General features: G+C 74.1%; 51 protein-coding genes, 1 tRNA gene and 1 pseudogene (2 of these 53 only partly in view). 25 read left to right on the top strand and 28 right to left on the bottom strand.

The features are described 5' to 3' along the window. Nucleotides 1-645 (top strand): annotated as a pseudogene (locus AC5L34_RS21430) (phosphatase PAP2 family protein) (its annotated part extends 84 nt beyond the left edge of the window); the annotation flags it as partial. A gap of 100 nt (nt 646-745) precedes the next feature. Here AC5L34_RS21430 and AC5L34_RS21435 read toward each other — a convergent pair. The 6 genes from AC5L34_RS21435 to AC5L34_RS21460 all read right to left on the bottom strand — a co-directional run bounded on the left by AC5L34_RS21435 (nt 746) and on the right by AC5L34_RS21460 (nt 6127). Continuing rightward, nucleotides 746-1924: a MarP family serine protease gene (locus tag AC5L34_RS21435; protein ID WP_101413080.1), complete on the bottom strand. Its 1179-nt coding sequence runs from the start codon at nt 1922-1924 to the stop codon at nt 746-748. Nucleotides 1925-1987: 63 nt separating this feature from the next. Continuing rightward, the gene (locus AC5L34_RS21440; protein ID WP_494826652.1) at nt 1988-2680 is read right to left on the bottom strand and encodes an NUDIX hydrolase; all 693 of its coding nucleotides are present in this window, start codon (nt 2678-2680) and stop codon (nt 1988-1990) included. Beyond that, on the bottom strand, nt 2677-3339 hold the full coding sequence (locus AC5L34_RS21445; protein ID WP_494826654.1) for a TlpA family protein disulfide reductase: 663 nt from the start codon (nt 3337-3339) through the stop codon (nt 2677-2679). Before AC5L34_RS21445 ends, AC5L34_RS21440 begins: the two co-directional genes overlap by 4 nt. Before the next feature lie 55 nt (nt 3340-3394). After that, nucleotides 3395-4183 carry an endonuclease III gene (gene nth / locus AC5L34_RS21450; protein WP_172896620.1) on the bottom strand — a complete coding sequence of 263 codons (789 nt, stop codon included), beginning with the start codon at nt 4181-4183 and terminating at the stop codon, nt 3395-3397. A 61-nt stretch (nt 4184-4244) separates the two neighbouring features. After that, on the bottom strand, nt 4245-5408 hold the full coding sequence (locus tag AC5L34_RS21455) for a CapA family protein (protein WP_441176901.1): 1164 nt from the start codon (nt 5406-5408) through the stop codon (nt 4245-4247). Nucleotides 5409-5464: 56 nt separating this feature from the next. After that, nucleotides 5465-6127, bottom strand: coding sequence for an adenosylcobinamide amidohydrolase (locus AC5L34_RS21460; protein ID WP_441176900.1), 663 nt, complete (start codon nt 6125-6127; stop codon nt 5465-5467). A gap of 217 nt (nt 6128-6344) precedes the next feature. Here AC5L34_RS21460 and AC5L34_RS21465 point away from each other — a divergent pair, with 217 nt between their 5' ends. The 9 genes from AC5L34_RS21465 to AC5L34_RS21505 all read left to right on the top strand — a co-directional run bounded on the left by AC5L34_RS21465 (nt 6345) and on the right by AC5L34_RS21505 (nt 17293). Next, a complete protein-coding gene (locus AC5L34_RS21465) occupies nt 6345-7022 on the top strand; it encodes a Crp/Fnr family transcriptional regulator (RefSeq protein WP_089003062.1) in 678 nt (225 codons plus the stop codon). An 85-nt stretch (nt 7023-7107) separates the two neighbouring features. Further along, nucleotides 7108-7851 (top strand): metallophosphoesterase family protein, encoded by a 744-nt coding sequence (locus AC5L34_RS21470; protein WP_441176899.1) that lies wholly within the window; start codon nt 7108-7110, stop codon nt 7849-7851. A gap of 212 nt (nt 7852-8063) precedes the next feature. Beyond that, the gene (locus tag AC5L34_RS21475) at nt 8064-8666 is read left to right on the top strand and encodes a TetR/AcrR family transcriptional regulator (protein WP_441176898.1); all 603 of its coding nucleotides are present in this window, start codon (nt 8064-8066) and stop codon (nt 8664-8666) included. Nucleotides 8667-8706: 40 nt separating this feature from the next. Continuing rightward, nucleotides 8707-9519: a TIGR03084 family metal-binding protein gene (locus tag AC5L34_RS21480; protein ID WP_494826658.1), complete on the top strand. Its 813-nt coding sequence runs from the start codon at nt 8707-8709 to the stop codon at nt 9517-9519. After that, a complete protein-coding gene (locus AC5L34_RS21485; RefSeq protein ID WP_441176896.1) occupies nt 9516-11249 on the top strand; it encodes an acyclic terpene utilization AtuA family protein in 1734 nt (577 codons plus the stop codon). The genes AC5L34_RS21480 and AC5L34_RS21485 overlap by 4 nt, the downstream gene beginning before the upstream one ends. Continuing rightward, entirely contained in the window at nt 11246-12385 is a 1140-nt protein-coding gene (locus tag AC5L34_RS21490) for an acyl-CoA dehydrogenase family protein (RefSeq protein ID WP_494826660.1), read from the top strand. Before AC5L34_RS21485 ends, AC5L34_RS21490 begins: the two co-directional genes overlap by 4 nt. Further along, nucleotides 12382-13983 (top strand): acyl-CoA carboxylase subunit beta, encoded by a 1602-nt coding sequence (locus AC5L34_RS21495; RefSeq protein ID WP_441176894.1) that lies wholly within the window; start codon nt 12382-12384, stop codon nt 13981-13983. The genes AC5L34_RS21490 and AC5L34_RS21495 overlap by 4 nt, the downstream gene beginning before the upstream one ends. 42 nt (nt 13984-14025) lie before the next feature. Next, complete coding sequence (locus tag AC5L34_RS21500; protein WP_441176893.1) at nt 14026-16113, top strand: acetyl/propionyl/methylcrotonyl-CoA carboxylase subunit alpha; 2088 nt, start codon at nt 14026-14028, stop codon at nt 16111-16113. Between the two features lie 16 nt (nt 16114-16129). Continuing rightward, nucleotides 16130-17293 carry an acyl-CoA dehydrogenase family protein gene (locus AC5L34_RS21505; RefSeq protein ID WP_441176892.1) on the top strand — a complete coding sequence of 388 codons (1164 nt, stop codon included), beginning with the start codon at nt 16130-16132 and terminating at the stop codon, nt 17291-17293. Between the two features lie 111 nt (nt 17294-17404). Here AC5L34_RS21505 and AC5L34_RS21510 read toward each other — a convergent pair whose 3' ends face one another. After that, the gene (locus tag AC5L34_RS21510; protein WP_441176891.1) at nt 17405-19210 is read right to left on the bottom strand and encodes an alpha/beta hydrolase; all 1806 of its coding nucleotides are present in this window, start codon (nt 19208-19210) and stop codon (nt 17405-17407) included. Between the two features lie 174 nt (nt 19211-19384). Continuing rightward, nucleotides 19385-19915: a hypothetical protein gene (locus tag AC5L34_RS21515; RefSeq protein ID WP_494826664.1), complete on the bottom strand. Its 531-nt coding sequence runs from the start codon at nt 19913-19915 to the stop codon at nt 19385-19387. A gap of 101 nt (nt 19916-20016) precedes the next feature. Here AC5L34_RS21515 and AC5L34_RS21520 point away from each other — a divergent pair, with 101 nt between their 5' ends. After that, complete coding sequence (locus AC5L34_RS21520) at nt 20017-20364, top strand: hypothetical protein (protein WP_441176889.1); 348 nt, start codon at nt 20017-20019, stop codon at nt 20362-20364. Here AC5L34_RS21520 and AC5L34_RS21525 read toward each other — a convergent pair. Further along, nucleotides 20341-21861: a serine/threonine-protein kinase gene (locus tag AC5L34_RS21525; RefSeq protein WP_441176888.1), complete on the bottom strand. Its 1521-nt coding sequence runs from the start codon at nt 21859-21861 to the stop codon at nt 20341-20343. The two genes, AC5L34_RS21520 and AC5L34_RS21525, sit on opposite strands and share 24 nt — an antisense overlap. Before the next feature lie 31 nt (nt 21862-21892). Further along, complete coding sequence (locus AC5L34_RS21530) at nt 21893-22363, bottom strand: hypothetical protein (protein ID WP_494826667.1); 471 nt, start codon at nt 22361-22363, stop codon at nt 21893-21895. A 322-nt stretch (nt 22364-22685) separates the two neighbouring features. Between AC5L34_RS21530 and AC5L34_RS21535 the strand changes: the two genes are divergently transcribed. Further along, nucleotides 22686-23636, top strand: a complete 951-nt coding sequence (locus AC5L34_RS21535; protein ID WP_089003048.1) for a TerC family protein — start codon at nt 22686-22688, stop codon at nt 23634-23636. A gap of 48 nt (nt 23637-23684) precedes the next feature. Here the strand turns inward: AC5L34_RS21535 and AC5L34_RS21540 are convergent, their stop codons facing one another. The 5 genes from AC5L34_RS21540 to AC5L34_RS21560 form a co-directional block, all read right to left on the bottom strand. Further along, complete coding sequence (locus AC5L34_RS21540; protein ID WP_441176886.1) at nt 23685-27266, bottom strand: adenylate/guanylate cyclase domain-containing protein; 3582 nt, start codon at nt 27264-27266, stop codon at nt 23685-23687. Next, nucleotides 27263-28090: an MBL fold metallo-hydrolase gene (locus tag AC5L34_RS21545; RefSeq protein WP_441176885.1), complete on the bottom strand. Its 828-nt coding sequence runs from the start codon at nt 28088-28090 to the stop codon at nt 27263-27265. Before AC5L34_RS21545 ends, AC5L34_RS21540 begins: the two co-directional genes overlap by 4 nt. Before the next feature lie 122 nt (nt 28091-28212). Continuing rightward, the gene (locus AC5L34_RS21550) at nt 28213-28674 is read right to left on the bottom strand and encodes a RidA family protein (RefSeq protein WP_357722523.1); all 462 of its coding nucleotides are present in this window, start codon (nt 28672-28674) and stop codon (nt 28213-28215) included. A 67-nt stretch (nt 28675-28741) separates the two neighbouring features. Beyond that, nucleotides 28742-28897 carry a Sp36 family protein gene (gene sp36 / locus AC5L34_RS21555; RefSeq protein ID WP_012184767.1) on the bottom strand — a complete coding sequence of 52 codons (156 nt, stop codon included), beginning with the start codon at nt 28895-28897 and terminating at the stop codon, nt 28742-28744. A 46-nt stretch (nt 28898-28943) separates the two neighbouring features. Continuing rightward, the gene (locus AC5L34_RS21560; RefSeq protein WP_494826671.1) at nt 28944-29423 is read right to left on the bottom strand and encodes a hypothetical protein; all 480 of its coding nucleotides are present in this window, start codon (nt 29421-29423) and stop codon (nt 28944-28946) included. Between the two features lie 308 nt (nt 29424-29731). Between AC5L34_RS21560 and AC5L34_RS21565 the strand changes: the two genes are divergently transcribed. Genes AC5L34_RS21565 through bagB form a run of 3 tightly spaced genes read left to right on the top strand, consistent with a single transcriptional unit; the run spans nt 29732 to nt 32642 of the window. Continuing rightward, entirely contained in the window at nt 29732-30433 is a 702-nt protein-coding gene (locus AC5L34_RS21565; protein ID WP_494826673.1) for an Rv0361 family membrane protein, read from the top strand. A 26-nt stretch (nt 30434-30459) separates the two neighbouring features. Beyond that, on the top strand, nt 30460-31437 hold the full coding sequence (gene bagA / locus AC5L34_RS21570) for an ATPase BagA (protein ID WP_494826675.1): 978 nt from the start codon (nt 30460-30462) through the stop codon (nt 31435-31437). Nucleotides 31438-31490: 53 nt separating this feature from the next. Then, entirely contained in the window at nt 31491-32642 is a 1152-nt protein-coding gene (gene bagB, locus AC5L34_RS21575; RefSeq protein WP_441176881.1) for an ArsA family ATPase, read from the top strand. A 6-nt stretch (nt 32643-32648) separates the two neighbouring features. On the opposite strand, the gene AC5L34_RS21580 is transcribed toward bagB, so the two are convergent. Continuing rightward, nucleotides 32649-32969 carry a WhiB family transcriptional regulator gene (locus AC5L34_RS21580; RefSeq protein ID WP_089003040.1) on the bottom strand — a complete coding sequence of 107 codons (321 nt, stop codon included), beginning with the start codon at nt 32967-32969 and terminating at the stop codon, nt 32649-32651. Nucleotides 32970-33374: 405 nt separating this feature from the next. Here AC5L34_RS21580 and AC5L34_RS21585 point away from each other — a divergent pair, with 405 nt between their 5' ends. Beyond that, nucleotides 33375-35810, top strand: a complete 2436-nt coding sequence (locus AC5L34_RS21585) for a penicillin-binding protein (RefSeq protein WP_441176880.1) — start codon at nt 33375-33377, stop codon at nt 35808-35810. 81 nt (nt 35811-35891) lie between these two features. On the opposite strand, the gene AC5L34_RS21590 is transcribed toward AC5L34_RS21585, so the two are convergent. Further along, nucleotides 35892-36347 carry a GatB/YqeY domain-containing protein gene (locus tag AC5L34_RS21590; protein WP_494826678.1) on the bottom strand — a complete coding sequence of 152 codons (456 nt, stop codon included), beginning with the start codon at nt 36345-36347 and terminating at the stop codon, nt 35892-35894. Nucleotides 36348-36372: 25 nt separating this feature from the next. On the opposite strand from AC5L34_RS21590, the gene AC5L34_RS21595 reads away from it, so the two are divergent. Both AC5L34_RS21595 and AC5L34_RS21600 read left to right on the top strand, forming a co-directional pair. Then, nucleotides 36373-37266, top strand: coding sequence for a metallophosphoesterase (locus AC5L34_RS21595; protein WP_494826680.1), 894 nt, complete (start codon nt 36373-36375; stop codon nt 37264-37266). A 312-nt stretch (nt 37267-37578) separates the two neighbouring features. Continuing rightward, nucleotides 37579-37655 (top strand) — tRNA-Pro (locus AC5L34_RS21600). A 110-nt stretch (nt 37656-37765) separates the two neighbouring features. On the opposite strand, the gene AC5L34_RS21605 is transcribed toward AC5L34_RS21600, so the two are convergent. Then, the gene (locus AC5L34_RS21605) at nt 37766-38152 is read right to left on the bottom strand and encodes a VOC family protein (RefSeq protein ID WP_441176872.1); all 387 of its coding nucleotides are present in this window, start codon (nt 38150-38152) and stop codon (nt 37766-37768) included. Nucleotides 38153-38193: 41 nt separating this feature from the next. Next, complete coding sequence (locus tag AC5L34_RS21610) at nt 38194-38667, bottom strand: hypothetical protein (RefSeq protein WP_363625514.1); 474 nt, start codon at nt 38665-38667, stop codon at nt 38194-38196. Nucleotides 38668-38799: 132 nt separating this feature from the next. Here AC5L34_RS21610 and AC5L34_RS21615 point away from each other — a divergent pair, with 132 nt between their 5' ends. Continuing rightward, a complete protein-coding gene (locus tag AC5L34_RS21615) occupies nt 38800-40083 on the top strand; it encodes an MFS transporter (protein WP_441176871.1) in 1284 nt (427 codons plus the stop codon). A 167-nt stretch (nt 40084-40250) separates the two neighbouring features. On the opposite strand, the gene AC5L34_RS21620 is transcribed toward AC5L34_RS21615, so the two are convergent. The 4 genes from AC5L34_RS21620 to AC5L34_RS21635 all read right to left on the bottom strand — a co-directional run bounded on the left by AC5L34_RS21620 (nt 40251) and on the right by AC5L34_RS21635 (nt 44399). Continuing rightward, the gene (locus AC5L34_RS21620) at nt 40251-41960 is read right to left on the bottom strand and encodes a bifunctional metallophosphatase/5'-nucleotidase (RefSeq protein ID WP_494826683.1); all 1710 of its coding nucleotides are present in this window, start codon (nt 41958-41960) and stop codon (nt 40251-40253) included. Between the two features lie 277 nt (nt 41961-42237). Continuing rightward, nucleotides 42238-42693: a lamin tail domain-containing protein gene (locus AC5L34_RS21625; RefSeq protein WP_494826685.1), complete on the bottom strand. Its 456-nt coding sequence runs from the start codon at nt 42691-42693 to the stop codon at nt 42238-42240. A gap of 270 nt (nt 42694-42963) precedes the next feature. Further along, nucleotides 42964-43605, bottom strand: coding sequence for a histone deacetylase (locus AC5L34_RS21630; protein ID WP_494826687.1), 642 nt, complete (start codon nt 43603-43605; stop codon nt 42964-42966). Between the two features lie 11 nt (nt 43606-43616). Continuing rightward, the gene (locus tag AC5L34_RS21635; RefSeq protein WP_494826689.1) at nt 43617-44399 is read right to left on the bottom strand and encodes a phosphodiesterase; all 783 of its coding nucleotides are present in this window, start codon (nt 44397-44399) and stop codon (nt 43617-43619) included. A 216-nt stretch (nt 44400-44615) separates the two neighbouring features. Here AC5L34_RS21635 and AC5L34_RS21640 point away from each other — a divergent pair, with 216 nt between their 5' ends. After that, complete coding sequence (locus tag AC5L34_RS21640) at nt 44616-46037, top strand: GGDEF domain-containing protein (protein WP_494826691.1); 1422 nt, start codon at nt 44616-44618, stop codon at nt 46035-46037. Between the two features lie 140 nt (nt 46038-46177). Here the strand turns inward: AC5L34_RS21640 and AC5L34_RS21645 are convergent, their stop codons facing one another. Together AC5L34_RS21645 and AC5L34_RS21650 are read right to left on the bottom strand one after the other, a co-directional pair. Next, nucleotides 46178-47239, bottom strand: a complete 1062-nt coding sequence (locus AC5L34_RS21645; RefSeq protein WP_357722441.1) for an aspartate-semialdehyde dehydrogenase — start codon at nt 47237-47239, stop codon at nt 46178-46180. Nucleotides 47240-47244: 5 nt separating this feature from the next. Next, nucleotides 47245-48510 (bottom strand): aspartate kinase, encoded by a 1266-nt coding sequence (locus tag AC5L34_RS21650; protein WP_089003025.1) that lies wholly within the window; start codon nt 48508-48510, stop codon nt 47245-47247. Between the two features lie 223 nt (nt 48511-48733). Between AC5L34_RS21650 and AC5L34_RS21655 the strand changes: the two genes are divergently transcribed. From AC5L34_RS21655 to leuA, 3 genes are all read left to right on the top strand, one after another. Beyond that, entirely contained in the window at nt 48734-49570 is an 837-nt protein-coding gene (locus AC5L34_RS21655) for a hypothetical protein (protein WP_441176866.1), read from the top strand. Nucleotides 49571-49655: 85 nt separating this feature from the next. Further along, nucleotides 49656-50207: a nitroreductase family protein gene (locus AC5L34_RS21660; protein ID WP_441176865.1), complete on the top strand. Its 552-nt coding sequence runs from the start codon at nt 49656-49658 to the stop codon at nt 50205-50207. 237 nt (nt 50208-50444) lie between these two features. Further along, complete coding sequence (gene leuA, locus AC5L34_RS21665; RefSeq protein WP_494826695.1) at nt 50445-52196, top strand: 2-isopropylmalate synthase; 1752 nt, start codon at nt 50445-50447, stop codon at nt 52194-52196. A 42-nt stretch (nt 52197-52238) separates the two neighbouring features. On the opposite strand, the gene AC5L34_RS21670 is transcribed toward leuA, so the two are convergent. Beyond that, nucleotides 52239-53675, bottom strand: a complete 1437-nt coding sequence (locus AC5L34_RS21670) for an MFS transporter (protein ID WP_494826697.1) — start codon at nt 53673-53675, stop codon at nt 52239-52241. Between the two features lie 108 nt (nt 53676-53783). Between AC5L34_RS21670 and AC5L34_RS21675 the strand changes: the two genes are divergently transcribed. Beyond that, on the top strand, nt 53784-54449 hold the full coding sequence (locus AC5L34_RS21675; RefSeq protein WP_089003021.1) for an HNH endonuclease family protein: 666 nt from the start codon (nt 53784-53786) through the stop codon (nt 54447-54449). Next, on the top strand, nt 54431-54886 hold the full coding sequence (locus AC5L34_RS21680; RefSeq protein ID WP_441176862.1) for a hypothetical protein: 456 nt from the start codon (nt 54431-54433) through the stop codon (nt 54884-54886). The genes AC5L34_RS21675 and AC5L34_RS21680 overlap by 19 nt, the downstream gene beginning before the upstream one ends. Nucleotides 54887-54947: 61 nt before the next feature. Here the strand turns inward: AC5L34_RS21680 and AC5L34_RS21685 are convergent, their stop codons facing one another. Both AC5L34_RS21685 and AC5L34_RS21690 read right to left on the bottom strand, forming a co-directional pair. Beyond that, the gene (locus AC5L34_RS21685) at nt 54948-56051 is read right to left on the bottom strand and encodes an ABC transporter ATP-binding protein (RefSeq protein ID WP_441176861.1); all 1104 of its coding nucleotides are present in this window, start codon (nt 56049-56051) and stop codon (nt 54948-54950) included. Next, on the bottom strand, nt 56048-56888 hold the 3' portion of the coding sequence (locus tag AC5L34_RS21690) for an ABC transporter ATP-binding protein (RefSeq protein WP_494826700.1). It continues 332 nt past the right edge of the window; 841 of the gene's 1173 nt are visible here — the last part of the coding sequence; its start codon lies off the right edge, out of view — the gene reads right to left on this strand; it ends in the stop codon at nt 56048-56050. Before AC5L34_RS21690 ends, AC5L34_RS21685 begins: the two co-directional genes overlap by 4 nt.

The following is a 56888-nucleotide window of genomic DNA, read 5'->3' on the forward strand; positions in this document are numbered from 1 at the left end:
CGGGGCCTGCGGCTGACCCTCGCCGCGACCGCCGCGTTCCTGGTGGCGGTGCCGTTCACGCTGCTGGCGTTCCTGGTGCTGGGAGACTGGCCCCCGCTGCGCCGGCTCGACACGGCGGTCACCGACGCGTTGGCCGGCCTCGCCGCCGACCATCCGGCGTGGGTACGCCTGATGGCCCACTGGACCGACGTGTTCGCCCCGATGCCGCTGCGCGTGGCGGCCCTGGTCCTGGTGCTCTGGCTGCTCCACCGCCAGGCCCGGCAGTTGGCCGTCTGGGTGGCGGTCACCATGGCGGTCGGCGGCCTGCTCGGCCCGCTGCTGAAACTGCTCGTCGGTCGGCCCCGGCCGGATCTGCCCGATCCGGTGGCCGAGGCGCCCGGCCTGGCCTTCCCGTCCGGGCACGCGCTCAACGCCGCCCTCGCCGCCGGGGTGCTGCTGGTGGTGTTCCTCCCGCGCGTACGGCCGGCGGCGCGCCCGGTGGTGTGGACGGCCGCCCTGCTGCTGGCCCTGGTGACCGGGTTCAGCCGGGTGGCCCTCGGCGTGCACTGGACCAGCGACGTGCTGGCCGGCTGGCTGCTCGGCGCGGCCGTGGTGGCCGCGACGGCCGCCGCCCTCACCGTCTGGCGGGCCGCCCCACCCGGCCGCCCCGCGCCGTCGTCGGGCCAGAAGCCGCCGTCGGGCCAGAAGCCGCTGGCGGGTCACGGGCCGCTGGCGGGTCACGGGCCGACGACGGGAGCCTGACCGGTCAGGTGCATTCGCCGGTGCCGACGGCCCGGGTGCGCTCGGCGCCGGCGAGGGCGACGGGACGGGCCTCGGCCGCGGTCACCGCGAAGCCGGTGTTCGGGTCGTCGGCCGCCGCCGCGAAGATCACCCCGAGCACCAGCCCGTTCGACGAGACCAGCGGGCCGCCGGAGTTGCCGCTCTGCACGAGCGCCCGGATCGTGTAGACCTCCCGGGTCACGTTGCCGGCGGAGTAGATGTCCGGTCCGGTGATCCGGTCGACGTCCCGGATCCGCGCCGACTGCGCGTTGTACGGGCCGTCGAGCGGGAAGCCCAGCACGATCGCGTCCGCGCCGCTGCCCGCGTTACCGGCGGCGAAGCGCATCGACGGGCCGGGCAGCCCGGGCACGTGCAGCACGGCCAGGTCCCGGTCGGGGTCGTAGACGACCACCTTGCTGTCGTACCGGTCGCCGTTCAGCTCCACGACCGTGGACCGGGTGCCGGCGACGACGTGCGCGTTGGTCATCACCCGGTCGTCGGCGTAGACGAAGCCGGAGCCCTCGATCCGGCGCGAACAGCTCGGGGCGGAGCCGAGCACCTTGACCACCGAACGCTGGCTGTTGACGACCACCTGGGAGCCGGCGAGCGCCGGGTCGGGCGGCGACACCTGCCGGGCCCGGGTGGGTGCCAGGTCGCCGAAGACGTCGGGGAAGCCGTTGGTGTCGACGGTGTCGCGCAGCGCCGTGGAGAGCTGCTGCGCCTCATCGGGCAGGACCCGGTCGACCACCGTGAGCAGCGCGCTGTTGCGCACCGAGGAGGCCAGCCAGGGCAGCGACGACGAGCCGAGCGGCACCGCGACGAGCCAGGCGACCAGCAGGACGGCGAAGAGCGAGACGAACGCCCCGCCGACGTCGTCGACCCGCTTGCCGACGTCGCTGGTGATCGTCTTGCGCAGGTGCGAACCGAGCCAGCCGGCGAGCGCCTGCCCGACCACCGCCAGCCCGAAGATCGCCACCAGCGACACCAGCACCCGGGTGCCGCTGTCGACGAACTGCCGGGCCAGCAACGGCCCCAGCTGGAGGCCCACGAGCGCGCCCAGGAAGAAGCCGGAGAACGACAGCACCCCGATGACGAAGCCCTGGCGGTATCCGCTGATCGCGAACACGAGCATGAGCAGCAGCAGTACGAGATCCACGGCGGACACGCGTCAAGCGTACGGGCACCGGGCCCGCGAGATGACCATCGCTTGCCGAAGGTGACCGTCCGGTCAGCGCACCGGCGTCTCGTCCACCGCGTCGGTGCCTGCGGAGGGCGCGGGGGCCTCCCCGGTCGGCGGCAGGTCCACGACCCGGTCGCGCGGCCACGGCCGGGCCCAGCCGCCCATCTCCAGCAAAGTGGCCAGCACCCCGCCGGTGAAGCCCCAGACCAGCATCCCGCGCGCCGAGAAGGCGGGGCCGATCCAGCCGCTCGGGTGGCGGACCCGCATCCGGTTCGCGGGGTCGACCAGCTCGGTGACCGGCAGCCGGGCCACGTGCGCCACCTCGGCCGGCTCCCGGGGGTGCACCGGGTGCGGGGCGTGCCACCAGGCGAGCACCGGGGTGACCACGAAGTCGCTGACCGGGATCCAGAGCTTCGGCAGCTCGGTCAGGACGGTGACGCTGGCCGGGTCGAGGCCGACCTCCTCGTTCGCCTCGCGCAGCGCGGTGGCCCGGGCGTCGGCGTCCTCCGGGTCGGCCGCGCCGCCGGGGAAGGCCGGCTGACCGGCGTGGTTGCGCAGGGTGGCCGCCCGCTGGAGGACCAGCACGTCGGGGCCGGCGCCGGGCTCCTCGCCGAGCAGCACCAGCACGGCGCTCTCCCGCCCCCCGCTCTCCGGGGTGACCAGTCGGGTGAAGTCCTCGCTGCGCGCGCTGCCGAGCCGGGTCAGCAGCGGGTCGAACCAGCCCGGGGGCCGCCGGCTCACGCCGGCACCGTCACGCCGAGGTGCTGGCGGACCAGCTCCGCCAGCCGGGCGTCGTCGAGGGCGCCGGTGGAGTCGACGTGCCGTACGCGGCCCTGCCCGTCGACGAAGACGGTCAGGGGAATGGCCTTGCGGTTCAGCTCCCGCTTCAGGCCCTCACCCTGGTCGACCAGCACCGGGAAGCGGATGCCGAAGTCCTCGCCGATGGCCTGGGCCGCCTCGCGGCCGTCCTGGTTGTTGACCCCGACCACCCGGAGCTGGCCGGCGGCCCGCTCGCTGAGCCGCTGGAAGGCGGGCAGTTCCTTGCGGCAGGGCGGGCACCAGGACGCCCAGACGTTGATCACCGCCGGGCCGCGCAGGTCGCGCAGGGCGACCGGGGCGCCGCCGGTGAAGCAGTTCAGGGTCAGCTCGGGCAGCGTCTGCCCCCCGCCGCCGGACGGTGCCGCCGGCGGGGCGGAGGCGGGCGGCGTGCCGAGGGCGGAGCAGTCCTGGAAGGGCGACGGGCGACTCGCGGCAGCCTTCTGCCGTTCGGAGGGGCCCGGGTCCTTCTCCTCGGTGCCGGCGGTGCACCCGGCGGCGGCCAACAGCACGGGTACGAGCAGGGCGACGAGGCGGCGTCGGGACTGCGGGGCCCGCGACACCGGCTCGCTCCCCGCGCTCATCGGTTCACCGTGGTTCGCGACTGCGGGGCTCGCAAGACCGGCTCACTCCTCACGCTCACGGTGCCTCCGCCACGACGGCCTGGACCGGCACCAGCTCCGGGTCGACCCCGGCCGCCACCGCCAGGTCCCGGGCCCGGGGGCCCTTGAGCAGCTTCGCGGCCGCCGCCGGCTCGGTCGGGCCGGTGCCGTACGACGGGCACAGCTTCACCAGCGTGCACGCGCCGCAGGCCGGCTTGCGGGCGTGGCAGACCCGCCGGCCGTGGAAGATGATCCGGTGCGACAGCATGGTCCAGTCGCGCCGGGGGAAGAGCGCCCCGATCGCGTGCTCGATCTTGACGGGGTCGGTCTCGGCGGTCAGCCGCCAGCGCTGCACCAGCCGCTGGAAGTGCGTGTCGACGGTGATCCCGGGGACGTCGAAGGCGTTGCCGAGGATGACGTTGGCGGTCTTGCGGCCGATGCCGGGCAGCTCGACCAGGTCGGCGAGCCTGCCGGGGACCTGGCCGCCGTGCCGCTCCACGAGGGCCTGGCCGAGCTTCATCAACGAGTCGGTCTTGTTGCGGTAGAAGCCGGTGGGCCGGATCAGCTCCTCCAGCTCCGCCCTGTCCGCGCCCGCGTAGTCGGCGGCGGTCGGGTAGCGGGCGAAGAGCTTCGGGGTGACCTCGTTGACCTTCTTGTCCGTGCACTGGGCGGAGAGGATCGTCGCGACGGCCAGCTCCAGCGGGTTGGAGTGGTCCAGTTCACAGTGCGCGTCGGGGTGGGTGTCGGTCAGCATCCGGCCGATCCGCCGGGCGCGGCGGGTGCGCCCGAGGTCGGTCTCGGTGAAGCCGGAGGAACTCGTGGTCACGCCGGCCAGCCTACGTCGCCCGGCCGACGCTCGGCCGGGGCCACGCGCCGTACCGGCCCGGTCAGCCGCCCTGCGGCGCGCTGATCGCGCCCGAGTCGTCGAAGCGGGCGCCGGTCTCCGGGAAGTCGCTCTTGGTGAGCTGCTTCAGCAGGCCCAGCCCGCGGTCGTCGCGGTCCATGGTCGGCTTGCCGATGGAGTTCATGTACGTCGAGACGAACGAGCCGCCGGCCCAGCTCCCGTCCGGGTTCAGCGACACCTTCAGCACCCCGCCCCAGCCGAGCCGGCCGGCGTTGCTCAGCGAGTTGCCCCCGCCGGCGAAGTTGCCCAGGCTGTACGCGATCAGCCGGCCCTTGTAGAACTCCATGCCGCGCAGCACGTGCGGGCCGTGCCCGACGATGAGGTCCGCCCCGGCGTCGATCATCGCCTTGGAGAACTTGACCGGGTCGCCCCGGTTCTCGCCGAGGAACATCTCGGTGCCCGGCTTGACCCGCGTCTTGTCGGCCCCCTCGCCGCCCATGTGCACCTGCACGACGACCACGTCGGCCATGCCGGCCGCCTTGGTGATCACCTTCTTCGCCGCGGCGATGTCGGTGAGGCTGTTGGACCAGACGTACGACGAGAAGCCGGCGACCGCGACCTTGACCCCCTTGACGTCGACGACGGTGATCTGGTCGGGCGCCCCGGTGTGCGCGAGCTCGTACTTCTCCAGCGCCTTCTGGGTGTTCTCGTAGCCCTTCGGACCGAAGTCGTAGCCGTGGTTGTTGGCCTGGTTGAGCAGGTCGAAGCCGGCGTCGCGCAGGTGTGCGGCGTACTCGGGCGGGGCCCGGAACTGGAAGCAGCGGGTCGAGTTCGGCCCGCACTTGCCGGTGCCGGTGTCGACGGTGAGCGGCTCCTCCAGGTTGCCCATCACCAGGTCGGCCGCGAGCGCCTTCTCGACCGAGTCGAAGAAGCCCTTGCCTCCGGAGGGGGGCAGCCGGTTCGGCGCGTTGCCCATGATGATGTCGCCGGTCGCGGAGAGCGAGATGGCCTGCTCGGCGGGCTGGGCGGAGCGGGTGGGCTCGCCCGAGCGGACCGGGGCGCCGGTGTTGCCACCCCCCGCGCCGGGCTGCCAGACGGCGTCGGACCCGGAATCGGGCCCTCCGCAGCCGGCGGCGAGCAGGACGGCGAGCAGCGCGCCGAGGCCGAGTGCGGCGCGGCGGCGCGGTGGGGAGGCGGCAGCGTACATCGAGCGCGACCTTATCGGGCTTGCGACGCCGGGACGAGAGCCGATCGGACGGAGTCTCAGCCCGCCGGTCGGTCCGACCACGGGACGACGGTGCCGGCCCCGCCGGCCGTGACGGCGGCGTGCACGGCCCGGGCCAGCGGGGCGCCCCAGGTCGAGCGCGGTCCGCCGTACGCCGACTCGGGGCCGTCGACGGGGCACAGCACGGTGACGGCGTCCGTCGGGGTGCCGGTGCCCGGCACGCCCAGCTCCGCGATCGCCTGCGCCTTCGCCTCGGTGGCCGTGGCGATGGCGTTGACCAGGGCGGCGTCGCCGAGCCGGGCCGGGACGTACGCCACGACGTTGACGGTGCCGACCCGCTGTACCGGCGCCGCCGGGGCGGGTGCCGCCGCCCAGACCGGGGTGCCCAGGCCGACCGTGGCCCAGATCCGCACGCCGGTGTCCGTCCGGGCGACGACCTCGGCGACGTCCACCCCCGTCAGCAGGCCCACCCCGGGCCCGTCCAGGCCGAGCCGGTCGGCCAGTTCGGCCAGGTGGTCGGCGGGGTCGTCCCGGTCGTACGACATGGGCACGGTCGCGTTGACGACCCAGTGCCGGACGCCGATCCCGCCGCCCAGCGGCGCGGAGCTGACCGCGCGCAGCGGGCCGTCGGCGCGCCACACGAGCAGCGGGACGTCCCGGCCGTCCTCCGGGCGGGCGGTCAGCACGGGTTCACTCAGCACGTGGTGACCCTACGACCCGGGTGTCGGGGGCCGCCCCGGCGCCCGGGCGGGCGCGCGATCCTACTGCTTGATCAGGGCCGGCAGGTTACGCCCAACGATCAAGATTCCAGGGGTGCACCTCTGATTGCTGCTCACGTGCGCCTAGACTGGCGACGCGCGAGGGATCAGCGGACGGCGGACCCGGCCGACGGACGGCACGCGCAGGCGGAGGTGCGCGATGGACGAGGTACTGGCTCGCAGCGGGATCTTCCAGGGCGTCGACCCGGAGGCTGCCGAGGCACTCGCCAAGGAGATGGAGACGCTCGAGGTCCGCAAGGGCGAGATCGTCTTCAACGAGGGCGAACCCGGCGACAGTCTCTACATCCTGCTGTCCGGCAAGATCAAGGTGGGTCGGCGCGCTGCCGACGGCCGGCAGAACCTGATCGCGGTGATGGGCCCGTCGGACATGGTGGGCGAGCTGTCGCTCTTCGACCCCGGCCCGCGTACGGCGACGGCCACGGCGGTCACCGACACCCGCCTGGTGCGGCTGCGCAAGCAGGCCCTGCGCCCGTGGCTGAACAACCGCCCGGAGATCGCCGAGCAGCTCCTGCGGGTGCTCGCCCGCCGGCTCCGGCGCACGAACGACTCCCTGGCCGACCTGATCTTCACCGACGTGCCCGGCCGCGTCGCCAAGAATCTGCTGCAGATGGCCGGCCGCTTCGGCACCCGCGACGGCGGGGTGCTGCGGGTGACCCACGACCTCACCCAGGAGGAGATCGCCCAGCTCGTCGGCGCCTCCCGGGAGACCGTCAACAAGGCGCTGGCCGACTTCGCCTCGCGCGGGTGGCTGCGGCTGGACGGCAAGAGCATCATCATCCTCGACCCGGAGCGCCTGGCCCGCCGCGCCCGCGTCTGACGCACCCGGCTGGGCTGCCCCGGGCTCTGTCTGCCCGGGGCAGAATCGCTGGACACCGTGCCCGCCCGGCGGGCACGGTGGAGCGATGCTGGACCGGGTGGCCGTTCTCTCCGACATCCACGGTGCGCTGCCGGCGTTGGAGGCCGTACTGGCCGAGCCGGACGTCGCCGCCGCCGACCTGATCGTGCTCACCGGCGACATCGCGGCCGGCCCGCAGCCGGTCGAGGTGCTGGACGTGCTCGCCGGCCTGGGCGACCGGGCCCGCTGGGTACGGGGCAACGCGGACCGCGAGCTGGTGCAGGCGCGGGCCGGCCGCCCCTCCCCGATCGACGTCTCCAACTGGGCGGCGGAGCAGCTCCGCGACGACCAGGTGGCCCGGTTGGCGGCGCTGCCGCTGACGGTCACCCTGGAGGTCACCGGCCTCGGCCCGGTGCTGTTCTGCCACGCCACCCCGCGCGACGACGAGGAGGTCGTGCTCGTCGACTCCCGGATGGAACGCTGGGCGGAGGTGCTCGCCGACGTCCCGGCCGAGGTGGGCACGGTCGTCTGCGGGCACACCCACATGCCGTTCACCCGGCTGGCCGACCGGCGGCTGATCGTCAACCCGGGCAGCGTCGGGATGCCCTACGGCGGTCCCGGCGCCTACTGGGCGCTCCTCGGGCCCGGGGTGGACCTGCGGCGTACCCCCTTCGACGTGGACGCCGCCTGCGCCCGGGTGACGGCCGAGTCGGGCTTCCCCGACGCCGCCGGGTGGGCGGACGAGTACCTGCGCTCCCGACACAGCGACGCCACGGCCCTCGCGGTGTTCGCCCCGCGCGACGGCCGCTGAGCGTTGCCGACGGGGCGGGCCCGCATCCGGGGCTGAGGGTTCCCCCACCGCCGTACACCGCCCCGCCGTCCTGACCCGCGCGCGGAGACGGTCGCCCTTCCGGGTGGACGCCGCCGAGACCTCTCCACGGTGGGGCGTCACCCGGCGCCATCCGACCTCGCCCAGAAAAAGTCAGTCTTGACTGTTTGTTTCCGGGGCGGCACGCTGTCCCCGTGCCCGCATCGACCCGCGTCCCTCAGCAGGAGCGCAGCCGCGCCACCCAGGCCCGCCTGCTGGAGGCGACCGTCGAGTGCCTGGTCGAGCACGGCTGGTCCGGCACCACCACCACCGTCGTCGCGACCCGGGCCGGCGTCTCGCGCGGCGCCCAGCTGCACCACTACCCCACCAAGGCCGCGCTGGTCACCGCCGCCGTCGCCCACCTCGCCGAGCGGCGGGCGGAGGAGCTGCGCACCGAGGCCGAGGCGCTACCGCCCGGCCCGCAGCGGCTCGACCGGGTGATCGACCTGCTCGGCGCGGCGTTCACCGGCCCGCTCTTCGTCGCGGCCCTCGAACTCTGGGTCGCCGCCCGCACCGACCGGGAGCTGCGCGAGGCCCTGGTGCCGCTCGAGGCCCGCGTCGGCCGCGAGATGCACCGGCTCACCGTCGCGCTGCTCGACGTGGACGAGCGCCGTCCGGGCGTACGCGAGGCGGTGCAGGCGACCCTCGACCTGCTCCGTGGGCTCGGCGTGGCCAACCTGCTCAACGACGACTCGTCCCGCCGCGCCGCCCTGCTGCACACCTGGAAGCGCCAGCTCGCCACCCTGCTCACCCCCTGACCGCCCGCCCTGACCGGCCCGCCCAGCCCCCGGAGGCACCATGGTCGACCTCAAGGACCTGCTCGCGGACCTGACCGACGAGTCCGAGCAGCTCGACGACCTGGTGACCGGCCGGGCGTCGGCCGGCTGGGGGCGGGCCACCCCGTCGCCGGGCTGGAGCGTCGGGCACCAGATCGCCCACCTCGCCTGGACCGACCACGTGGCGCTGCTCGCCGCCACCGACGCCGAGGCGTTCCTCGCCGCCGTACTCGCCGCCCCCGACCCCGCCCGGCTCGTCGACTCCGGCGCGGAGGAGTTCCTCGCCCCGCCGGGCGAGCTGCTTCCCCGCTGGCGGGCCGGCCGGGCGGCGCTCGCCGACGCGCTGGCCCGCGTGCCGGCGGGCGGGAAGCTGCCCTGGTTCGGCACCCGGATGTCGGCCGCCTCGATGGCCACCGCCCGGATCATGGAGACCTGGGCGCACGGCACGGACGTGGCCGACGCCCTCGGGGTGGCCCGCCCCGGCACCGACCGGTTGCGGCACGTCGCACACCTCGGCTTCCGTACCCTCGGCCACAGCTTCGCCGCCCACGGCCGGCCGGTGCCGGCGGCGCCGGTGCGCGTCGAGTTGACGGCGCCGGAGGGCGACACCTGGGCGTACGGCCCGGCCGACGCCGCCGACCGGGTCACCGGCACCGCGCTCGACTTCTGCCTGCTGGTCACCCAGCGCAGGCACCGCGCCGACCTGGCGCTGACCGTGACCGGCCCGGTCGCCGACGCGTGGCTGGACGTCGCGCAGGCCTTCGCCGGCCCACCCGGCCCCGGCCGCCCACCGACGGCCCCCGGAAGCGACGCGGCGGGCGGGGTGGCGGCGTGAGCGGCGTGCTCCGGGTAGGCAACGCCTCCGGCTTCTACGGCGACCGGTCGACGGCGTGGCGGGAGATGCTCGACGGCGGCGAACTGGACGTGCTGACCGGCGACTACCTGGCCGAGCTGACCATGCTGATCCTCGGCCGGGACCGGCTGCGCGACCCCTCCCTCGGCTACGCGAAGACGTTCCTCCGCCAACTGGAGGGCTGCCTCGGCACCGCCCTGGACCGGGGCGTGCGGCTCGTGACCAACGCCGGCGGGCTGAACCCGGCCGGCCTGGCCGCCGCCATCGGGTCGCTCGCCGACCGGCTCGGCCTGACCGTCCGCGTCGGGTACGTCGAGGGCGACGCCCTCGCCCGTCCCGACGCGCTGACGGCGAACGCCTACCTGGGCGCGTACGGCATCGCCGCCTGCCTGGACGGCGGGGCGGACGTGGTGGTCACCGGCCGGGTGACCGACGCGTCCCTGGTGGTGGGTCCGGCGATCGCCCGCTTCGGCTGGCGCCGCGACGACCTGGACGCGCTGGCCGGGGCGACCGTCGCCGGTCACCTGGTCGAGTGCGGGGCGCAGGTCACGGGGGGCAACTTCAGCTTCTTCACCGAGCTGCCCGACGGCGCGCGGCGCCCCGGCTTCCCGGTCGCCGAGCTGCACCCCGACGGCTCCTGCGTGATCACCAAGCACCCCGGCACCGGCGGCGCGGTCACCGTGGAGACGGTCACCGCCCAGCTGCTCTACGAGGTCGGCGGCCCGGCCTACCTCGGGCCTGACGTGGTGACCCGGCTGGACACCGTCGCACTGGCCGCCGACGGGCCGGACCGCGTACGGGTGAGCGGCGTGCGGGGCACGCCCCCGCCGGGCACCCTCAAGGTGGGCGTCAACAACCTCGGCGGGTTCCGCAACTCGATGACCTTCGTCCTGTGCGGGCTCGACATCCCCGCCAAGGCGGCCCTGGTCCGCGATCAGGTCGAGGCGGCCGTCGGGACGGAGGGGCTGGAGTTCACGCTGGCCCGCACCGACCACGCGGACGCGGCCGACACCGAGGCGGCGAGCGCGCTGCTGCACGTACACCTGCGCGACGGCGACAAGGCGCGGGCCGGGCGGGCGTTCTCGGCCGCCGCGGTGGAGCTGGCCCTGGCCTCGTACCCCGGCTGCACCCTGACCACGTTGCCCGGCGACGCCGCGCCCTACGGGGTGTTCACCGCCGACGCCGTGCCGCAGGACGCGGTGCCGCACGTCGCGGTGCTCCCCTCTGGCGAGCGGGTGCCGATCCCGCCGCCGGCCCGCACCGCCGCCCCGGCGGACGAGCCGGCGCCCGCCGCCGACCCGCCGGAGGCGGACCCGCCGCCGGCCGACCGGCCCACCCGGCGCGCGCCGCTCGGCGAGCTGGTCGGGGCCCGCTCCGGCGACAAGGGCGGCGACGCCAACCTGGGCGTCTGGGCCCGCACGGACGCGACCTGGTCGTGGCTGCGCGGCTGGCTGACCACCGCCCGACTGCGCGAGCTGCTGCCGGAGACCGCGCCGCTGGCCGTGGAGCGGTACGAGCTGCCGAACCTGCGGGCCGTCAACTTCGTCGTCCGGGGCCTGCTCGGGCAGGGGGTGGCCGCCTCCACCCGGTTCGATCCGCAGGCCAAGGCGCTCGGCGAGCTGCTCCGCTCCCGGCTCGTCGACCTGCCGGCGGACCTCATGTCCGGCCCGGGCAGCCGGGCCGGCGACGCGACACCCGGGGAGGGCCGATGACCATCGTGGACACGCCGGAGCGCCGACAGCTGCGGGAGCTGACCCGGGCCTTCGTCGCCCGGGAGGTGCTGCCGCACCTGGACGACTGGGAGCGGGCCGGCGAGATCCCCCGCGAGCTGCACGCCACCGCCGCCAAGCTCGGCCTGCTCGGCATCGGCTTCCCGGAGGCCGTCGGCGGCAGCGGCGGGGACCTGCTCGACTCGATCATCGTGACCGAGGAGATCATCCGCTCGGGCGGCTCGTCCGGGCTGATCGCCGCGCTCTTCACGCACGGCATCGCGTTGCCGCACATCGTCGCCTCCGGCGACGCGGAGCTGATCGACCGGTACGTCCGGCCGACGCTGGCCGGCACCATGATCGGCGCGCTGGCGATCACCGAGCCCGACGGCGGCTCGGACGTGGCGAGCATCCGCACCCACGCGCGGCGGGACGGCGACCACTACGTGGTCAACGGGTCGAAGACCTACATCACCAGCGGCGTACGGGCCGACTTCGTGACCACCGCCCTCTGCACCCTGCCCCCGGGCAGCGGCGCCCTGACCCTGCTGGTGATCGACAAGGACACCCCCGGCTTCACCGTCGGGCGCCGGCTGGAGAAGCTCGGCTGGCACTGCTCCGACACCGCCGAGCTGTCGTTCGCCGACGCCCGGGTGCCGGTGGCGAACCGGGTCGGCGCGGAGGACACCGCCTTCCTGTCGATCATGCAGAACTTCGCCGCGGAGCGGCTCTCGCTCGCCACCCAGGCGTACGCGACCGCCCAGCGCTGCGTGGAGTTGGCGGTGCGCTGGTGCCGGGACCGGTCCACGTTCGGCCGTCCCCTGGCGAGCCGGCAACTGGTCCGGCACCGGCTGGCCGAGATGCACACCCGCACCGAGGCGGCCCGGGCGTACGTGCACGAGGTGGCGGCGCGGGTGGCCGCCGGCGAGCCGGTGGTGACCGAGGTGGCGATGGCGAAGAACGTCGCGGTGGCGGCCTGCGCCGAGGTCGTCGACCAGGCGCTCCAACTGCACGGCGGCTACGGCTACCTGCGCGACGCCGAGGTGGAGCGGCACTACCGCGACGCCCGGATCCTCGGCATCGGCGGCGGCACCACCGAGATCATGAACGAGATCATCGCGAAGGGCATGGGCCTGTGACGACACTGCGCAGCGCGGTCGACGCGTCCTCGCCGGGGCACCGCGCCAACCGGGAGGCGCTGCTGGAGCGCCTCGCCGAGCTGGACGCGGCCCTCGACAAGGCCCGCGCCGGGGGTGGCGAGAAGTACGTGACGCGGCACCATCAGCGGGGCAAGCTGCTCCCCCGGGAGCGGATCGAGCTGCTGCTCGACCCGGACAGCCCGTTCCTGGAGCTGTCGCCGGTGGCCGCGTACGGCACCGACTTCCCGGTCGGCGCCAGCGTGGTGACCGGCATCGGCGTCGTCGAGGGCGTCGAGTGTCTCGTCGTCGCGAACGACCCGACGGTACGCGGCGGCGCGGTGAACCCGTGGTCGCTGGCGAAGACCCGCCGGGCGGGCGAGATCGCCCTGGCCAACCGGCTGCCGATGGTGAACCTGGTCGAGTCGGCCGGCGCGGACCTGCCCACCCAGGCGGAGATCTTCATCCCGGGCGGGCGGGTGTTCCGCGACCTGACCCGGCTCTCGGCCGCGAAGATCCCCACGGTCAGCGTGGTCTTCGGCAACGCCACCGCCGGGGGCGCGTACGTGCCGGGGATGTCCGACCACGTGATCATGATCCGGGACCGCTCGCAGGTCTACCTGGCCGGGCCGCCGCTGGTGAAGATGGCCACCGGCGAGGTCACCGACGACGAGTCCCTCGGCGGGGCGGCCATGCACGCCACGACGTCCGGCCTGGCCGACTTCCTCGCCTCCGACGAGCGCGACGGCATCCGGCTGGCCCGGCAGTGCGTACGCCGGCTGAACTGGCGCAAGCAGGGCCCGGCGCCGCGCAACCCGCGCCCGGCCCCGCCCAGGTACGACCCCGAGGAGCTGCTCGGCATCGCCAGCGCCGACCTGAAGGTGCCGTTCGACCCGCGCGAGGTGCTGGCCCGGGTGCTCGACGACAGCGCCTTCGACGAGTTCAAGCCCGGCTACGGCACCGCCCTGGTGACCGGCTGGGGCGAGCTGCACGGCTACCCCGTCGGGGTGCTGGCCAACGCGCGGGGCGTGCTGTTCAGCGAGGAGGCGCAGAAGGCGGCCCAGTTCATCCAGCTCGCCAACGCCGCCGACACCCCGCTGGTCTTCCTCCAGAACACCACCGGCTACATGGTCGGCACCGAGTACGAGCAGCGCGGCATCATCAAGCACGGCGCACTCATGATCAACGCGGTGTCGAACTCGACCGTGCCGCACCTGACGGTCAACCTCGGCGCCTCCTACGGCGCCGGCAACTACGGCATGTGCGGGCGGGCGTACGAGCCGAGGTTCCTGTTCACCTGGCCCAACGCCAAGTCGGCGGTGATGGGGCCGGCGCAGCTCGCGGGCGTGCTGTCCATCGTGGCCCGGCAGGCCGCCGCCGCCCGGGGCCGCGACTACGACGAGGACTCCGACGCCGCCATGCGGATGATGGTCGAGCAGCAGATCGAGTCGCAGTCCGGCGCGCTCTTCCTCTCCGGCCGGCTCTACGACGACGGGGTGATCGACCCCCGCGACACCCGTACCGTCCTCGGGCTCTGCCTGTCGGCGATCCACAACGCACCGGTCAGGGGCGCTGACGGCTTCGGCGTCTTCCGGATGTGAGGCGGCAGTGCGCCCGATGAATGCGATCGAGAGGCAGGCTCAGTGATCAGGAGACTTCTAGTGGCGAACCGGGGCGAGATCGCCCGCCGGGTCTTCGCCACCTGCCGGGCGCTGGGCGTCGAGACGGTGGCCGTGCACTCCGACGCCGACGCCGACGCGCCGTTCGTCGCCGAGGCCGACCACGCCGTGCGGCTGCCCGGGAACACGCCCGCCGAGACGTACCTGCGCATCGACCTGATCCTCGACGCGGCCCGGAGGACCGGGGCGGACGCCGTGCATCCCGGCTACGGCTTCCTCGCCGAGAATGCCGAGTTCGCCGCGGCGGTGACCGACGCGGGGCTGGCCTGGGTGGGCCCGCCCGCGAAGGCGATCGCCGCGATGGGCGACAAGATGGCGGCGAAGGCGCTGCTCGCCGAGGCGGGCGTGCCGATGCTGCCCACCTGGACCGACGCCGACGAGATCACCGACTTCCCGGTGCTGGTGAAGGCGTCCGCCGGGGGCGGCGGGCGCGGCATGCGCGTCGTCCGGGACGCCGCCGGGCTGGCCGAGGCCGTCGCGTCCGCGCGCCGCGAGGCGGCCGGCGCGTTCGGCGACGGCACGGTCTTCATCGAGCGGTACGTCGAGCGGGGCCGGCATGTCGAGGTGCAGATCTTCGGCGACACCCACGGGACGGTGGTCGCCCTCGGCGTGCGGGACTGCTCCATCCAGCGCCGCCACCAGAAGATCGTCGAGGAGGCACCCGGGGTCCTCCCCGCCGAGGTGCGGGAGCGGCTGCACGCCGCTGCGGTGGCCGCCGGCCGGGCGGTCGACTACGTCGGCGCCGGCACGGTGGAGTTCCTGCTCGCGCCCGACGGGGAGATCTACTTCCTGGAGATGAACACCCGCCTCCAGGTCGAGCACCCGGTCACCGAGCTGACCACCGGCCTGGACCTGGTCCGGCTGCAACTGCTCGTCGCCGAGGGCGAGCCGCTGCCGGCGGCGGCGACCCCGCCGGCACAGGGCCACGCGATCGAGGTACGCCTCTGCGCCGAGGACCCCGCGCAGGGGTACCGTCCGGCGACGGGCACCCTGCACCGGTTCGCGGTGCCCGGGGTGGCGGCCGAGTTCGGCCCGCTGGCCGGGCCGGGCCTGCGCCTGGACTCGGGTGTCGTCGACGGCTCGGTGGTGGGCGTCCACTACGACTCGATGCTCGCCAAGGTGATCGCCTGGGCACCCACCCGCGCCGAGGCGGCCCGCGCCCTGGCCGGCGCGCTGGCCCGCGCCGAGCTGCACGGCGTCGCCACCAACCGGGACCTGCTGGTCCGCGTCCTGCGCAGCCCGGAATTCGCGGCCGTGGACCTCGACACCGGTTTCCTGGAGCGGCACCCGGAGGTCTTCGCCCCGCTGCTGCCCGCCGACCGGCTCCCCCTGGCGGCCCTGGCTGCCGCGCTGGCCACCGCCGCCGCCCGCCGCGCCTCGGCGCCGGTGCTGGCCGGGCTCCCCTCGGGCTGGCGCAACGTGCCGGCGTTCCCGCAGGTCACCCGGTTCACCGGCCCGGACGGCGAGATCGAGGTCCGCTACCGCCTGGACCGCTCGGGCGGCCTCGCCGAGTGGTCGGCCTCGCCGGGTGCCGGCTCCGCCGCCCGCACCGACGGGCCGCCCACGGACGCAGCGGCCCCGGGGCCGACGCCGACGCCGGACGAGACGGCCACGGCGGCCGGGCCGACGTCGCACGAGACGGCGGCAGACGCACCGACGCCGGCGGTGAGCCTGGTCCAGGCCGCCCCGGACCGGGTGGTGCTCGACGTCGACGGGGTGCGGCGCGCGTACCGCGTACACCGGGTGTCCTCGGAGGTCTTCGTGGACGGCCCGGACGGGGCGGCGAGCCTCGCCGAGCTGCCGCGCTTCCCCGATCCCACCACCGAGCTGGCGGCCGGTTCGCTGGTCGCGCCGCTGCCCGGCGCGGTGACCCGGGTGCACGTCGAGGTCGGTCAGCGGGTGGCGGCCGGCGACCTGCTGCTGACGCTGGAAGCGATGAAGCTGGAACATCCCGTGCTCGCCCCGGCCGACGGCGTGGTCGCCGAGCTTCCGGTCGCGACCGGCGGGCAGGTCGACACGGGTGCCGTGCTGGCCGTGGTCAACCCCGAGTGATCCTGGAGGCCCCCCGATGAACTTCGACCTCACCCCCGAGCAGGACCAGCTCCGCGACGCCGTCCGCGCCCTCGGCCGCCGGTACGGCCACGACTACTTCGTCGCCAAGGCCAGGGCCGGCGAGCACACCACCGAGCTGTGGGACGACGCCGGTCGGCTGGGCTACCTCGGGGTCAACATCCCCACCGAGTACGGCGGTGGCGGGGGCGGGATCACCGAGCTGGCCATCGTCTGCGAGGAGCTGGCGGCGGCCGGTTGCCCGCTGCTGCTGCTGGTGGTCTCCCCCGCCATCGCGGCCACGGTGATCGCCCGGCACGGCACCGAGGAGCAGCGCAAGCGCTTCCTGCCGGGCTTCGCCGACGGCTCGCTGAAGGTGGTCTTCGCGATCACCGAGCCGGAGGCCGGCTCCAACTTCCACCGGCTCGGCACGGTGGCCCGCCGCGACGGCGACGACTGGCTGCTCTCCGGCCGCAAGTGCTACATCTCGGGCGTCGACGAGGCCTCGTATGTGCTGGTGGTGGCGAGGACCGAGGATGCGGTCTCCGGCAAGCTGAAGCCGGCGCTGTTCGTGGTGCCGACCGACGCGCCGGGGCTGACCCGCTCCAAGCTGGACATGGAGATCGTGTCCCCGGAGAACCAGTTCCTGCTCTACCTCGACGACGTGCGCGTGCCCGCCGACGCACTGGTCGGCGAGTCGCTGGACGCCGGCCTGCCGGCGCTCTTCGCCGGGCTCAACCCGGAGCGGATCACGGTCGCCGCGATGGGCGCCGGCACCGGCCGGTACGCCATCGAGCGGGCCAGCGAGTACACGGCCACCCGCAAGGTCTGGGGCGGCCGGAGCATCGGCTCGCACCAGGGCGTGGCCCATCCGCTCGCGCACGCCGCCGTGCAGGTCGAACTGGCCCGCCTGATGATCCACAAGGCGGCCACCCTCTACGACGCGGGCCGCGACCTGGAGGCCGGGGTGTCCGGCAACATGGCCAAGTACGCCGCCGGGGAGGCCGCGGCGCTGGCCGTCGACACGGCCGTCCAGGTGCTCGGCGGGGCCGGCATGACCACCGAGTACGGCGTCGCCACGCTCCTCGGCGCGGTGCGCGCCGGCCGGATCGCCCCGGTCAGCCGCGAGATGATCCTCAACTTCGTCGCCCAGCACGTCCTCGGCCAGGACAAGTCCTACTGACCCGCCGACTGAGGGCCGGCGGCACCTCGCGGGCCTCCAGCGGGCCCCTTGTGGGATGCAGGGCGGGCCGGGGTGCGGCGGGCGCCCGATCGCCCGCCGCACCCCGGGTCCTCAGCGGACGGTCAGCGTGCCGACCGCCGGCAGCGGCGCCACCACCGGCGGAAGCCGCTTCGGCTCGCCCCGCCCGGGGGCACCCTCGGCGGCCAGCGCGCCCTTCGACGCCTCCGCGCGGCGGGTCGCCTCCGGCGCCGCCGGCAGCTCCGCGAACGGCTGGACGTCGCCCACACAGACCTTGCCGTTGGCCGGCAGCGCCCCGCGCAGCAGGTACGCGTCGACGGCGCCGGTCACGCAGGCCGACGTCCCGTACGCGGTGTGCCCCCAGCTGTCGCTGCTGAGCAGGCGGCTGTTCGGCAGCAGTCGGGCCGAGCTGACCGCGCCCCGGTAGTTGGTCGCCGGGTCCCAGTAGTTGCCCACCACCAGCACGGGCGCGGCGGTCCGCCGGTTGAACGGCCCGGTGTAGGCGTCCTCGTCCCGCACGGTCCAGGTCTTGCGGGCGCACGGCGAGGTGGCCCACGTCCAGAGCCGGCCGAAGTACGGGTCGCGCCTGTCGGCCTTCGCGGCGAGCGCCGGGAACGAGCCGGCGTCCTTCGGGTGGTACGCGTCGGTGCAGTCCACGCCGAGGAAGGTCTCCAACCCGTTGTTGTACGGGAAGTCGTACCGGCGGGCCTGCTCGCGGGCCTTGGCGGCCTGCCGGGTCACGTCGGCCGTGGCCGGGCGGCGGGCGGCCGGGGACGACGCCGGGTCGGTGAGCACCAGCAGGGCGGCGGTGAGGTCGACGACCTCGGCGTAGCCCGCCGGGCCGTAGAGCGCGCCCAGGCTGGCGGCGACGAAGTCGGCGTACGTGATGGTGAGCGGGCCGAGGTCGGGGTCCTCGATCACCACCGGCTTGGCCCGCAGCCGCTTCGCGACCAGGTCGAACGACGCGACGGGGTCGCCCTCGGCCAGCGCACACGCCTGCGCGCCGGCCTTGTCGCAGCGCACCAGGATCTCCCGCAGCGCCTTGTACGCGCCCTGCGCGCTGCGCATCCGCTCCTCCTGGGACAGGCTGCGCGCCCTGCCCTGACCGACCCACTCGTTCGGGTTCAGCACGCCGTCGATCGCCAGGGCGCGGACCCGGTCCGGGAACATGTTGGCGTAGTACTGGCCGAGGATGCTGCCGTAGCTGAAGCCGAGGAAGGTGAGCTTCCGGTCGCCCACGGCGCGGCGCAGCACGTCCATGTCCCGGGCGACCTCGGCGGTCGACATCGCGCCGGTGAGCGGCCGGCCCGTGGTGGAACAGCCCTTGCCGACGGCCTTCGAGGAGGCGACGTACGCCTTCTCCTCAGCCTTCGTCCACGGGAACGCGACGTTCAGCCCGGCGTACGCCCGGGTCTGCTCCTTTACGGAGGGGAAGCACCTGACCTGCTGGCTGGCGGCGACGCCGCGCGGGTCGACGCCGACGACGTCGAAGCGGTCGAGCACCTCGTCACCGAGGAAGTACGGCGCGGCGAGCGCGATTTCGCCGCCGGAGCCGCCGGGGCCGCCCGGGTTGACGAAGAGGCTGCCGATCTTCCGCTGCTGGTCGCGTGCCTTGACCCGCAGCACGGCGACCTCCGTCGTGGGACCGTTCGGCTGGTCGTAGTCGCGGGGCAGCCGGACGGTGGCGCACTCGGCGTACTCGTAGCAGGCGTACCAGTCCAGTGTGGGCGTGGGCACCCGGTCGACCCGGCGGGCCTCCTGCGGGCTGGTCCGGTCGGAGGTGACGGGACGGTCCCCGCCGGCGGGGGACGGTGCGGCGGCGGCGGGTGCGACCGCGGCGCCGGCGAGGAGGATGCCGGCGATCCCCGCGGCGGCGATGGACCGGTTTCGTCGTGGCATGTGGACGCCTTCCGGTGGGCGAACAGGACGGTCGAGCCGTGGCTCGACCTCCGTCACTCTAGGGAGCGGGCGACAGGGCCGCAGGCCGGCGAGTGGCTATATATCCGACAATCCGGCAAGACGATGTAACGAATAATTCACCGTTGACGCTTTATGCCCTCCGCGCGCCCCGGGTCACCCCACCCCGGCCATCCACGGCGGCGCCGGCGTCCCGCCGCCCGGCGCGTACTCGGCTGCCACCCGCCAGCCGTCGGGCCCGTCGCGCACCAGCAGGAAGCCGACGACGTCGCTGTGCGGGGCGCCCAGCCCGTAGACCTCGTCGCGCTCGACGAAGCCCATCCGGAGGGCGCAGACCGCCGCCGGGTCGCGCCTGGCGTTCTTGCACAGGCCGAGGTAGCGGACCCCCGGGACGGCCGACAGGTGCGCGGCGATCGCCTCGTCCGGGTTGGCGTACCCGCCGCGACCGGCGGCCGGCGAGGCGGGGCCCGCGGACGGTGGCGTGGCGGACGGCGAGAGGGCGGACGGCGAGGGGGCGGACAGCGAGGGGGCGGACGGCGAGGGGGCGGACAGCGAGGGGGCGGCGGGCGAGGGGGCGCCGCTCGCGGAGGGCGGCGCGGTCGCCGGCTCCGGCGTCCCGTCCGCTCCGCACGCGGCCAGCGCACCCGACACCAGCACGGTGGCGACGATCCGGAGGACGCGGGTCACCGGCACTCCTCTCCCACGGGCGACGATCTTCGAACGAAGATCATCGCATCCGGTGCCGGCGACCCGGTTGACAGCGGGCTCCGCTCGGACATCCTGGACGGGTGGGAATTCCGAGGCCCGACGCGCGGGCGAAGGCGGTCGTCGCGGCGCTGGTGGCGGCCTCGCTGCTGGTGACGCTGATCGTGTGGGGCCGGCAGGATCTCGTCGGGGTGGCCCTGGCGCTGCTCTGCGTCCTCTCGACGATGATCGCGGCCGTCTCCGTGGCGGCGGCCCGGCAGGAGGACGAGGCGGAACCGGGCGCCACGCCGGCTGGCCCGGGGCAGCCGGCCGGAGGGCTCTACGGCGTCGACGCCGACACGCTGGAGTCGCTCGACCACCGGGAGACCGTCCGCGCCCTGCGGGAGCGCCACCGGGGGCGCGGCGGCTCAGCGGCCCGTGAGGGTGGGTGAGGCGAGCGCGTCGAGCCCGCGCCCGGCCAGGCAGCGGTACGTCCGGTCGGTGTCCGCCCCGGCCGGGGGCAGCACCGCCAGGTTCCAGCCGTCGGCGATCCTGATCCCGCTGGTGAGCCGGAAGGTGGTCTCGTTGCAGACCCGGCGCACCCCCGCGTCGGCGCTGACCTCGTCGTGGTCGGCACCGACCAGGGTGTCGGGGAGTTCACCCTCGGCGTAGCTCTCCCAGGTGTGCTGGCCGTCGCAGGGCACCCGCGTCGCCCGGGCCCGGGCACCACGAACCACCATCGGGCCGAAGCACTCCAGCTCGTCGGCGCAGCCCGCCCCGGCGGGCAGCCCGGCCTTCAGGGCGCAGGCGGGCAGCACCGCGCTCGTGGCCGCCACGCTCGTCGCCGCCACGTCGGCGGTCGGCGCCGGGCCCGGAGCGGACACCGCGCCGCCCAGCCACGCGCCGGCGCCGGCGGAGGCGGCCAGCGCCACCATCCCGGCACCGCCGAGGAACCAGCGCCGCCGACGCCGACGACCGACCGTGGGCACCGTGGGGTGCAGGTCCTCCACCGGCGGTCGCGGGGCGGGCCGGGAGACGTGGTCGGCGACGTACGGGCCGACGGGACCGGGTCCGCCGCCGACCGGTCCGGGCACGCCCGTGCCGCCCACCGGGGAGCCGGCCGGGCCGAGTTGCAGGCCGGCCAGCAGGTCGCGCAGCTCGACGGCCGAGGGACGCTCGCCGGGGTCGTTGGACATCCCCGCCCGGAGCACGTCGATCATCTCGGGCGGCACACCGGGCAGGCCGGGGACCGGCTGGTGGAACATCTCCAACACCGTGATCAGGCTCGGGTTGCGCTCGGACTGCCAGCGCGGCGGCCGGCCGTGCATGACCGCGTAGAGGGTGGCGCAGAGGGCGTAGACGTCGACGGCGGGCGACGGCGGGCTGTGGTTGAACATCTCCGGCGGCGCGTAGGCCGGGGTGAGCACCTCCAGGGCGACCGAGGCGTCACGCATCTCGGCCACGACCGCCAGCCCGAAGTCGGCCAGCACCGCCGAGTTGAAGTGCGAGTGGAGGATGTTCGCCGGCTTGACGTCGCGGTGCAGCACCCCGGCGGCGTGCGAGTGGGCGATCGCGTCGGCGATCTTGACGCCGAGGTCGCGCGCCTCGGCCGGCCCGAGCGGCGAGGTCCGCATCCGCTCGGCGTACGAGCCGTCGCAGAGTTCCATGATCAGGTAGGGGTGCTGGTCGACCGTGACCCCCACGTCGAAGAGGTCGACCACGTGCGGGTGCGACGACATCCGCCCGGCGGCGCGCGCCTCGCGCAGGAAGCGCGCCTGGTCGTGCTCGCTGTCGAGCGTGCGGTTCTCCACTTTGACCGCGACCTCGCGCCCCACCGAGATCTGGGTCGCTTTGTAGATCGTCGCGTAGCCTCCTCGGGCAAACACGCGCAGATCGGTCAGACCGGGCACGATGGGCACCGGCAGGGCACCGGGCGAGGTCTCGGTCACAGCTCTGAAAATACCCAATCGGACCGGCGGCTCAGTGAGCCGCATCGGCGGACGGCACGGCACCGACGGCGGAATCACGCCTGGCACCCACCGCCCCGGGGCCCGCGCGACGGCCGTCCCACCAGAGCCCGACGGCGGTCGCCGCCGCGCCGAGGCCCTCCCAGAGCGCCACCCCGAAGAACCGCCCGGGGGCGACGTCGGCCAGCACCGCGATGCTGAACACCGTGAACGTGACCAGCCGGAACAGCACCGTGAAGCGGAAGAACGGGCGCCACTCGGTGGCGGTGGCGAGCAGGTAGTAGACCCCCATGTTGAACGAGGCCATCGAGGAGGCCGTCAGGAAGGTGCCGGTGTGGTCGCCCGCGGCGCGCGTCGCCGGCACCTCGAGGCCGAGCAGGCGCAGCAGCGCCTCGGGCCAGAGCAGCCCGACCGCTCCCATGAGCAGGGCCAGCACGCCGAAGACCGCCATCGTCCATCCGGCGGCCGAACGCGGCAACCTCATGACGGCCCTCCCCAGACCCGACGCGGTCGCACGACCGACCGCCCCTCGGACCTGACACGCTATCGGCCACCCCCGACACACCGCATCCCCAGAAACGCCAGACTTCGGGGGTCGGACCGCGCGGCGGGGCACTAGACAGACGAACCATATTTCGTGAATAATGAAACGTAGTTCGAGGGGGAGTACCCGCCACCGGACGCGCCGGCCGTCAGTACGGACCCACCCGGGTCCCGGTCGCGCGGACCGCCGCACCGGGCGGTCCGGGGAGACCTTCGGCCAGCACGCCGGCGCCCCGGCGCCGGCCCGGTCAAAGGGAGCCCCGATGTCCGTACCCTGGTGGGCCTGGCTGGCCCTCACCGCCGCGATCGCCGCCATGCTGGCGGTCGACCTGCTGCTGCACCGCGACGACCACGTCATCGGCCTGCGCGAGGCGGCCACGTGGTCGGCGATCTGGATCGCCGCCGGCCTCGCCTTCGGCGTCCTGCTCTGGCTGTGGCAGGGCGACGAGGCCGCCGGTGCCTACTTCGCGGGCTACCTCATCGAGAAGGCCCTGTCGGTCGACAACGTCTTCGTGTTCGCCCTGGTCTTCAGCTACTTCGCGGTACCGGCCGCCTACCAGCACAAGGTGCTGTTCTGGGGGGTCGTCGGCGCGCTGCTGTTCCGTTTCGTCTTCATCCTCCTCGGCGCGGGACTGCTCGAGACGTTCTTCTGGACCGCGTACGTCTTCGGCGCCTTCCTGGTCTGGACCGGCTGGAAGATGGCCTTCCGGCACGACGCCGAGACGCAGCCCGACCGGAACCTCGTCGTCCGCCTCGTCCGCCGGATCGTCCCCACCGACGCCCGCTACCACGGGAGCAGGTTCTTCACCCGCATCGACGGCCGGCGTACGGCGACGCTGCTGTTCATCGTCCTCGTCGCCGTCGAGGCCACCGACCTGATCTTCGCCATCGACTCCGTGGCCGCGATCCTCGCGATCACCACCAGCACGTTCATCGTCTGGACCGCCAACGCCTTCGCCGTCCTCGGCCTGCGCAGCCTCTACTTCTGCCTCGCCGGGCTGCTGCGCCGCTTCGTGCACCTGCACTACGGGCTGGCGTTCCTGCTGGCCTTCGCCGGCGTCAAGCTCGTCCTCTCCGAGACCCCGGTGGGCAAGCTGCCCATCCCGCTGACCCTCGGCGTCATCGTCGCCACCCTCGCCGTCTCCATCGGCTGGAGCCTCGTCGCGACCCGCGGCACGGCCGGCACCGGCTCCCGTACCCCTACCGGCACCTGAGCGCCGACGACCGCCGACCCCTGCCCCGCCCGACCTCGCCGCCCACGCCTAGGGGGTGGCGAGGCGGGCGCGCAGGGCGTCGGCGGCGCGGCGCTCGCTGCGCTGCTCGGTCGCGTACGCCAAGCGGACCGCCTCCTCGGCGCAGGCTAGCGCCTCCTCGTGCCGGCCGCAGGCCGCGAGCGCCTCGGCGAGCACGCTCGCGGCGACCACCTGGCTGCGCACGTCCTCCGACGGGACGGTGACGGCCCGCCGCGCCCAGTCCAACGCCTGCTCGCACTGGCCGTGGGCGAGCAGCGCGGACGCGTACCGGGCCATGGTCTGGCGGCGGGAGAAGAGCAGCGAGGGCACGGTGGCGGCGGCGGTGGCCACCGGGGCGAGCAGCCCGACGGCGGTCGCGGAGTCGCCGGCGGCCAACCGGGCGGTGGCCAGCAGCACCCGGGGCCCCACCTGCGCGGGCGCCTGCGGGTTGTGCGGCTCCACGGCGGTCAGCACCGACCGGGCGTCCCGCTCGGCCGTCTCGCAGTCGCCCAGGTCCAGCGCCACGAACCCGCGCAGCGTGCCGGCCATCCCCGTGAGCAGCGGGTGCGACGTGCGCTCCGCGTACGACAGCGCGTCGGTGAGCAGGTCGGCGGCGTGCCCCGGCTCGCCCAGCCCGCGCGCCACGACCCCCCGGACGACCAGCGCGAACCCGCGCCCCCAGTCGTCGGAGGCGGCGGCGAACTCCCGGTACGCGCGGCGGGCCCCCCGGTCCGCCTCGGCCAGCTCGCCCAGCTCGGCGGTGGCGAACGCCTCGACCGCGCGCAGCGTGCCCACCGCCCACGACTCGCCGACCCGCTCGCCGAACGGCAGGAAGACCTGCGCCATCCGGCACGCCTCGCGCAGCCGGCCGGCGAGCAGCCGCGCGAAGGCGGTGGTGCCGCGCAGCCAGGCCCGCCCGTACGGGTCCTTCAGCTCGGCGAAGAGCCGGGCGGCCCGGCCGAGCACCGCGTCGGTGCCGGCGAAGTCGCCCCGGGTGGTGGTCACCCAGGCCAGGTTCTGCAACGACCACGCCTGCCCCCGGCGGTCCTGCGCCTGGAGGCTGACCTGGTACGACGCGGCGAGCCGGCTGCTGGCCTGCCCCAGCCGCCCGGCGATGAAGTCGGCCATGCCGAGGCGGCGCATCGCCGAGGCGCGCAGCGTCGGCAGCCCGCCGGCCGTGGCCACCTGCAACGCCTCCTGCCAGCAGGCCACCGCGCGCGCCTGGTCGCCCATGGTCTGGTGGGCCTGCCCGGCGAGCAGCAGCGCACTGGTCCGGACGGCGGACTCGTCGCCGGCGTTCGCGGCGATCTTCTCGGCGAAGGCGAGGGCGTCGGCGGGGCGACCGACCTGGAGCAGCGCCCGCGCGTGCACCACCCGGTCCGCCGCCGGCACCCCGTCGCGGGCCAGCTCGGCGGCGCGTTCGGCGTACTCCACGGCCAGCGCGGGCTCGCCCGCCTGCAACGACCGGCGGGCGGCCCCGCCGAGCGCGGCGACGCCCAGGCCGACGACGGCCCGTGCCGGCGCGTCCGGCCGCAGCCCGACCGCGTCGGCCAGCGTGGCGGCCCGTTCGACGTGCTGGGCCACGAAGACGTCCCGGGCGGCCTCGGTGAAGCCACCCGGCGCGCCCGCCCCCGCCAGCGGATCCGCCGCGGCCCAGCGGGCCAGCGCCGCGTGCCGCTCGGCCAGTTCGGCCTTGCTCACCCCGGCGTACGCGGCCTCCCGCATCAGCGGGGTCGCGAAGGCGTAGCCGGTGCGGGTGCGGTGCAGCATCCGGCGTTGCAGCAGCTCCTCCACGGCCCGTTCCAGCTCGACGGCGACCACCGCCGCCGGCCGGCCGTCGCGGCCGGCCCGCTGCTCGCGCAGCGCCTCCAGCGCGCCGTCCGGCACCGTGTCGCCGACGACCGCCGCGTCCCGCAGCACGGAGCGGGCCTCCGCCGGCAGCGCGTCGATGCGCGCGGCGAGCACCGCGGCCAGGTCGCGGGAGAGCAGGCGGCTGCCGAGCGAGCCGGGCACGAGCCGCCAGCTGCCCGGACTCGGGGAGTTGCGCTCGGCGACGGCGGTCAGCGCGCCCCGCTCCATCAGCAGCGTGACCAGCTCGGCCAGGTAGAACGGGTTGCCCTGGGCGGTGGCGAGCAGCCGGTCGGCGTCGGCCTGCGGCAGCCTGCCGCCGCCGAGGTAGGTGGTGAGCAGCCGGGCCGCGTCGGCACCGCGCAGCGGCGGCAGCGCGTGCACCTCGGCGTCCGCGACCCGGGTCAGCGCCCCGGCGGTACGCACCAGCTCGGGCCGGCCGAGCAGCAGGACCAGCACCGGGCCGGTGAGCCGGGACAGGGTGACCCCGAGCGCCCGGATGGTCTCGGCGGTGGCGTCGTGCAGGTCGTCCACGACGACCACCAGGGGCGCCTCCCCGGCGAGCGCGGTGAGCAGGTCCGCGACCGCGTTCGGCACGGCGTCGGCGTCGGCGGGCTGGGCGGTGCCCCACTCGCCCTGGTCGGCCGCGCCACCGGGCAGTTCGGCGTACCCGAGCAGGGCCAGCAGCTGGTCGGTGGTGATCGCGGCCGGCTCGCCGGAGCGGCTGAGTCGCTGGCCGAGCCGGCGCAGGCGCTCCTCCACGGCCGGGCGGGTGAGCGCGGTGGCGGGGTCGCCGGGCAGGCCGACCGCCGCCCGGACCAGGTCGGCCAGGGGCGCGAGCCGGCGCCGCTCGCCGAACGCGGCGCAGCGTACCGACAGCACCCGGGCGCCGGTGTGCGCGGCGTACCGGCCGGCGCCGACGTCGTAGCCGGCGGCGAGGCGTTCCACCTCGGCGGCGAAGCGGGACTTGCCGATCCCGGCCTCGGCGGTCATCAGCAGCACCCGGGGCTCGGCGCGGTCGATCACCTCGGCCAGCCGGCCGGCGACCCGCCCGATCTCGGTCTCCCGGCCCACGAAGGGGGCCTCGTCGCCGAGGCCGGACCGGGTGCCCGGGGCGTCCAGCAGGCCCAGCAGCTCGTACGCCTCGACCGGCTCGCGCTTGCCCTTGAGCCGCAGCGGGCGCAGCGCCCGCCAGGAGGCGACGTGCCGGGTGGCGGCGGAGGTGCGCGCCCCCGCGTAGACCGCGCCGACGGCGGCGGCGTCGGCCAGCCGGGCGGCGGTGTTCACGGTGTCGCCGATGACCGTGTACTCGATCGCGGCCTGGATGCCGGCGATCACGTCGCCGGTGTTCAGCCCGACCCGCAGGCCGAGCGGCGCGCCGCCGCCGCGCTCGTCGTCGAGCACCCGGCGGACGGCCCGCTGCATCGACAGCGCGGCGCGTACGGCCCGCTCGGCGTCGTCCTCGTGCGCGACCGGCGCGCCGAAGACCGCCATGATCCCGTCGCCGGTGAGCTTGTCGACGTGCCCGCCGAACGTCTTCACCGCGCCGGCCAGGGCGGCGAGCACCCGGTCGGTGACCGCGCCGACGCGTTCCGGGTCGAGGTCCTCCGACCAGGAGGTGAAGTCGGACAGGTCGCCGAAGAGCACCGTCACCACGCGGCGTTCGGCCGCGGGCAGCGTCGCGGCGGCCGGCAGCGCGGCGCCGCAGTTGTGGCAGAACCGCGCGCCGGGCACGGCGACGGTTCCGCACACCGGGCAGGTCACGCTTGCTCCAACCCCGCGGTGCCTCCGCCGGATTCCCGGCCCAGGTATTCCAGCTGGGCCCGTACGGACCACTCGGCGGCCCACCACAGCGACCGGTCGACGTCGGCGTAGACCGTCGCGACCACCTCCGCGGCGGTGCCGGCGCCCCCGGCGACCGCCGCCCGGACCTGGTCGAGCCGGGCCCGGCGGTGGGCGAGGTAGAAGTCCGCGGCGGCGCCGCAGTCGGCCAGCGCCGGGCCGTGCCCCGGCAGCGCCGTGATCCCCCGGTACGCGGAGAGCAGCTCCAGGCTGGCCAGGTAGTCGCCGAGGTGCCCGTCCGGGTGGGCGACCACGGTGGTGCCCCGGCCGAGGATCGTGTCGCCGGTCAGCACCGCCCGCTCGTCGCCGTGCCCGACCAGGAAGCAGACCGAGTCGCCGGTGTGCCCGGGGGTCGGCACGAGTCGGACGCTCAGCCCGTGGTCGCCGAGTTCCTCCCCCGGCCCGGCCAGCGGCTCCCCGGCGATGGTGTGCGTCGGGTCGGCGGCGCGTACGGGCACCCCGTCGAGCAGGTCGTGCAGGCGGCGCGAGCCGTCGGTGTGGTCGGGGTGGCCGTGGGTGATCAGCACCAGGCCGATCGGCCCCAGCGCGGCGATCGCCGCCAGGTGCCCCTCGTCGGCCGGGCCCGGGTCGACGACGACGGCGTGCTCCTGGCCGGGGGCGCGCAGCACCCAGGTGTTGGTGCCGTCGAGCGTCATCGGCCCCGGGTTCGGGGCACGCAGCAGCGTCACCCAGTCCGGCAGTTCGCCGGCGAGCGCCGCCGCCGGCGCGGTGAAGTGCCCGGTCATGGCTGCGATCGTACGGCCCCGCTGGCCGCTCCCCGCGATCTTGCAGATCCGGCCCTCGATACGTACCGCTTCACGGCTTTTGCCAGGCGCGGAGTGCCAGATCGCGGGGGAGGCGGCGCGGGTCAGGAGACCTCGACGACGACCTCGACCTCGACGGGGGCGTCCAAGGGCAGCTCGGCGACGCCGACGGCGCTGCGCGCGTGCCGGCCGGCCTCACCGAAGACCGCGCCGAACAGGTCGGACGCGCCGTTGATCACGCCCGGGATGGCGGTGAAGCCGGAGGCGGCGGCGACGAAGCCGGTCACCTTGACGACCTTCACGACGTTCTCCAGGCCGACCAGCGAGTCGATCGCGGCCAGCGCGTTGAGCGCGCACCGCTGGGCCAGGTCCTTGGCCTGCTCGGCGGAGACGCCGGCGCCGACCTTGCCGGTGGCGAGCAGCTTCCCCTCGACCATCGGCAGCTGCCCGGAGACGTAGACGTGCTGCCCGGACTGGACGGCCGGCACGTAGCTGGCCACCGGCGGGACCACCTCGGGCAGCGTGTGCCCGAGCTCGGCGAGCTTCGCGTGCGGACCGTTGCTCATGCCGCCACCTCGCTGCGCTCGGCGGCGCCATGAGCCCCCGACGCGCCGTTCAGGATGATTCGCTCGCTCATGCCTTCGCCCGCTTCAGGTACGCGACGAGCTGCTCCGGGTTGGGACCGGGAACCACGGAGACGAGTTCCCACCCGTCCTCGCCCCAGTTGTCGAGGATCTGCTTGGTCGCGTGGACCAGCAGCGGGACCGTGGCGTATTCCCACTTCTGCATCGGTGGAGGGCTCCCTCTGATGGAGTTCGACTTCTCGACGCACAGCCTACGGTCCGGCGGACGGGCCGGGCGCGGGACGCTGCTCCGGGGCCACCGGCACCTCCCCGCAGGGGCCGCCGTGCTCGTACGCCTGGGGGCAGCGGGAGCGGTCCGGCAGCAGCAGGTCGCAGAAGACGCGGTGCCGGTTGTTCTGGTCGTCCGTGCTCGACACGGTGGTCTCGCCGGCATCCAGTTCGACCAGGAAGCTCAGCGAGGTGGCGACGGTCCCGGCCAGCGCCGTGGCCGCCCTCAGGTCGGCGACCCGGATCGGCAGGTGGATGACGAACCCGGGCTCCTCCTCGTCCCGGCCCCCGGGGCCCGGCCGGCCGGGGACGCGCACCACCTCGACGGGTTCGGCCAGCCGCCGGTACGACCGCTCGTTGATGGGCAGGCCGACGCCGCCCTCGGCGTCGCCCGAGGAGGCGGGCCGCCGCGCCCGGTCGCCCGCCGGGAACTGGCCTCGGGGGATGTTGTCCACGTCGCGCATGCCTTGCCTCCGGGCGTTGTACCTGGTCACGTCATCACTTCGGGCCCGGACGCTGCGCCTGGCCCGCCCCCGCGCCGCTGAGAACGTAGGTCCGGGGCGACAGTCCCGCCAACCGGACGCGCACACCCGGTCACCCAAAGTCACATATGCGACACAGCGTCGGTAAGGAAACTGACGGCACCCACGACCCCCCGGCGCGACGAACCGACCGCTACCCTTCCGGTCGGACGGGCGCTCGCCGGCTCGCCGCCAGCTCGATCACGCACGTCGCCCGGTCAGGCGACGACGTCGCAACCCCGGGGGATGAGATGACCCAACCACCCAGCGGTGGCCCCGTCGGACCGGCCGACCAGCCGGACCCCCCGGCGACCCCCGACGCCACGGGGACGCCCGGCCCGGCCGCCGCCCCCGCCGTCCCGCCCGGCAGCCCCGCCGCTGCTCCGCCCGGCCCCGCCGTCCCGCCCGGCAGCCCCGCCGCCGTTCCGCCCGGCCCCGCCGTCGCCCGGGACCCGGCGTTCCCTCCTCCCCCGCCCGGGTACCCGCCCCACCAGCCGCCCGCCGCGCCGAAGAAGAAGCGCGGCGCGCTCATCGCCTCCATCGCCCTGGCCGTGATCCTGCTGCTCTGCGCCGGCGGCGGCGTCGTGGCGTTCCTGACGCTGCGCGACGCCGAGAGCGGCGAGGGGGCGAAGGAGCCGGCGGTCGCGGTGGACGAGTTCCTCAAGGCCGTCTACCAGGAGCGTGACGCCGACCGGGCGGCCGGGCTGGTCTGCTCCTCCTCGCGCGACGAGAAGAAGATCGCGGCCAAGGTGGCCGAGGTCGAGAAGCACGTCTCGGCCCACCAGAACCCCCGGTTCCGGTGGAGCACCCCGCAGGTGGACAACCAGACCGGTGACCGGGCCACGGTCACCACCAAGGTCACCATGACCACCGCCGACGAGAAGGTGGCCGACCAGGACCTGCGGTTCACCGTGGTGAAGAAGACGGGTTGGTGGGTCTGCGAGGTCGCCTGAGCCGGCGGCCTGGATAGGCTCGACGGGTGCGAGCAGCAGAGTCGCCGGCCGACCCGGCCGGCACCCAGTGGCCGGCCCGCCTCCATGTCGTGACCGGCAAGGGCGGCACCGGCAAGACCAGCGTCGCGGCGGCGCTGGCCTTGGCGCTGGCCGCCGGCGGCCGGCGCACGCTGCTGGTCGAGGTCGAGGGGCGGCAGGGCATCGCCCAGCTCTTCGGCACCGACCCGCTGCCGTACGAGGAGCGGCACCTGACCGACGCGCCGGGCGGCGGGGAGGTGCGGGCCCTGGCGGTCGACGCCGAGGAGGCCCTGCTGGAGTACCTCGACATGTTCTACAAGCTCGGCGCGGCCGGCCGGGCACTGCGCAAGCTCGGGGCGATCGACTTCGCCACCACCATCGCCCCCGGCCTGCGGGACGTCCTGCTCACCGGCAAGGTGAAGGAGGCCACCACCCGCACCGTCGGCCAGCGGCGCGCGTACGACGCCGTGGTGCTGGACGCGCCGCCCACCGGGCGGATCGGCCGGTTCCTCAACGTCACCGCCGAGACGGCCCGGCTGGCCAAGGTGGGCCCGATCAAGACCCAGAGCGAGGGGGTCGCCGCCCTGCTGCGCTCCCCGATCACCGCCGTGCACGTCGTCACCCTGCTGGAGGAGATGCCGGTCCAGGAGACGGTCGACGCGATCGCCGAGCTGACCCAGCTCGGCTTCCCGGTGGGTCGGGTGATCGTCAACGGGGCCCGGCCGCCGCTGCCCGCCGGGCGGGTGGTGGCCGCCGCCGAACTTGAACGGGGGCTGCGCGCCGCCGGGCTGCCGACCGACCGGGAGACCGTCGCCGGGCTGGCCGCCGAGGCGCGCGACCAGGCCGTCCGCCGCGAGTTGGAGGAGACGCTCCGGGCCGACCTGGTGGAGCTGGGGCTGCCGATGACGGAGCTGCCCCTGCTGCCCGACGGGGTGGACCGGGCCGGCCTGGACCGGCTCGCCGCGGCCCTCGTCGGGGCCGATTGACTCACACCTGCCAGCGGCACGGCGCAAGGACCGACCCGGCCCGATACGCTCGATTGGTGCCTTCCGAAGACGCGGCGCCGCAGCTGGACGTCGACCAGATCCTCGCCGATCCGGGCGTCCGGATCGTGGTGTGCTGCGGGGCGGGCGGGGTGGGGAAGACGACCACGGCCGCCGCGCTCGCGCTGCGCGCCGCCGAGCGGCACGGCCGGCGTACGGTGGTGCTCACCATCGACCCGGCCCGCCGGCTGGCCCAGTCGCTCGGGCTGACCGAGCTGGACAACACCCCCCGCCAGGTCAAGGGCATCGACGTCGAGGCCAGCGGCGGCGAGCTGCACGCCATGATGCTCGACATGAAGCGCACGTTCGACGACGTGGTGCTCCAGCACACCGATCGGGCGAAGGCGGAAGAGATCTTCGCCAACCCCTTCTACCAGGCCATGAGCTCGACCTTCGCCGGCACGCAGGAATACATGGCGATGGAGAAGCTGGGCCAGTTGCACGCCCGGGGCGAGTGGGACCTGATCGTGGTGGACACCCCGCCGTCCCGCTCGGCGCTGGACTTCCTGGACGCCCCGGCCCGGCTGTCCCGCTTCCTCGACGGGCGGATGCTGCGGTTGCTGCTGGCCCCGGCGCGTACCGGCGGGCGGAGCATGTTCAGCCTGGTCACGGCCTCGTTCGGGATGTTCTCCAAGGTCGTGCAGAAGGTGCTCGGGGCCCAGTTGCTGACCGACCTGTCCGGCTTCGTCGCCGCGTTGGACTCGATGTTCGGCGGCTTCCGTCAGCGCGCCGAGCAGACGTACCGCATCCTCCAGGCCCGGGAGACGGCGTTCCTGCTGGTCGCGGCGCCTGAGCCGGACGCGGTCCGGGAGGCGGCCTACTTCGCGGGCCGGCTGCGCGAGGAGAAGATGCCGCTGGCGGGCCTGGTGCTCAACCGGGTGCACCGCTCGGCGGTGCCGGCGCTCGACGCGGCCGAGAGCCTGGCCGCCGCGGAGCGGCTGGCCGGCCTCGGCGGGCACGAGGGCACCGTCGACGTGCTGCGGGCCCACGCCGCGCTGGCCCAGCAGGCGGTACGCGAGCGACAGGTGGCGACCCGGTTCACCGAGGCGTTCCCGGCGGTGCCGGCGGTGTCGGTGACGGCGCAGCCCGCCGACGTGCACGACGTCGACGGGCTGCGGACGATCGGCGCGGCGATCAGCCGGCCGTGACGGCGCTCAGCCGGCGGTGGTGACGAGGATCTTGTCCTTGCCGGCCTTGTCCTTGGCGTTCTTCTTCATCGCGGCCTCGAACATCTTGCGCCAGCTCGCCACCTGGGGGTGACGGCGCAACAGCGCGCGGCGTTCGCGTTCGGTCATGCCGCCCCACACGCCGAACTCGATCCGGTTGTCCAGCGCGTCGGCCAGGCACTCGTACCGAACTGGGCAGCTCCGGCAGATCCGCTTCGCCACGTTCTGTTCGGCGCCCTGTACGAACAACGCGTCCGGGTCCCCGTTCTGACACGCCGCCAGCGACGGCCAGTCAGTGATCATGCCCATCTGTACACGTCCCCCCTTGCAGTACCTACCGACCCCGTCGCGGACCAGCCGGCAATTCCCCCCGATCGCCCGGCCTGCCTTCCCCAAGGCGGCACGGACGACATGTGGCGCTGTCGCCGCCACCATCATGCTCTGTAGTCGACTGATTACGCAACGTTGTCGGCGAAATCCATCATTCCGGACACTCCCGGCTTCCCGGGCTTTGCGACCGCCGGTTACCCCGTCGGAGTCCGTGAAAACGCTGCGGGCCCCTCCCGGAAGGAGAGAGACTCGGCGCCGGATCCACGCAACCACGCACCGGGGGTCGTGCGTTTAGCACAACGAGGTCGGCGCGCGCAGGAAATGGGGAAAGAACGCCCCGGCGCCCCTCGTTCCCTACTCGCGTACCCTGTCGAGGTGACCTGGATGCGGAAACGTGACCACAATGTGCTGACCAACGCCGCATCGCTACTCATCTGTGGCCTGTTGGCCGGCGTGGTGGTCGCGGCGGCGGCCTTCCCCGCGGTGGCGATGTCCGGGCTTGCCGCGAAGGCCGGCGCCGAGACCTTCGGCGCACTACCCAAGGAGCTGACCGTGGCCCGCGCGCCACAGATCAGCTACCTGCTCGCCTCCGACGGCAAGACCCCGCTGGCGACCATGTACGACGAGAACCGTCGCGACGTGAAGCTGGCCGACATCGCGCCCATCATGCAGAAGGCGATCGTCGCCGCCGAGGACCACGACTTCTACAAGCACAACGGCGTGGACCTCAACGGCATCGCCCGGGCCTTCGTCAACAACCAGTCCAACGCGTCCAGCCAGCAGGGCGCCTCGACGCTGACCATGCAGTACGTCCGGCTCGCCATCGCCTACTCGGCGAGCCACCCGGCGGACGTCGTCGCGGCCACCGAGGACACCAGCGCCCGCAAGCTGCGCGAGATGCGCTACGCCATCCAGATCGACAAGGAGCTCTCCAAGGACGAGATCCTGGAGCGCTACCTCAACATCGCCGCGTTCGGCAACGGCGCGTACGGCATCTACGCCGCCAGCCAGGTCTACTTCAACAAGCCGCCGAGCAAGTTGAAGATCGAGGAAGCGGCCATGCTCGCCGGCATGGTGAAGGCGCCGAGCACCAACGACCCGACCACCAAGAGCGGCTACAAGGCGGCGGTCGACCGGCGCGACTACGTCATCGAGAACATGGTCGAGACCGGCGCCATCACCCGCCAGGAGGCGGACGCGGCGAAGGCCGTCCAGCTCAAGGTCACCGGCAAGCGGGCCCCCAACGGCTGCGTCTCGACCAACGAGAAGGGCTGGGGCTTCTTCTGCGACTACTTCTACCGCTGGTGGATGGGGCAGGAGACGTTCGGCTCGACCTCGTACGACCGGGAGCGGCGGCTCAAGAGCGGCGGCTACACCATCATCACCACGCTTGACCCGCAGGCCCAGCGGGGCGCCGACAAGGCAGTCCGCAAGGCCAAGTCGGAGAAGAGCAAGGAAGCCGCCATGGTCGCGGTGGTGGAGCCGGGCACCGGCCGGGTACGGGCGCTGGCGGTGAACCGCAACTTCAAGCTCGACGACCCGAAGAAGCCGGCCAACAAGCCGCACAGCGACCCCAAGCAGCGCAAGAAGAAGAAGCTCGGCAACTACCCGAACACCGTGAACCCGCTGCTCACCGGCGGCGACGGCCTGACGGGCTACCAGGCCGGCTCGACCTTCAAGATCTTCACGATCGTGGCGGCGCTGGAGAAGGGCATCCCGCTCGGCTACACGATCAACGCCCCGCAGCAGTTCCGCTCGGAATACCGGATCCAGCCCGGGCCCGCAGCCTGCCCCGGCACCAACCTGTACTGCCCGACCAACTCCGGCAAGAAGGCCGGTGGCGTGCAGAACATGTGGAGTGCCTTCGCCCAGTCGATCAACACGTACTTCGTGCCGCTCCAGCAGCAGGTCGGCGCCGAGAACGTGGTCGACGTGGCCAAGCGGCTCGGCATCCAGTTCCGCACCACGGAGGACCGCCGGCTGAGCGGCACCAAGGAGGCCGCGCACGACTGGGGTGCCTTCACCCTGGGCGTCTCGCAGACCACCCCGATGGAGCTGGCCAACGCCTACGCCACCCTCGCGGCGGACGGCAAGTACTGCGAGCCCATCCCGGTGCAGGAGATCAAGGACCCGGAGGGCAAGAAGCTCGACATCGCCAACCCGCGCTGCGAGAAGCGGGTCAGCACCGAGGTGGCCCGCGCCGCCGTCGACGCCGCCCGCTGCCCGGTCGGTGACAACTCCTCCACCAGCCGGTGCGGCGGCAGCCGTACGGCCGCCGAGGTCAAGCAGGCCGTCGACGCGCCGGTGGCCGGCAAGTCCGGCACCACCGACTCGGAGAAGACCGCCTCGCTCGTCGCGATGACCAAGCAGTACGCGGTGGCGGGCATCATGGCCGACCCGGACTGGCCGCAGACCAACGTCAAGATGAAGCACAAGCAGAAGGACGGCATCAACCCGCCGGTCTACGAGACGCTGCGCGACGCCATGAAGGGCAAGAAGCGGATCAACTTCGAGCCCCCGGGCCAGAAGATCCGTGAGGGCGACCAGCGCCGCATCCCCGACGTCAAGTGCCTGGACCCGCAGCAGGCGAAGTCCCGGATCGAGGCGGAGGGCTTCGACGCGATCATCTCCGACATCAAGGTCCCGTCGAGCTGCCCCGCCGGCAAGGCCGCCGGCACCAGCCCCGACGGCCGCACCATCAAGGGCGGCGTGGTGACCATCCAGATCAGCTCCGGCGGCGGTACCACCCCGGGCACGACGCCCGGCAACGGCGGGCCGCCGAACAACCCCGGCCGTCCGCCGGGCCGCCCCGGCGGCTGAGCCGGCCGCACGAACGCCACGGGCGGGCACCCTTCGCGGGGTGCCCGCCCGTTTCGCGTACGCGGGTCGGTGCGGCCGGAGTCAGAGGTCGAGCTGTCGGCGTACCTCGGCGGCGACCCGACCGCCCTCGGCCCGGCCGGCCACCGCCGCCTGGGCCGCCTTCATGGCCGGGCCCATCTGCGCCTTGCCGGTGAAGCCGCCCGCGGCGAGCGCCCCCGCGACCAGCTCGGTCAGCTCGGCGTCGGGGAGCTGCTTCGGCAGGTAGCGCTCCAGCACCTCGCCCTCGGCGACCTCCTTCGCGGCCTGCTCGGTGCGGCCGGCGTCACCGAAGGCGGTGGCGGCCTCCCGGCGCTTCTTCGCCTCCTTGGTCAGCACCGCGAGCACCTCGTCGTCGGTGAGCTCGCGCTTGGCCTTGCCGGCGACCTCGGCGGTGCCGACGGCGGCGAGCGCCATCCGCAGCGTGGAGGTGGTCAGCTCGTCGCGCGCCTTCAGGGCGGCGCGCATGTCGGCGGTCAGACGGTCCTTCAGCGTGCTCATGGTCGGTGAAACTACCCTGAACGCCATGCGAAAGCGCACACTATTCCGGCTCGCGACCGGGACCGCCGCCCTCGGCGCGGCGACCCTGGCGTACGCGTCACTCGTCGAGCGCAACATGTTCACCCTGCGGCGGTACGACGTGCCGGTGCTGCCGGCCGACGCGGAGCCCCTGCGGATCCTGCACCTGTCGGACCTGCACATGATGCCCGACCAGGGGCGCAAGCAGCGCTGGGTGGCGTCGCTGGCCGCCCTCGACCCCGACCTGGTCGTGGTCACCGGGGACAACATGGCGCACCCCGGCGCCGTGTCCGGCGTGCTGCGCGCCCTCCAGCCGCTGCTCGACTACCCGGGGGCCTTCGTCTTCGGCTCGAACGACTACACCGGGCCGGTCTGGAAGAACCCGTTCACCTACTTCCTGCCCGACCGGGAGTACACCGAGGGCGTCGAGTTGCCGCACGAGGAGCTGCGTGAGGTCTTCGTCGGTGCCGGCTGGACGGACCTGAACAACGCCCGCACCACCGTCAAGGCCGGCGGCCGGGTCGTCGAGCTGCTCGGGGTGGACGACCCGCACGTCGAGCGGGACGACTACGACTCCGTGGCCGGGCCGGTGTCGCCGGCCGCCGACCTGTCGATCGCGCTCACCCACTCCCCCGAGCCGGCCGTCCTCGACCGGATGGCCGCCGACGGCTTCGGGCTGATGCTCGCCGGGCACACCCACGGCGGCCAGGTCTGCGTACCGGGGGTCGGCGCGCTGGTCACCAACTGCGGCCTGCCCCGCTCCATGGCACGCGGCCTGCACCGCTGGCCCGGCTCCGACGCGTGGCTGCACGTCTCCGCCGGCCTCGGTACGCACCCGACCGCGCCGATCCGGTTCGCCTGCCCGCCGGAGGCGAGCGTGCTCACCCTGATCCCGCGCTGACCCGCAGCCTGCCCTGCCGACCCCGGGTCCGCCCGCCGGCCGTCCAAGGCCCGGCGGGCGGCCCCGGTCTGGGCGCCGTTATATGGGGCACCCGGCGCCGGACCTGGCGCGGTGGTGGGGGCGCGTCGGCGCGGATCCGTGACCGACGCCCGGGGCCTGGGTGTGGCCGTCCTTTCGAGCTGAATCGTCTACGACATCAGCCACGGTGCCCGGGCTCGACGGCTCCCGCGGGGGCTGGGGAGGGGCGCGACGGCGGCGGGGGTACCGAGTTGGACCCCTGAGCGGGGTGGGCTACTATTTGTCGGCACGCCTCGGGGTGTGGCGCAGCTTGGTAGCGCGCTTCGTTCGGGACGAAGAGGTCGTCGGTTCGAATCCGGCCACCCCGACCAGAGGTAAGAGCAGGTCAAGGCCCCTCCAGCGAGGGGCCTTGATTCGTTTCCGACCGTTCTCCCGAACGTAGGCGATCCGGAACCAGGTTGGCGCGGTGCGCGGCGTCCGATCAGGGGCAGCGGTCCGCGAGGACGCAGAACTCGTTCCCCTCCGGGTCGGCGAGCACGACCCAGCGCTCATCGCCCTGGCCGACGTCGGCGTGCCGGGCACCCAGGTCGAGCAGGCGACGGACCTCTTCGTCCCGGTCCATGTCGGTCGGGTTGACGTCGATGTGGAGCCGGTTCTTGACGGTCTTGCCCTCGGGCACGCGCGCGAACGTCAACGTCGGCGGCACCGGGCCGGGGCGGTCCCTGCCTTCCGGCACCGCAGGGGAGCCGATCGTGACGGTTCCGTCGTCCTCGTCCTGCACGACGTAGCCGAGGACGGCGCACCAGAACCGGGCGAGACCGTGCGGGTCGGCACAGTCGATCGCCAGCTCGGTGAACTTGCTGGTCATGTCGGACCCTCCCCAGTCGAGTGCCGGTCCCCGGGGGCCGGTCAGTCCTGCCGTTCGGTGCGCGCGATCTCCGTGAACGCGGCCGTCAGGTAGCCGTCGAGGGGCCGCCCCGTGGCGGCCAGCAGGTCGGCGACGAGCAGCGGCCCGTGCCGCGCCACGGCGGGCGGGTCGGGCGGCGACTCGTCGCCGTCGGGGTCGTAGACGCCGAGGGCGCCCGCCAGCAGGACGAGCACCACGTGCGGGTCGACGTCGGGCTGCCACTGCGCGGCGTCACGCACGCAGCCTTCGAGCACCTGACGGACGTCGTCGCCGTCCAGGCCGTCGGGGTGGGTCTCCTCCAGCAGCAGCCGGACCACCGCGCCGAGCACCAGGCCGGACCGGTCGGCTGCGGCGAGCCGGGCCACCGCGACGTCGTACGCCTCGGGGGCGCGCTCGCGGGCGGCGGCGACCGCGTCGGTGGTGGCGGCGGCGATCTCGCGGGCCGGTGCGGGCAGGTGTCGCCAGGTGGTGGTCATCGCGACCAGGATCGCAGAGAGGTACGACGCCCCGCCGGCACGCCCGCCCTGTGACCCCCCGCACAGGGCGAACGGGAAACTCGGCGCCAAAAGGCCTCGCGCTGTGTCACACCCAGCACACAGAATCGGGGGATGCTCAGTCGCGCCCTGCCCCGCCGTTCCGAAGCTCGGCGGATGCTCATCGGCACGCTGTTGTCGGCGATCGGGCGCGGCCTCACCCTGCCGTTCCTGTTCATCTACCTGACCGACGTCCGCGGCCTCTCCGACACCCGCGCCGGTCTGGTGATCGGCTGGTACGGCGTGGTGACCCTGGCGCTGTCGCCCGTCGGCGGCACGCTCATCGACCGGTTCGGCGCACGCCGGATCCTGCTGACGGGCCTGGTGATCGAGGCGGTCGGCACCGGGTCACTGGCACTGGTCGACTCCAGCGCCTCGGCGTTCGGGGTGATGACGCTCGTCGCGATGGGCAGCTCCGTCATCTGGCCCGGGCAGAACACGATCCTCGCCTCACTCACCGACGCCGACGAGCGGCAGCGGGTCTTCGGGTTGAACTTCGCCCTGCTCAACCTCGGTATCGGCCTCGGCGGCCTGACCTCCGGGGCGATCGTCGACACGGCCCGCGCGGTCACCTTCCAGGCGATCTACGTGCTCGACGCGATCAGCTACCTGATGCCCGCGCTGATCCTGCTGACCCTGCCGCACGTGGGCCACCGGCTCGCCGCCGCGACGGGCGGGGACCGGGCGTCGGCCGGCGGCTACCTCACCGTGCTGCGCGACCGCCCGTTCCGGCGGCTGGTCATCTTCGGCCTGGTCCTGACCACCTGCGGCTACGCGCAGATCGAGGTCGGCTTCACCGCGTACGCCGTGCGGGTGGCCGAGGTGACGCCGCGCGTGGTCGCCTGGGCGCTGGCCGGCAACACGGTGATGATCGTGCTCTCCCAGTTGCTGGTCCTGCGGCGGATGGAGGGGCGCAGCCGGACGGGCGGGCTGGCGGTCGTGGGCGCGGTCTTCGCGATCGCCTGGCTGGTGCTGGGCGCCGGGGGCGTGGTCGGCCCGAGCAACGCGCTGGTTGCCGCCCTCTGCGTCGTGGCCTGCTCGGCGATCTTCGGCTTCGGCGAGACCCTGCTGTCGCCGGTGATGCCGGCGCTGACGAACGCGCTCGCCACGGACGCGCTGCGCGGCCGGTACAACGCCATGAGCTCGATGATCTTCGGCATCAGCGGGGTGATCGGCCCGGTCACGGCGGGCCCGCTGCTCGGTGCGGCCAACGGCCGGGTCTGGGTCGTGGCGGTCGTCAGCGGTTGCCTGGTGGCCTCGCTCATCGCGCTCTCCCTGCGCCGGTTGCTCACGCCGGCCCAGGACGGCCGCGCGCCGGCCACTCCGCCGGCCGCCGAGCCGGCTGCTGCCAAGGCCTGACCGCGCCCGTCCGACTGTGCAGGGGTGATCGCGCCCGCCCGACCCTGCGAGGGTGATCGTCCCCGGTTGACCGCGCCCGCCCGTGAATCGTGGCCGCGGGCGCGGCGCCGGACGACGACGGGCCCCGGAGCGGATGCTCCGGAGCCCGTCGACTGGTGCGTCCGCCGTCAGGCGGTGGGGACCTCCGCAGTGGTGCGGATGCGGTCCAGGGCCGGCGCCGAGACCGGGGACTCGGCGGTCAGGTAGGCCACGAACGCGTCCAGGTCGATCATGCCGGTGACCGCGTTGGTGCCGCCGGTGAGGACGGTGAAGCCGTCACCGCCGCCGGAGAGGAAGTTGTTCACTGTCACGCGGTACGTGGCGTCGGCGGTGACCGCCGTACCGCCGAGGGTGAGGCTGCCCCGGACGACCCGGGTGCCGGAGCAGGCGTCCGCGGCGGTGCCGGTGGTGCCGGCGGGGTCGACTACGTACCGGATGGTCGACGACGGGTAGAGCGTCCGGCCGGTGACGAACTGCTGCTCCAGCAGGCAGTAGAGCTGCGCGCCGGTGAGGTCGAGCGTCACGAGGTTGTTGGCGAACGGCTGCACCGTGAACGCCTCCTCGTAGGTGACCGGCCCGGCGTCAAGGTCGGCGCGTACGCCACCGGGGTTCATGAAGGCGGCGACCGCGCCCTGCTCGTCGTCGGTGGCGGCGAGCTGCGCGTCGGCGATCAGGTTGCCCAGCGGGGACTCGCCCATGGTCGTACCGAAGAGGGTCTCCTGGGTCTTCTTGATCTCCGTGGTGGTCTGGCCGACCTCGCGGCCGGCCACCGGGCCGAGCACGGTCCTGTAGCGGTTGATCAGGTCGGTCTGCGCCCGGTCCGGGGCGACGTCCCGGGTGACCACCACGTTCTCGGCCTTGGCGCTGATCACGTCGCCGGTGCGCCGGTCGATGGAGAGGTCGATGTCGGTGACCAGACGACCGAAGGAGCTGGCGCTGGTGACCAGCTTGCCGGCGATGTCGCAGTTGTACGCCTGGTGGGTGTGGCCGCTGACGACCACGTCGATGGACGGGTCCATCCGGTTGGCGATGTCCACGATGGGGCCGGAGATGCCCTTGCAGTCGTTGATGCCGCCGGTGGCCTCCTGCGTGCCGCCCTCGTGCAGCAGCACCACGATCGTCTCGACGCCCTTGCGGCGCAGCTCGCGGGCGTACCGGTTGGCGGTCTGCGCCTCGTCGGCGAAGGTCAGGCCGGCGACGCCCTGCTGGCTGACGATGCGCGGGGTGCCCTCCAGCGTCATGCCGATGAAGCCGACCTTGACGCCCTGCACCTTGTGGATGGCGTACGGGGCCAGCAGCGGCTGGCCGGTCGCGGTCTTGAACGCGTTCGCGGAGAGGTACTGGAAGCCGGCGCCCTCGTAGGGGGTGCCGTCGGCGCAGCCGTCGACCGGGTGGCAGCCGCCGTTCTGGATGCGCAGCAGCTCGGCGGCGCCCTCGTCGAACTCGTGGTTGCCGACGCTGGCGTAGTCGAGCCCGGCCAGCGAGAGCGCCTCGATGGTCGGCTCGTCGTGGAACGCGGCGGAGAGCAGCGGGGAGGCGCCGATCAGGTCGCCGGCCGCAACGGTGATGGTGTTCTGCTCCTTGGCGGCGCGCTTGCGCAGCTCGGCGAGCTGGGTGGCGAGGTATTCGGCCCCGCCGGCGGGCTGCCCGGCGATGGTGCCGCTGGAGCCGGACGGCGGTTCGAGGTTGCCGTGGAAGTCGTTGAGCGCGAGCAGCTTGACGGCGACCGGCTTCGGGCCGGCGTCCGCCTGGTCGGGGGTGGTCGTGACCGCGCCGAGGGCGGTCACGGCGAGCGCGGTCAGGCCGATGGCGGCCCGGCGCATCCCGGGGATGGACATGGAACTCCTCGTGGGAAGCCGGCGCGGGCACCCGGGTGACGGTCAACCCCGGGGGCTGGCCGCGCCGTCGGCAGTGTTCGGTCGCGGTGACGCCGGTGGGGGATCGCCGCCGCGTCGCCGACAGCCTCTCATCGGCGCCCGTCCCCGTCGACCGGGGCGTACCCCCGGAGCTGGGCATGCCCGCGACCGGGGGCCCGTCCGGACGGGCGTTTCCGACATGCCCGGCAGTGTCGACGGCGTGCTGCCTGCCCCGGCTGCCCGGGGCCGGCGCCCGCCCTCAGCAGTACGTGTAGCTGCCCTTGCTCCCCCACGAGCAGGAGTCGATCAGGGTGCCCGCCGAGTTGCGCAGGTACGCCTTGTCGCCGGTGTTGTTCCAGATGTAGGCGCCCGAGCCCCAGTAGCGGTGGGTCGAGCTGTTGGTGCCCTTGCCGGTGTGCACAAAGACGCTGGCGCCCGGGGCGAGCCGGAAGTCGCCGGAGAACTTGTAGACGTGGTTGGACTGGTCGCGCAGCGTCCAGTACTTCAGGTTGATCGTGGTGGAGCGCCCGTTGGTCAGCCGGATGTACTCGGCGTTGAGGCTGGAGTTCGAGCGGTTGTCGGCGCCCGGCGAGTTGTAGTAGGCCTTGGTGATCTGGACGGCCGGGGTGGCGGCCTGGGCCGGGCCGGCGACGGTCAGCGAAACGCCCACCGCGACGCCGAGCGCCACCGCGAGACCGATCAGCCTTCTCCTCATGCGATTCCCCCACACAGACGGCCGGTCGTTGAGCCGGCGGACGAGCCGCGCACCCGCACGGCCGGCCGAGGTTATCGATCTCCGGTGGTGATTGTGGACGGTGAAACGACCGCCCCGGGCAATTGCGTCCGCCCGGTTGATCGGCTGCCGGCCGGCGGGACGTGCGCCGATGGTCCGACCGACCGCCGGGGTCGCCGGACGGCGGGACGCGGCCACCGCGCGTCCCGCCCTCGCCCGGCGTTCGGAGCCGGGGGCCGTACGGTGCGTCGGTCAGCCCGGCGCCTCGCGCCGGTCCGTCCCGGCGATCAGCGCCGCGACGGCCGCCGCATCCCAGGTGCCGGCGACTCCCGGCCGGGCCAGCAGGTAGCGGGCGACGCGGTCCGCGTCCCAGCCGTGCGACTCGCGCAGGCCGCGGGCGATCATGCCGAGGTAGGCGGGGGCCGGGGCGCGCCACGGCACCTCGGACGCCGCCCACGGGGCGGTGAAGGTCAGCAGCGGGAGCCCGTCGAGCCGGCCGGGGCAGAGCAGGGTCTCGTAGCGGCCCGGGCCGAGGGTGGCCCTCCCCGTGGCGACGGCCTCGGCGACCAGGTCGGCGTCGGCGCCCGGCTCCCGGTACATCTCCTGGGCGGCCACGTCGGCGAACTGCCCGCCGTCGAGCAGGTAGGCCCGGGCCGCGGCCTCGCCGGGAAGCGCCGGGTCGTAGAAGGCCATCCCGCCGGTCCACGCCCGGGACTCGCCGGCGAAGTAGACGCCGCCGGACAGCGAAACCGGCACCGTACGCCTCGGGGGTCGCGGGTCCCGGCAGCCCGGGTAGGTCCGGCGCCCGCCGGGCGGGCAGCCCCCGGCCAGGTAGAAGCCGAGCCGGTCGGCGTGCATGTTCGAGCCGTACGCGACATACCAGACCTCGCCCACCCCGGCGGCGGTCAGAGGTCGCAGGTCATACCGGCGGCGTGGCTGGCCTGCACCAGGTGCGTGACGCAGCCGCTTCCGGCGACCTGGTGCAGCAGGAAGCCGGTCGGCTCGGCGACCCAGCCGAACCGTTCGTCGGGGCTGGTGGTGAGCGAACTCTGCCGCCAGGTGCTCGGCGCGGTGGTGAGCACCGTGCCGGCGAAGTTCACCGTCACGGGGCGGTGGACGTGCCCGGCGAGCACCCGGACGACGTGCGGGTGCCGGGCGACCACCTCGGCCAGCCCGTCGCCGTCGGTCAGCCGGATGTCGTCGAGGAACGTGATGCCGACGGGCGCCGGCGGGTGGTGCAGGCAGACCACCGCCGGCACCTCGGGCCGGCCGGCCAGCACCCCGTCCAGCCAGCCGAGCTGGTCCTCGCCGAGACAGCCGGCGCCGCCCCCGCCCGGCATCAGGGAATCCAGCACCACGACGGTCGCCTCCGGGTGGTCGACGTGGTAGTAGGCCGAGAAGCCACCGCCGAGCCACGGGGTGCCGCCGAAGGCGTCCAGCAGCGACTCGCGGTCGTCGTGGTTGCCGGCGACGAGGTGCAGCGGCAGCGGGAACCGGCCGAGGATCTCGCGCAGCGTCGCGTACTCGTCGGGGCGGCCACGCTCGACCAGGTCACCGGTGACGACCACGCAGTCGGGCCGGGGGTTCAGCGCCAGCACCCGGCCCAGGGCGCGGTGCAGGCCGGCGGCCGGCTCGGCGGCGAGCGCGCCGGTGGTCAGGTGCGGATCACTGAGCTGGGCGATGAGCATCGGTGCCTCCACTCGACCGGGACCCCCACGCTATCGCCGCGAGCCCCGGCGCGCGGCCCGCCCGTACCCACAGGCCCTGTCCACAGCCTGTGGATGGCACATGTGTACGAAGAACGCTGACGATCTTGGCCACGGCGGTACGGCGGTCCGCTGAGTACGCTTGATCGCGGGCCCGCCCGCCGGTCGCAGCCCTCCCTACCTGGAACGACGTGCCGAGTGGATCACGAGCGAGTCATCCGAGACGTCACGGTCCGCCTCCCCATGGCGTCGACCGTCGTCGAGGCGTGCCGGTGGACCGTCACGGCGCTCGCCCGCCACGCGCCGGCCACCATCTCCGTGCTGCTGCACGTCCACGACCGGCTGCGCTGCGTCGCGGCCACCGGGTCCTGGCAGGTCTTCTCCACCGTCCCGCCGAAGACCGGGATCGTGGGCCGGGTGTACGCCTCCGGCGGGACCGCCGTCGTGCCCGACGTCGCCGACGACCCGGACTACATCCCGGTACGCCCCGACGTCACCGCCGAGGTGTGCGTACCGGTGCTGGACCCGGCGGGCCGGCCCATCGGGGTGCTGGACCTCCAGTGGTGCGGTCCGACCGACCTCGGGCCGTGGCGCGACACCGCCGAGCGGCTGGCGGCCCGGCTCGGCGCCCGGATCGTGGCGCTCGGCGGGCCACCGGCGGAGAGCCGCAGCGAGAAGCTCCTCCGGCACGCCGCCGCGCTGACCTCGGCGTCGACGGAGTGGGATCTGTTCGCCGCCGCGATCACCGCGGCCCGGGACGTCTCCACGCTCTCCGCGGCGGTGCTGGTGCTCACCGGCCCGAGCGGGCCCCGGCTCGGCACGCCGCCGGCCACCCCGGGCGAGTTGGAGGGTCGGATCCGGGCGGAGCTGGCCGAGGCGGGCCCGGCCGCGCTGGACCGGCTGGTCACCCGCGCCCACCGCCACGGCGTGGGCTACACGCTCGGCGAGGCGGGACACCCGCCCATCCCCGACCACCTGCCGCTGACCCGGGCCGGGGTGCGCACCCTGGTCGCGGTGCCGGTCGGCCAGCCCGACGACGGCGGGGTGCTGCTGGTCGCCGACGAACGGATGCTGCGCCCCGATCCGACCACCGTCAACCTGCTGGAGCTGCTCGCCGGTCAGGCGTGGAGCTGCCTGGACCGGCTGCGTACGCTGGCCCGCCTGCGCGAGCAGGCCGACTCCGACCCGCTGACCGGGCTGCGGCACACGGGGCCCTTCGGCCAGCGGATCGCGGCGGCAACCCCGGGGCGTACGGCCCTGCTCGCCATCGACGTGGACGGCTTCAAGACCGTCAACGACACGTACGGCCACCAGGCCGGCGACCGCGTCCTCGTCCGGCTGGCCCGGGCCCTGGAAGGGGCGCTGCGGCACGGCGACGAGCTCTACCGCGTCGGCGGCGACGAGTTCGTGGCGGTGATCGAGGTGGGCCGCCCCGAGGAGGCCGTACGCATCGCCGAGCGCCTGAACGAGGCGGCGCGGCGGATCGGTCGCACGATCAGCGTCGGGGTGGCCCTCCCCCGCCCGGGCGAATCCCCCGAAGCCACACTGCGCCGCGCCGACCAGGCCCTCTACGCGGTGAAACGCCACGGCCGCGACGCCACCCGCCTCGCCCCGGCCTAGGTGTGCTGGCCGACGAACCACCACCACCGGACGGCTGATATCTCCGCGGCATAAAAATGCCTGCGGTATCGAGCCGGGCGGACCAACACCGCCCGGCCGTCGAGGTCCCGCGCAGCCATGATCGACGCGAGAGGGAGGGGTTAGCGGGGGGTCAGTTCCTTGGCGAGGAGTTCGGCTATCTGGGCCGTGTTGAGGGCGGCGCCCTTGCGGAGGTTGTCGCCGGTGACGAAGAAGTCCAGCGCACGGGGGTCGTCGACGGCACGGCGGATCCGGCCCACCCACGAGGGGTCGGTGCCGACCGCGTCGATGGGCATGGGGAACTCGCCCGCCCCCGGGTCGTCGACCAGGATCACCCCGGGCGCGTTCCGCAGCACCTCGCGGGCGCCCTCGGCGTCCACCTCGGTGGCGAAGACCGCGTGCACCGCGACGGAGTGGCCGGTCACCACCGGCACCCGTACGCAGGTGGCGGAGACCTTGAGGTCGGGCAGCCCGAGGATCTTGCGCGACTCGTTGCGCAGCTTCATCTCCTCGGACGACCATCCCGCGTCGACCAGGGAGCCGGCCCAGGGCACCACGTTGAGCGCCAGCGGCGCGGGGAACGGGCCCACGTCGTCGCCGACCGCCTGGCGTACGTCGCCGGGGCGGGAGCCGAGCACCCGGTCCCCCGCGACCTTGGTGAGCTGGGCGTGCAGGGTGTCCACGCCGCCCTGTCCGGCGCCGGAGGCCGCCTGGTAGGAGGCGAGCACGAGTTCGCGCAGCCCGTACTCGCGGTGCAGCGGGGCGATGGCGATGATCATCGCCAGGGTGGTGCAGTTGGCGTTGGCGATGATCCCCTTCGGCCGGTTGCGTACCTGCTCGGGGTTGATCTCCGGCACCACCAGCGGCACGTCACGGTCCATCCGGAAGGCGCCGGAGTTGTCGACCGCCACGGCCCCGCGGCTGACCGCGACGGGCGCCCACTGCGCGGAGACCTCGTCGGGGACGTCGAACATCGCCACGTCGACGCCGTCGAACGCCTCCGGGGTCAGCGCCTGGACGGTCAACTCCTCGCCCCGGCAGCGCAGCCGCCGCCCGACCGAGCGCTCCGAGGCGAGCAGCCGGATCTCGCCCCAGACGTTCTTCCGGCCGCTGAGCAGCTCGCACATCACGGTGCCGACGGCACCGGTCGCCCCGACCACGGCCAGGGTGGGCAGCGGCGACACGGTGGCTACCGTCCCGTCCCCGCGTAGACGACGGCCTCGGTGTCGCCGCCGAGGTCGAAGGCCTCGTGGATGGCACGCACGGCGGCGTCCAGGTCGGTGTCGCGGCAGACCACGGAGACGCGGATCTCCGAGGTGGAGATCATCTCGATGTTGACCCCGGCCGCGCCGAGGGCGGCGAAGAAGCCGGCCGCGACGCCGGGGTGCGAGCGCATGCCGGCCCCGATCAGCGAGACCTTGCCGACGTGGTCGTCGTAGAGCAGGCCCTTGAACTTGACCGACTCCTGGATCTTGCTCAGGGCGGCCATGGCGGTCGGGCCGTCGGCCTTGGGCAGCGTGAAGGAGATGTCCGTGCGGCCCGTGCCCTCGGTGGACACGTTCTGCACGATCATGTCGAGGTTGATCTCGGCGCCGGCCACGGTGTCGAAGATCCGCGCGGCGGCGCCCGGCTCGTCGGGCACCCCCACGATCGTGATCTTGGCTTCGCTGCGGTCGTGGGCGACCCCGGTGATCAGTGCTTGCTCCACAGGAAGGTCCTCCATCGATCCGGTGACCATCGTGCCGGTGTTGGTCGAGTATGACGAACGGACGTGGATCGGCAAGCCCGCCCGGCGGGCGTACTCCACGCTGCGCAGGTGCAGGATCTTGGCGCCGCAGGCGGCCAGCTCCAGCATCTCCTCGTACGTGATCTGGGTGATGTGCCGCGCGTTCGGGACGATCCGAGGGTCGGCGCTGAAGACGCCGTCCACGTCGGTGTAGATCTCGCAGACGTCCGCGTGCAGCGCGGCGGCGAGCGCCACGGCGGTGGTGTCGGAGCCGCCCCGGCCCAGCGTGGTGACGTCCTTGGTGTCCTGCGAGACGCCCTGGAAACCGGCGACGATGACAACCGCGCCCTCGTCGAGCGCGCCCTTGAGCCGGCCCGGGGTGACGTCGATGATCCGCGCCCGGCCGTGCACCGACGTGGTGATCACGCCGGCCTGCGAGCCGGTGAACGAGCGGGCCTCGTACCCCAGGTTGTGGATGGCCATGGCGAGCAGCGCCATGGAGATCCGCTCCCCGGCGGTGAGCAGCATGTCCAGCTCGCGGCCCGGCGGCAGCGGGCTGACCTGGTTGGCCAGGTCGAGCAGCTCGTCGGTGGTGTCCCCCATCGCGGAGACCACCACGACGACGTCGTCGCCGGCCTTGCGGGCGGCGACGATGCGCTCGGCCACCCGCTTGATCCGCTCGGCGTTGGCGACGGAGGATCCGCCGTACTTCTGCACCACGAGTGCCACGACGGTGCGCTCCCTCCAGCGACGACCCTGAGCGTGCCGACGCCGCCGGAGTTCAGCCGGCGGCGCGTGTCAGACGCACCCAGGGTATCGGTCGCCCGACCCGGCCGGGTCGGGTGATCCCACGATCCGGCCCCGCCGCCCGGGGCGGGGTGGTGCGCGACACGCCGGGACGCCGCGCGCGGCGGGGCGCACGCGCGTGCTTCCCGGGCCGCAGAATGGCCCCGTGCACGCCCATCTCCGCCCGGCCGGCCTTCCCGCGAAGCCCGCGCGCGCGTCGGCGCGTCCGGCCAGACGCCTCGCCACCGCGCTCGCGCTCGCCCTGCCCGCGCTCCTCGCCGCCTGCACCGCCGACCTGCCGGCCCCCCGGCCCACACCCACCTCGGCGCCGGTGCCGGCGGGCATGGACGCGGCACGCGACGAGTTGGCCGCGCTGGCGGCCGCCGCCCAGGACCGGCACCTGGTCGCCAGCTACACGCTGCGCGCTCCGGGGTCCCCGGACCGGACGATCCTGGTGACCAGCGCGAACGACGGCAGTTGGCGGGTCGACGTGCCGGGCGGCGCGCTCGGCGGGAGCGCCGACGTCTCGTTCGCCGCCACCGCCGACGGGCTGTTCCAGTGCGCCCTGCCGTCCGCCGCCCGGCCCGAGCCGGCGACCTGCGTACGCCTCGGCGATCGCGACGAGGCCGTGCCCCGCCGGGTCGACCCGCGCGTGCAGCACCCGTTCACCGACTGGCTGGACGTGCTGACCGACCGGCGGGCCCCGCTCGCCGTGTCGCCCGCCCAGCCGCCGCCCGGCGCCGCCGGGGCCTGCTACTCGGTCGAGACCACGTCGGCGTCGATCAACGCGCCGCTGGACGTGGGGATCTACTGCTACGACCCCGACGGCACGCCCACGGCGGTGCACACCGCGTCCGGCACGCTGCTGCTCGCCGGCACGCCCGCGCCGGCCCCGGCGACGGTCCAGCTGGCCGGGCCGGTGGTCGACGCCGAGCCGCTCGGCACGGCGACGCCGGAGCCGACCACGGAACCGGCCACGAGCCCGGGCGCGGGAACGCCCTGACCGGCGGTGACGTTACGGGTGCCCTTCGCCACATTCGGACATCCCACCCCTAACCCCCTAATCGCCCTTACGGGACACTAGCCCCATGGCCGACCTCACCCCGCTGCTCGCGTTCCGCTGGAGCCCCCGGTCCTTCGACCCGGTGGCGGAGCTGTCCCGCCAGGACGCGGCCGCACTGCTGGAGGCGGCCCGCTGGGCGCCGTCGGCCGGCAACGCCCAGCCGTGGCGGTTCGCGCTCGGGCACCGCGACGACGAGACGTTCAAGCGGATCCTGGTCAACCTGCCCGACCCCGACCAGCGCTGGGCGCAGCGCGCCGCCGCCCTGCTGCTCGGCGCGCACCGCACCGGCCCCGCCGGGCACGCGTACGACCTGGGCCAGGCGGTCGCCCACCTCACCGTGCAGGCCACGGCGCTCGGCCTGCACGTACGCCAACTGCACGAGTTCGACCACGCCGGCCTGGCCGCCGACCTCGACCTGCCGGGGGACGTACGGCCGCACGTGGTGGCGGCCGTCGGGCAGCTCGGCGACCCGCTGAGCCTCCCCGCCGACCTGCTGCGGTCGGAGACCGGCCTACGCCGGCGCCTCCCCCTGGCCGACCTGCTGCTGACCAGCGAGCCTGCGAAGTGCGTCTCATAGTTCGGACCGGCCTTCCCGCCCCCCGGCCGGCCACGTAGGGTTACCTGGTCATGTGGCAGGCGTACCTCCTCCTTGGTCGCCGCGACGAGGCCTGAAGGCCGGCACCTCGTCGCGGAGTCGAACCGCGCCGTCCAGCACATCCGAACCTTCCATCGGCAACCGCCCGGGCACCGTCGCCCGGCACCCGGCCGACACCTTCCGATTGCTGACGCCACATGTTCCAGGGAGCACTCCGTCATGGCTCAACCCGTCACCGACGCTGACACCGATCCCATCGCCCGGCAGCGCCCCAGCCGGATGCCGTACCACCGCTACCAGCCGTACCAGCAGCAGTTCCGGATCGACCTGCCCGACCGCACCTGGCCGACCCGGCACGTCGAGGCCGCGCCGCGCTGGTGCGCGGTGGACCTGCGCGACGGCAACCAGGCGCTGATCGACCCGATGTCGCCGGAGCGCAAGCGCCGGATGTTCCAGCTGCTGGTGCAGATGGGCTACAAGGAGATCGAGGTCGGCTTCCCCTCGGCGAGCCAGACGGACTACGACTTCGTACGGCAGCTCATCGAGCAGGACCTGATCCCCTCCGACGTCACGATCCAGGTGCTCACCCAGTGCCGGGAGCACCTGATCGACCGGACGTTCGAGTCGCTGCGCGGCGCGCGGCGGGCGATCGTGCACTTCTACAACTCGACGTCCACGCTCCAGCGTCGGGTGGTCTTCGGGCTGGACCGCGACGGCATCGCCGACATCGCCACCCAGGGCGCGCGGCTCTGCCGCAAGTACGCGGAGATCCACACCCCGGACACGGACATCCACTACGAGTACTCGCCCGAGTCCTACACGGGCACGGAGCTGGAGTACGCGCTGGAGGTCTGCGCCAAGGTCATCGAGGTGGTCGACCCGACCCCGGACCGCAAGCTGATCGTCAACCTGCCGGCCACCGTCGAGATGGCCATGCCGAACGTCTACGCCGACTCGATCGAGTGGATGCACCGGCACCTGCCCCGGCGGGACAGCCTGGTGCTGAGCCTGCACCCGCACAACGACCGGGGCACCGGCGTGGCCGCCGCCGAGCTGGGGCTGCTGGCCGGCGCCGACCGGGTCGAGGGCTGCCTGTTCGGCAACGGCGAGCGCACCGGCAACGTCGACCTGGTGACGCTCGGGCTGAACCTGTTCTCCCAGGGCGTCGACCCGATGATCGACTTCTCGAACATCGACGAGGTGCGGCGGGCCGTCGAGTACTGCAACCAGCTCCCGGTGCACGAGCGCCACCCGTACGCCGGCGACCTCGTCTACACCGCCTTCTCCGGCTCCCACCAGGACGCGATCAAGAAGGGCTTCGACGCGCTCGCCAAGGACGCGGCGGCGGCCGGGGTGCCGATCGACCAGCACACCTGGGCGGTGCCCTACCTGCCGATCGACCCGAAGGACCTGGGCCGCACCTACGAGGCGGTCATCCGGGTCAACTCGCAGTCCGGCAAGGGCGGCGTCGCGTACATCATGAAGAGCGAGCACCAGCTCGACCTGCCGCGCCGACTCCAGATCGAGTTCTCCGGCGTGGTCCAGCAGGTCACCGACCACGACGGCGGCGAGGTCGACCCGGGCACCATGTGGGAGATCTTCGCCACGCACTACCTGCTCGACCACCAGGTCGACCCGGCGCTCACCCTGGACGGCTACGCCATCGGCACCGCCGAGGGCAAGGTCGAGATCGAGGCCCGCGTCGGCCTGGGCGGGGAGCCCCGCTCGCTGACCGCGGTCGGCAACGGCCCGATCGACGCGTACGTCAACGCGCTCCAGTCGGTGGGCGTGGCGGTACGGGTGCTCGACTACCACGAGCACGCGCTCTCCTCCGGCGGGGACGCGCAGGCCGCCGCGTACGTGGAGTGCGAGGTCGACGGTCGTACGGTCTGGGGCGTCGGCACCGACGCCAACATCGTCACCGCCTCCGTGAAGGCCGTGACGAGCGCCGTCAACCGCGCCCGCGCCTGACGGACGAGGAAGGGCACCCCGCTCAGGCAGGGGTGCCCTTCCTCACTCGCGGGGCGGGCGGTGCACGAGCAGGACGGCCATCGCCGCCCCCGCCAGCAGCAGGCCGGCGCACCAGAGCATCGCGCCCCGGTACGCGTCGGTGAGCGCGGCCGGCTGCGCGTAGCCGGCGCCGGAGAGCCCGACCAGCAGCGGCAGGGCGGCCACCGCCAGCAGCCCGCCCGCCCGGGACGCGGCGTTGTTGAAGCCGCTCGCCACGCCGGCGAAGCGGTCGTCGACCGCGGCCAGCACGGAGGCGGTCAGCGGCGCCACCACCAGCGTCAGCCCGATCCCGAACAGCACCACCCCCGGCAGCACGTCCCGCCAGTACGACGCGTCCGGATCGACGCCACGCAGCAGCACCAGCCCGGCGGCGGCGACCACCGGCCCGACGGTCAGCGGCAGTCTCGGCCCGATCCGCGCCGACAGCGCGCCCGCCCTGGCCGAGCCGACCAGCAGCAACACCGTCATCGGCAGCAGCGCGACCCCGGTGAGCAGCGCCGACCAGCCGACAACGTTCTGCAGGTAGACGGCGAGGAAGAAGGTGAAGCCGCCGAGCGCCGCGTAGACGAGCACGGTGAAGACGTTCAGCACGGAGAAGAGCCGGCTGCCGAACAGTCCGGTGGGCAGCATCGCGGCGTCCCCCCGTCGCCGCTCGACCAGCACGAAGGCCACCGCGCCGGCCACGCCCGCCAGCGCGGCGGCGAGCACCGGCACCGAGTCGAAGCCCCGGACGGGGGCGTCGATCAGCGCGTACGTGACGCCGGCCAGGGCCAGCGCGCCGAGCAGGGCGCCCGCCACGTCGAACCGGCGGCGGCCCCGCCCCGCCGCCCCGGTGCGGGACGCGGCCTCGTCCCGGCTCTCCGGCACCCAGCGCAGGGTCGCCAGCAGCACGAGCACGGCCAGCGGCAGGTTGAGGAAGAAGATCCACCGCCAGGAGAGCGCGTCGATCAGCCAGCCGCCGAGGAACGGGCCGAGCGCGGTGGATACGCCGGACAGTCCCGACCAGGCGCCGATGGCGCGACCCCGGTCGTCCGGGTGGAAGCTGGCCTGGAGCACCGACAGCGAGCCCGGGGTGAGCAGCGCGCCCCCGGCGCCCTGGAGGAACCGGGCCGCGATCAGCCACTCGGTGCCCTGGGCCAGGCCGCACAGCAGCGAGGCGAGGGTGAACCAGACCACCCCGACCAGGAAGACCCGCCGCCGCCCCAACCGGTCGCCGAGCGCGCCGCCGAGCAGGACGAAGGCGGCCAGCATCAGCAGGTAGCCGTTGACCGTCCACTGGAGACCGGCGACGGTGGCGTCGAGGTCCGCACCGAGGTGGGGCAGCGCCACGTTGACCACGGTGGTGTCCAGGAAGACCATGCCGGAGGCGAGTACGGCGGCGAGCAGGGTGCCCCGCCCGTGCGCGGTGCCCAGCCGGAGCGCGGGCGCGGTTTCGGTCATGGCGTCCAATCTGCCCCGGGGGATATGAGAGACGCCACGAATCGCCGAAACCCGGCCCGGGTACTGTGCGGGATCGCCGGGAGCCCGCAAGCTGGAGAGGTGTCGTCTGTGCGTACCAGATCAGGACCGCGCGCCGCAGTGACGGCCGCGCTCGCCGCGGCGCTGGCGCTCGGCGCGGCCGGTTGCGTCGCCGCCGACGAGCCGGACGTCGCGCCGAGCAGCGGTGGCAGCGGCGGAAACGCCGCGCAGAAGCTGACCCAGCTCACCGTGGCCACCGCCGGGTCGATGAAGGGCTACAGCCGCAGCCGCTTCCCGCACTGGCGGGACACCGGCAAGAACTGCGACGTACGCGACAGCGTGCTGAAACGCGACGGGGAGGACATCAAGCTCTCCGGCTGCAACGTGGTGGGCGGCCACTGGGAGAGCGTCTACGACGGCCGCGCGTTCACCGACCCGTCCGACGTGGACATCGACCACACCGTGCCGTTGGCGAACGCGTGGCGCTCGGGTGCCGACGAGTGGGACGACGCGAAGCGTGGCGAGTTCGCCAACGATCTGGACCGGCCGCAGCTCATCGCGGTTTCCGCGTCCTCCAACCGGGCAAAGGGTGACCAGGACCCGTCCCAGTGGAAGCCTGCGAACCGGTCGTTCTGGTGCCAGTACGCCGACAACTGGGTGACGGTGAAGCACCACTGGCGGCTGACGGTGACCAGTGCCGAGAAGGCCGCCCTGACCGACATGCTGGAGGGCTGCACATGGGCGAGCAAGCCGTGACCGGAGCCGGGGGCACCCCCGCCCCGGAGCAGACGCCGGACGCCACCGGGGAGGACGCGGCGGCGGCCACCGGCAGCGCGCCGGCCGGACCGACCACGGCCGGCATGACGGCGGACGGCGCGGCGGGCACGACCACCGGGGTGCCGGGGGCCGGCATGGCCGCCGACGCCGAGGGCACCTCGACCGCCGCGACGGAGCGTACGGCCGACGTCGTGCCCGGCCCGGGCGGGGTGATGACCGACGAGGTCGGTGTGGTCACCGGCGAACTGACCCTGCGCACCGGGTACGCGGACGGCCAGGTGACGCTGACGGTGCAGTACAAGGACGCCGACGAGTGGTACACGGTCACCGGCGGCAGGGTCGCGCTGGCCGACCCGGCCGGGCTGGACGCGGTGCACGGCATCGCGGTCGCGCTGCTGCACCGCCCCGAGGGCTGACCCCACCGGCCGCCCGCCCGGACGCGGCCCTCCGGTCGAGGGGCCGCGTCCGCGACGCGGATCAGACGTACGAGCCCGGCTCGCTGGGGGCGGAGACGGTGTGCGGCTCCTCGCCCTCGCCGGCCGGTCGGGTGAGCTGCACGCTGACCTTGTGCGGGCGCAGCTCCCCGCTGGCGATCCGCTCGGCGAAGTGGCAGGCGACCCGGCTGCCGCCGATGTCCCGCAGCGCGGGCCGCTCGTCGGCGCAGCGGGTCGGCTGCGCCCACGGGCAACGGGTGTGGAACCGGCAGCCCGCCGGCGGGTTGGCCGGCGAGGGCAGGTCGCCGGCGAGCAGGATGCGCTCCCGGCGGTCCTCCACGTCCGGGTCCGGCACCGGCACCGCCGACATCAGCGCCCGCGTGTACGGGTGCAGCGGCTCTGTGTAGAGCCGGTCGCTCGGCGCCTCCTCGACCAGCGCGCCCAGGTACATGACGCCGACCGTGTCGGAGATGTGTCGCACCACCGCGAGGTCGTGCGCGATCACCAGGTACGTCAGGCCGAGGGTGTCCTGGAGATCGTCGAGCAGGTTCACGACCTGGGCCTGGATCGACACGTCGAGCGCGGAGACCGGCTCGTCGGCGACGATCAGGTCGGGCCCGAGCACCAGCGCCCGGGCGATGCCGATGCGCTGCCGCTGGCCGCCGGAGAACTCGTGCGGGTAGCGGGAGAGCGCCCAGCGGGGCAGGCCGACCTTGTCCAGCGTCTCGCCGATGATCTTCCGGCGCTCGTCCCGGTCGCCGCCGATGCCGTGGGCCTGCAACCCCTCGGTGAGGATCGACTCGACGTTCTGCCGGGGGTCCAGGCTCGACATCGGGTCCTGGAAGATCATCTGCATCCGGCGACGCATCGACCGCAGCTTGCCCGACGGCAGCGTCGTCAGCTCGACGCCGTCGAACCTGACCTCGCCGCCGGTGGGCGGGGTGAGCTGGAGCAGCGCCCGACCCAGCGTCGACTTGCCGCAGCCCGACTCGCCGACCAGCCCGTACGTCTTGCCGCGCGGGATGCTCAGGTCGACGCCGTCGACGGCCTTCACGTGGCCGACCGTACGGTCGAAGATCACGCCCCGTCGGATCGGGAAGTGCACCTTCAGGTCGCGAACCTCGACGAGGAATTCGCTCTCGGTCACGGCTTCTCCTCCTCGCGCGGTGCGGGCACCGGGCCCGCGGTCGCCTCCGTCGCGGACGCGTCCGCCGCCGGTGCGGTGGCGACCGTGGCCGGGGCGTCGGTCGCCGGTGCGGTGGCGGCGGCCGGGGCGGCGGTGGCCGGGGCTGCCGGCTCTGCCGGGGCGGTGCCGGTGCCGGCCGGCGGGGGCAGGGTGCCGGGCACCGGCGCCGGGTTGACGCAACGGTAGCTGCGTCCGTCGTGGGCGAGCACCAGCGCGGGCGGCTCCCCCACGCACTCGTCGACCCGCCGCGCGCAGCGCGGCGCGAAGGCGCAGCCGTCCGGCCAGGGCAGGAGGTCGCGGACCGAGCCCGGGATCGGGTTCAGCCGCTCGCCGCGCCCGGCGTCCAGGCGCGGCACCGAGCCGAGCAGCCCCACGGTGTACGGGTGCCGGGGCTCGCGGAACAGCGGGCGACGGCGGGCCGTCTCCACCACCCGGCCGCCGTAGAGCACGTTGATCGTGTCGCACATCCCGGCGACCACGCCCAGGTCGTGGGTGATCATCACCAGGGCGGTGCCGGAGTCCCGGACCAGCTCCTTGAGCAGCTCCAGGATCTGCGCCTGGATGGTGACGTCCAGCGCCGTGGTCGGCTCGTCGGCGATCAGCAGCCGGGGCTTGCAGGCCACGGCCATCGCGATCAGGGCACGCTGCCGCATGCCGCCGGAGAGCTGGTGCGGGTACTCCTTGAGCCGCCGCTTCGGGTCGGGGATGCCGACCTGGTCCAGCAGGGCCGCCGCCTCCTTCTCCGCCGCCGCGCCCTTCATCCCCCGGTGCCGCGTGAGCACCTCGGTGACCTGCAAC

The sequence above is a fragment of the Micromonospora sp. ZG13 genome (genome assembly GCF_059359355.1).

Excerpts from the sequence above, each read along its gene's own strand:
- AC5L34_RS21445 (WP_494826654.1), bottom strand. The coding sequence starts at position 3,339 with ATGAGCGCGGGGAGCGAGCCGGTGTCGCGGGCCCCGCAGTCCCGACGC.
- AC5L34_RS21455 (WP_441176901.1), bottom strand. The coding sequence starts at position 5,408 with ATGTACGCTGCCGCCTCCCCACCGCGCCGCCGCGCCGCACTCGGCCTC.
- AC5L34_RS21465 (WP_089003062.1), top strand. The coding sequence starts at position 6,345 with ATGGACGAGGTACTGGCTCGCAGCGGGATCTTCCAGGGCGTCGACCCG.
- AC5L34_RS21470 (WP_441176899.1), top strand. The coding sequence starts at position 7,108 with ATGCTGGACCGGGTGGCCGTTCTCTCCGACATCCACGGTGCGCTGCCG.
- AC5L34_RS21480 (WP_494826658.1), top strand. The coding sequence starts at position 8,707 with ATGGTCGACCTCAAGGACCTGCTCGCGGACCTGACCGACGAGTCCGAG.
- AC5L34_RS21490 (WP_494826660.1), top strand. The coding sequence starts at position 11,246 with ATGACCATCGTGGACACGCCGGAGCGCCGACAGCTGCGGGAGCTGACC.
- AC5L34_RS21505 (WP_441176892.1), top strand. The coding sequence starts at position 16,130 with ATGAACTTCGACCTCACCCCCGAGCAGGACCAGCTCCGCGACGCCGTC.
- AC5L34_RS21510 (WP_441176891.1), bottom strand. The coding sequence starts at position 19,210 with ATGCCACGACGAAACCGGTCCATCGCCGCCGCGGGGATCGCCGGCATC.
- AC5L34_RS21530 (WP_494826667.1), bottom strand. The coding sequence starts at position 22,363 with ATGAGGTTGCCGCGTTCGGCCGCCGGATGGACGATGGCGGTCTTCGGC.
- AC5L34_RS21535 (WP_089003048.1), top strand. The coding sequence starts at position 22,686 with ATGTCCGTACCCTGGTGGGCCTGGCTGGCCCTCACCGCCGCGATCGCC.
- AC5L34_RS21545 (WP_441176885.1), bottom strand. The coding sequence starts at position 28,090 with ATGACCGGGCACTTCACCGCGCCGGCGGCGGCGCTCGCCGGCGAACTG.
- AC5L34_RS21550 (WP_357722523.1), bottom strand. The coding sequence starts at position 28,674 with ATGAGCAACGGTCCGCACGCGAAGCTCGCCGAGCTCGGGCACACGCTG.
- sp36 (WP_012184767.1), bottom strand. The coding sequence starts at position 28,897 with ATGCAGAAGTGGGAATACGCCACGGTCCCGCTGCTGGTCCACGCGACC.
- AC5L34_RS21560 (WP_494826671.1), bottom strand. The coding sequence starts at position 29,423 with ATGCGCGACGTGGACAACATCCCCCGAGGCCAGTTCCCGGCGGGCGAC.
- AC5L34_RS21565 (WP_494826673.1), top strand. The coding sequence starts at position 29,732 with ATGACCCAACCACCCAGCGGTGGCCCCGTCGGACCGGCCGACCAGCCG.
- AC5L34_RS21580 (WP_089003040.1), bottom strand. The coding sequence starts at position 32,969 with ATGGGCATGATCACTGACTGGCCGTCGCTGGCGGCGTGTCAGAACGGG.
- AC5L34_RS21585 (WP_441176880.1), top strand. The coding sequence starts at position 33,375 with ATGCGGAAACGTGACCACAATGTGCTGACCAACGCCGCATCGCTACTC.
- AC5L34_RS21590 (WP_494826678.1), bottom strand. The coding sequence starts at position 36,347 with ATGAGCACGCTGAAGGACCGTCTGACCGCCGACATGCGCGCCGCCCTG.
- AC5L34_RS21595 (WP_494826680.1), top strand. The coding sequence starts at position 36,373 with ATGCGAAAGCGCACACTATTCCGGCTCGCGACCGGGACCGCCGCCCTC.
- AC5L34_RS21605 (WP_441176872.1), bottom strand. The coding sequence starts at position 38,152 with ATGACCAGCAAGTTCACCGAGCTGGCGATCGACTGTGCCGACCCGCAC.
- AC5L34_RS21610 (WP_363625514.1), bottom strand. The coding sequence starts at position 38,667 with ATGACCACCACCTGGCGACACCTGCCCGCACCGGCCCGCGAGATCGCC.
- AC5L34_RS21615 (WP_441176871.1), top strand. The coding sequence starts at position 38,800 with ATGCTCAGTCGCGCCCTGCCCCGCCGTTCCGAAGCTCGGCGGATGCTC.
- AC5L34_RS21620 (WP_494826683.1), bottom strand. The coding sequence starts at position 41,960 with ATGTCCATCCCCGGGATGCGCCGGGCCGCCATCGGCCTGACCGCGCTC.
- AC5L34_RS21625 (WP_494826685.1), bottom strand. The coding sequence starts at position 42,693 with ATGAGGAGAAGGCTGATCGGTCTCGCGGTGGCGCTCGGCGTCGCGGTG.
- AC5L34_RS21635 (WP_494826689.1), bottom strand. The coding sequence starts at position 44,399 with ATGCTCATCGCCCAGCTCAGTGATCCGCACCTGACCACCGGCGCGCTC.
- AC5L34_RS21660 (WP_441176865.1), top strand. The coding sequence starts at position 49,656 with ATGGCCGACCTCACCCCGCTGCTCGCGTTCCGCTGGAGCCCCCGGTCC.
- leuA (WP_494826695.1), top strand. The coding sequence starts at position 50,445 with ATGGCTCAACCCGTCACCGACGCTGACACCGATCCCATCGCCCGGCAG.
- AC5L34_RS21670 (WP_494826697.1), bottom strand. The coding sequence starts at position 53,675 with ATGACCGAAACCGCGCCCGCGCTCCGGCTGGGCACCGCGCACGGGCGG.
- AC5L34_RS21680 (WP_441176862.1), top strand. The coding sequence starts at position 54,431 with ATGGGCGAGCAAGCCGTGACCGGAGCCGGGGGCACCCCCGCCCCGGAG.